The following is a 43,538-nucleotide window of genomic DNA, read 5'->3' on the forward strand; positions in this document are numbered from 1 at the left end:
ACGCATCCTTAAAACTTTAACCTTTAGCGATCGCCTAATTTATGAAAAATACAGCTCATACAGTTACTTTTATGTTACATTATCAATATTTATGTAATATGTAAAGATGCCAGCGCTCATTGCTATAGTTATGACGATTGAAGATTTTTTTTATGTCCAATTAAACGGATTTGATATAAATAGATCATTCCCACTCCAGGGTGCGATCGCCACCCCTGCTCCTTGTGCAGCAGTCTTTTCCTTGCGACTATGAACCAAAATCCAATTGAAATAACTAACCACTAACCTTACCGTTATCTCAGTTTGTTCCCAGACTTTCCCAAATTTATTCTGGGGTGCGATGCCATCGACCTGTTTGCTGGCGGAAAATTCCATTGGTTCTCTCTAACTGCTGCGTTTGCTCCTTGCCTATAATATTATTTACCTCTGGAGGGAGAACTCGCTCAGATCCTCCCCAGTCATCCCTATGCCATTGTTTACAGTCTGTTTTACCTTCCGTGTTAACGATAACTTCTTCTATGAACTTGTCTGTATGTTTACCAACTCTTGCTGTGAGAATTAGCCCACTTGATCAGGCTTGGGTCATACCAATCCCACAGTCACCTTCTATCAATTCATTTGTCTGACAGTTTTTTTGTGTCTTGAGTGCGTCTTACATTCTGGGGAGACCCCACCAATTAGCACTCGCTTTTTTTGAACAAATCACCAAAACTCATCACTACTAATCTGTGAGGTTTGGATATTTTCTACATTGGCATTATGAATCATCTGTCCTTTTTGAGAGGCTGCTCTCACCACACTGACTACTGTATTATAGGCCAGATTCACGCTCTCGACTAATTCCTCTTAAACTACTACCCTCGACATAAGCTTGCAAAACCATCCGCATTTGTTCAGGCTGAACCTGTCTACGATAGTATAGAGTGTAGAAGGTGTAACTGTTTGCGCAACATTCCGAAGGAAAAGTTTGCAAGCATTCAGGACAATAATATCGTTGACTTCCTTTGCTCGTCTTTCCATGATACCCGAGTTTTGTGATGGCCACATAGAGGATATTCCATAAGAATTAAAAGTATTAAGGGACAATAGTTATATGACCATTCCCACACTTTCGCACAGGCACAACCATTAAATCTTTGTCATAACCAAAACCCTGTAGGGGCGTTAGCGGAATGAAAACCGCTGTAAGTCCCACTAAATATACTACCAGACATGATATGATTACTGATTGTAAGCTGGAAACTTACAAAGTACAATTCTAGTTCATTCCTCTATAGAGGTGATTTGGCGTTGGCGTAGCAAGTGTGGCAGCTATATCGCCACCTTCATCCAAGCCGCACAATAGAGTAACTTGAGCCTAACTAACCAGTGCTTGTAAAGCCTCCCTGAGTTCATTAACCGTCGTAGTTGCAGTGCCAAATATACGCACCACCAGACTAGCAGCCAAATTTCCTAAAACAGAAGCCTCCCAACTAGAAGCACCCATACTCAAAGCCAAAGTCAAAGCAGCAACAACCGTATCACCAGCACCAGTAACATCAAAAACATCTGTCCGGTTAAAAGCTGGAATATGCCAACAATAAATCGGAGTATCACCAGTACCAGAAAGAATAAAAGAAGGTGAGGGATAATTAGAAGTATTTACGCGATCAAACAAACTCATCCCCTCCTCGCCACGAGTAATCAAAACTTGCTCTGCATCTGTTAACCTTAATAAGTCAGATCCTGCCTGATATAGAGTATCAGAATTAGTAATAGCATATCCTACTGCTTTCTCCGCTTCAGGAAGATTAGGAGTAAATATAGTAGCACCCTTGTAACGTTGTAAATCTTTCTGAGTATCTACTATAGTTCTTTGTGGATGAGATATAGCCGCCTCTATAACTGGTGTCGTCAAAACACCATCTCCATAGTCTGAGCAAATTACTGCATCTACCGTAGCAACTTGTCGTTGAATATACTCTGCCAATTGCAATTGCAAATCAACTTCTGGCAGATCGTCAGATTTTCGATCTACCCTAACAATTTGTTGAGTTACAGACTGACGAGCATGACCAGAAATTCTAGTTTTAGTTACCGTCGGGCGGTTTGGATCGACTAAAATTCCACTAGTATCAACTCTAGCTGTTTCAAAAATATGACGCAGTGCTTTACCTTGCTCATCTTTTCCTAACAAACCTACAACCTTAACTTTAGCGCCCAACTTAGCAAAATTATAAACCGCATTAGCTCCCCCACCAGGTACTTGCTCCGTAGTTTCGTGACGCAGAATTAATACTGGTGCTTCACGAGAAACCCGCTCTACCTGACCAGTCATAAATTCATCCAGGGTTAAATCTCCCACCACTAAAACCTCAACTTGAGAAAAACCTGCGAGTAAATCAAGTAGTCTAGGTGTAGCAGCTTTTAGTTGAGTAAGAAATTCTGAATCTAATACCATAATTTGTTTTTCTTTGAGTCAAACAGTTATACCATTTTGATAAATGTTTGCTACAAATACTTAAGGTGTTTTTAGTAGTCAGTTAGGGGAACCGTCGGATTGGCGACGTACAGTAGCCAGTAGTCAGGAGGAATCAAATCTTTTCTTTTAGTCAAAATATATATTAAAATAATTTAGGAGTATAGCGCGTGTTGTATTTATAACATTCTTTTTTCAAACTGGTATTTGGGGAGAAAAAATTAGTCAAATTATTGAAGTACAGACCAATAAATATCTCTAGAAAAGAGAGAGTAGGGAGTAGGGGGAAATAATTGATAATTTCTGTGCATTGAAGAAGGAGACAGGAGACAGGAGACAGGAGACAGGAGACAGGAGGAAAATTACATGGGGATAGTCAACGACCTGCCGCTCCGCGTCTACGCTCCCCCAAGTAATGCGTGAACACCCTGTAGACGGTGGGGTATTAAACCCACAAAGAAAATGATAATTGACTTTATTTTTGATTATCGGATATGTCTAATAGACTTGTCGCTTTATAACTTAAAAAATCCCCAAAAACCTTGTTCTGTAAGGATTCTAGAACTTAGAAATTAAAAATGCTGAGAATTATTGCTCTGTCTAGGTTGGAGCGATTTTTTCCCTCTATTTAGCGATAACTCTAATGTTAATAAATTATATCAAGTCCGTTTAATTGCACATAGATCCAATTTATACCCATAGAGAATAGGGAATAGTAAAATTTCTAGCAATACTAAACGTTTCAGGGTTTAGCATCCTTGTACTGGCCTTAGCGGAAGCTCTGCCCCAGTAAACGGCCGTTTGCCTCTGCTGACTACTGACTACTAAATTGAAGTGAGGTTGTTTAACCGGATTTTATATTATCCCCAGAATATATCAATATTCCAGGGGAAAAAAATATCAGAATAATCAATAACCAATTTTTAATGACTGATTTTACTACTTCAACTTTTGTTTGATAATAGTCACAAGTTGAGCCATTTGTTTTTTCAACGCTGCAATTTCAGCTTGCATTTTCTTAACTTGAGCTTGCAACGCTTGAATATCGCCAGAACTTCCCCCCAAAGCAGCAACTTCCATTTGCTCACTCGGGCGTTTTTTGGCCAAATCAAAGGCAGACTTAATAGCTGCAGTTAGCTCTTTTTTCTCAAAAGGTTTTTCTAAAAAAGCAAAAAAATGTTTCTCAAAAGGTTCAGGAATTTTATCTGTCACCTCTTCTTTACGGCCTGACATTAATACCAATGGAATCTTCTTTAGCTGAGATTGGGATTGAATTTTTTGGAACACTTCCCAACCAGTAACTTTTGGTAGTAGAAAGTCCAACATAATTAAATTCGGACGTTCCTTAATAATAAATTTCAGTCCCTCTTGGCCATCCTTTGCCTCTATAACATTAAAGTTTCCTTGGGGAAGCATTTCTTTGACTCTTACCCTAATAACTTTACTATCATCAATAACTAAAATTTTGTGTCCTGCCACGACTAGCTCCTCCAGTTATCAGTTAGTGTTTCAAATTAATCTTATCTATATTCCTGTAATCAGCCATCAAGATTGCTAAATCATGGCTTCTACATTGATCTGTTAAGTTTTAGACGGCATTTTCCTCGACATTTATGGACAACTGTGGACAAAATGTATAGGTATAACCATCTTTATTTATGTATAACTTTTAATTTACTTACATGAACACTTTTTGCTTTCTGTCCTGGCACTGTGAAGTTCAAACTATTTAATTTTGAGCGAGGATTAACTCTACCTACTTCCCCTGTTTCAATATTCAATGCGCTAGTCTCCACTATTCCAACCTTTGATTGGTTTTTAGTGGGTTATACCTTATGGGGTATCCATATTTATTTACCGCTGCTTTCTGTCTACCTCCTTGGCCTTTGCAGATAGCAGCTAAATCTTGGGTAGTATGGAATTTTAACTGATTAACTTCACCTACACAAGCTGCATCTATGCAGTGTGCTTTTGGCAACTTCTGTTTTCTGCGGTTAAATTTTGTCTGTCCTCCACTACCTGTAGTTACTTCACTACCTGTAGTCTTTAAGGCATTGAACAACTCCCACCTAGTAGAATTAACTGCTGCTGCATCTTTGTAAAGGTGATCTAGCTTGGGGTTTGTATTCGCTTTAATAATTCTGGTTTTCCAGATCAGAATTCTTTGACATCTTGATTACTTTTAACCTGATTGCATTTAGTACAGGCAAAAGTTAAGTTAGATACTCGGTCTGAACCTCCTTTATACTTGGGGTAGATATGTTCAACCTCTAGGGATGTATTAGTTTTGCCACAATCAGCACATTGACGACCCCATTTTTCTCACAAATCAAATATTCTCTCAATTCATATCCTGCTAATTCACCCTTTAGTATTAGACATTCTGGTATTTATTCCTTTTCAGTAAAGTGTTCCTCGATCATGTTGGCCAGGCTTGTTCATGCTTTAAACACGCTTCGGTACAAAACCTACTCCCGATTGGCGCTATTAAACTCTGTCCTTAATTTAGAGCGACCAACATATATGCTGGAATTCACATATTGTGGTCGTGACCTGCCAACGTAGTCAGTACTGACTTAATCTGCAACCTTTGATAGACAACCTTAGAAATGTCTAGGATTGGCTAGGTTTTTCAAAGGTGTTCTAATATAAAAGCGCACAAAAATTTTTAATTTTTTATGGCTACAAAAAATGGTCGGTCAATATCAACTCAGGTCAACACTGCTGGGATGAAAGGCCAAATTCAGAGTATGCCAAAGTGGCTGCGTCCTTCTTTGGGAAAAGCTAGTGATATTTCTACTGTACAGAAAATTATAAAGCAGCGTCAGCTCCATACCATCTGTGAAGAAGGTCGCTGTCCTAACCGAGGCGAATGTTATGCCCAGAAAACAGCTACTTTTTTATTGATGGGTCCTACTTGTACGCGGTCTTGTGCTTTTTGTCAAGTGGATAAGGGTCATGCTCCGATGCCCTTAGACCCGGAGGAACCACAAAAAGTAGCTGAGGCTGTAGGATTGTTAGGTTTGGAGTATGTGGTATTGACTTCTGTTGCTAGGGATGATTTGCCAGATGGTGGTGCTAGTTGGTTTGTCGCAACAATGACAGCTATTAGACAACGGAACCCAGGGGCGAAAATAGAGGTTTTGACGGCTGATTTTTGGGGTGGTCAAGGTGGACTTGGGGTTGAGAAGTTATCTGTTTCTTTAGCTGAAAAGCAAAAGCAACGGATCAAGATAGTTATAGATGCTGAACCTGCTTGCTATAACCATAATATTGAAACAGTACGACGCTTACAAGGCCCTGTGCGCCGTGGGGCAAAATATGAGCGATCGCTTGATGTATTACGGATTGTTAAGGAGTTAAACTCTAATATTCCTACTAAGTCAGGTCTAATGTTGGGACATGGAGAAACGAAAACTGAAATAGTTGAGGCCATGGCAGATTTGAGAAGAGTAGGATGCGATCGCATTACTTTAGGCCAATATATGCGTCCTTCTCTAGCCCATTTGCCCGTACAAAAATATTGGACACCAGAAGAGTTTGAGGAGCTTGGAGCGATCGCCCAACAAATGGGCTTTTCTCATGTGCGTTCTGGCCCTCTAGTGCGTAGTTCTTATCATGCTGGAGAAAGTGTTTAAGTCAAGAAGGGAAAAGAAAACAAATAAATTCCTAATCTTTAAATGTTTGTATGATATTGAATCAATTGTATGATAGGATTTTCTTGATCCCAAAAAAATGCGGTGGGTCTCATCGTCTCTGTCTGCAGAGGGTTAAGTGGTTGCACTCCCTGTGTTCGCGCAGCGTTGCGCCAGCAAAACAGAAAGCCCTATCCATGAGGTTGGGAAGCCCACATCATCATCTTTGATTTGATGTAGGAGAACGTCACTATAAAAATGGAGAATAAATTTAGATGAAATATTCTTTTCGTGCAGGTTGGGCTTTATTATTATTGGCTATCAACTTTGTTGTTGCGGGCTACTATTTCGGCGCTATCCAGTAGTCTTCAGACCTTTCCTTAGCAAATCTGTGCCACTCTTAGGATACTATATTCTTTAAGAGTGGCACTTTAATGAAGTCAGAAGTCAGAAGTTAGAAGTTAGAAGTTAGAAGTTATTTTTGTAACGGGGATTTTGAGTAACTCTCTAAAAATATTTCGCCAGTCAAGGCGGGGTTACGCGACCCAATTATTTTGATAACGATATATTTACCTAATCTATTTCAAGAAGCACATCCTCAAAATCAAAAAATCATAACTCTATCCACAAGATTTATCTCGCCACTCAATCTCTAATAAACTTAATAACCTTTCGTCTCCTTTGATCTTAGCTATTGAACGTTGCCATTGTAATATATCGCATATATTTGTTCTATTTACCTGAGCTATCTTTTTTGGCTCAACCTGTTTCTCTTTTACTATTTGAGCAACATTAATAGTTTGTTTTTCCTGAGCTAACTCATCATCTCTAGCGCAGAACAGCTTTTTAGAAGGATGCTGAGGTATGGGAATATGTTTAACGTAAGGATAAGTCCATCCTTGGTCTCTATGTTGTCCCCTGTATTCCTCCACTGCTTCCCCCATCATCATATTAATAGTAGGAAGTTCTTGTCGATTACGCTGATAGTCATTATTTAGTTTCATCTAATCATACAATTTTATATTTTTTTCTGTATCTATTTTTACATTTTACTCAAAAACTAGAATGTTTTTGACAAAAATTTACCTAAATGTTGCTAGAAAGCCTGGGCTAAAAGAAGTGAATATAGAGTGATGATGAATCAAATACTGGGAAAAATATTTCCCACTGTTGCCTCACAGGACTGCGCGTTTCCTCTCTTGGTGGACATTCCCATGGTGCTCCCTTCAGGACCGTAGTGAACCGACACACTTTAAATGGTGCATTAGACGGGGAGTGTGGGGAGTGTGGGGAGGGTGGGGAGAAAAAGACATCTATAGAATAGAATACAAAAATTTATTGCACAGTTTTAGCTGTGTCAGTCCAGTAGGGACAGGAAACCTTTCCCTATGGGAGACTACAGGTTTTGCCCCACAATATGTTGACCGAATAATTAAGGTTTAAAGCCTCTCTCTCCTTTAAAGGAGAAACAAGCGGTAGAGGAATGGCGAGGAGACCTCGCCAATCGACCAAGAGAGAAAAAATTTTTATTATTACTCAATCCTCTTCTTTTCAAGGAGAGGTAATTGTTAATTATTAATTATTATTGTTGAAGAACTAGACAGTGCAAAGTTCTGGGAATAACTATTGCTAGCTAAGGCTTTCAGGGATTTCAAGGTTAGAAAATCTCAATTCACTAATATAGGTTCTGTAAGCCTTTTCCAATAATACTTTTAGTCTTGAAAGTAAATTGTTTTTCAGAAGAACTTTGTACTCTCCAGATTCCGTATCAAAAAAGTGAAGCTTTGCCTTAGCAAAACTTTGGGTTCCGACAGCTTGCGTCTGTGGTGTCCTTCAGGGTCGCACCGCTGTTCCCTATTTTCTGGAGATGTCTATTCTTAAAAATAGTGACAGAGATAACTGACAAATAACAACAAGTAGTGTTAAAAAACAATTTTTCTGACAAAATTCCTCTTGAATTCTGACTACTGTACCTTGGGAATTTGACGGTTGCCAGACATACTTCATTAGACTCTATATATTGAGCTTTTCTATTCTCTAATATTGAAAAGATTATTGTCCATAATTTATGCCAATAATGGGCAATTATCATTGATTTGTTTGTGTAAAAAATTAGCTTACTATTATATGTTGACAAAATAGCCAAGTATTATTTAAGATAGAATTACAGACACATAAATAAACAAATACGGCCAAAAAAAATATATATAAATTTAAGGTAGATTTTATGAAAAGAATCATCAGAAATCAATCTACTGCTGCTCATCCATTGGGTAGATTTGTAACTAGAGACGCATTAGCATTTCATTTGGGAATTAAATCAGATAATATCTACAAAATAAACTGTTGGAAATATGTAATTCATGTTGTAGGAAAAGGTAAAAGTAGGTTTGTAAGTTATGCCGATATGCCACCAATTTTGGGGGTAGAACCACCAAATAAATCAGATTTTACTAAATGGAGAAAGCGAATCAAGGCTAGAAAACAAAAGTATGTTCCTAAATTTTGGGCACAATTTTATGTTGATAAAATTCAGAAATCTAATTCAATTCAAAGATTACATAGTTGGGAAAATTTAGTTAAACAATGTAAGTCATTAATATCATTAGAAGGAGTAAAAAAAATAGACAGTGCTTTGATTAAAGAAAAGTCTAAATTAGAAAAAGTAATTTATCATAGTTTTTCAAAATAACTATGTAAAAATATTGATTAATATCTCACTATTGTTAGAATTTAGTAAGAGATAAATTGTATTTATTTTAGTAGTATGACTTAAAAGTAAGATGGTGATCGCACAAATATTAAATTCTATCAAAATTAAATTCTATCAAAAATTGTTTTTGTAACGGGGATTTGAGCAAGCCTCCAAAAACATTTCGTTTTAAAAGCCTAACGGCAGTTATATCCTACTAGATATGGTAGTTCTACGTAAGTTCTGTGAGTGCTAATAGACATTTGTTCAATAATTGATAATTGATAATTACCTCTCCCTAAAAGCTATCCCTTATAAGGAACTCCTGAAAACCTTGTGGGAAGCAGGGGAGAAAGGAGAAAGAATCATAGTAAATAGGAAAAACTACTTAAGTTATCGAAAAAAATGTACTTTTTAATACACTTTTTCTCTGACAAAAACCTTTGAAAAACTTATACATAACTTGTCTATTTTGTCAATTTTTATGTTAAGAAAGGTGTTTATAAAGCATAGCCCTAAAAGGAAAAGGAAGAGGATTTAATAAAAAGAAAATATTTTCTCTCTTGGTCGATTGGATATGGCGAGGAGACTTCGCCATCCCTCGACCGCTTGTTTCTCCTTCAAAGGAGAGGCTTTAAAGCTTAATTATTCGGTAAAAATCAAAAATCAAATCAATTATTTCTCCCTGTTGCCTGTTGCCTCTTTTCTGGAGATGTCTAATAGTTGCCATTAAGGCAACATTGACTCCCAAGATTGACCAAATTGCTTCACAATAAAAAGTACATATAGTCAAGGAATAAGGAGTAGACCATGCGACTACTACACACCATGCTGCGAGTCAAGAACCTAGAAGAATCCCTGAAATTCTACTGCGATGTCCTCGGCATGAAACTATTGCGCCAAAAAGACTATCCAGGTGGTGAATTTACTCTAGCCTTTGTTGGTTATGGCGATGAGTCAGACCACACGGTACTCGAATTAACATATAACTGGGGCAAAGACCAATACGACTTGGGCGATGCTTATGGCCATATTGCTTTGGGTGTTGATGATATTTATCGCACTTGCGAACAAATAAAAGCACAGGGAGGAAAAGTGACCAGAGAACCAGGGCCAATGAAACATGGTTCCACAGTTATTGCCTTCATTGAAGACCCAAATGGCTATAAAGTAGAACTAATTCAATTAAGCTCTCGTAGTAGCAATTCAGAAAAAGAAGTTGCAGCTAGCGCTAATTGAAGAAGGCAGAAGGCAGAAGGGAAAATTGTATGGGGATAGTTAACTATCGGCCACTCGGTGTCTTATGACCCTAAACAATTTTCAGCACTGCAAGTGACAAAAAAATAAGGTCAATAGCCTCCCCTTGGCTGCACCGCGAGCTACCGCTTTACAAGGGGATGAAAAAAAAATCAAGTTCAATATTTCAAGCCTCTGACTTTAACTAGAGGTACTGATAACTTATAACTGAAATGACGGTGGGGTATTAAACCCGCTACAGAAAAGATAAATAATTTCAGGAAGAAGGGGGATAGAAAAAGATAATCAGCTAATTAGTAAATACCTGAAAGTTAAAGGTGTATTTCCAATAGAGTTTAAACCAGAAAACCTCAGAGTCAATCTATGATAGCTTTAGACCCTGGTGTTCGCAGTTTTTTAACGGGAACAGAATCCAGGGTGTTTCAACCCCTGGAGATATCAACTACCCTATAAATAGTTTTATAGGAAAAAATTTAAAATAGTCCAAATGCAGCCAACCGACCCAAGCAAATTTACAGAACAAGCCTGGGATGCTATAGTAAAATCCCAGGACGTTGCCCGACGTTACCAAAACCAACAACTAGAAGTAGAACATCTAATCATTGCTCTTTTAGAACAACAGGGGACAGCCAACAAAATTTTAAACCGCGTTGGTATAGAACCAGAAAATCTCCTCCAACAAATAGATTCTTTCGCCAAACGCCAACCCAAAGTTGGTAGTATCGAACATCTCTATCTAGGGCGCAGTCTGGAAATTTTTCTAGACCTCGCTGATGAAGCTAGAGAAAAATGGGAAGACAAATTTATTGCCGTCGAACATCTCCTACTCGCTTTTTACCAAGACAAACGCCTCGGCAATAAACTCCTCGGTGGAGGTACTCCCCAACTACCAACTCGCCCTGGTTTTGAGCGCCCCCAAACCTCACCCAAAGTTGAATTTGAACAACTAGAAGCAGCAATTAAAGCAGTTCGTGGTAGTACCAAAGTCGAAGACCAAAACCCAGAAGCTAGTTATGATGCTTTGGCAAAATATGGGCGCGACTTGACAGAGTTAGCTAAAGCAGGCAAACTTGACCCTGTTATTGGTAGAGATGAAGAAATTAGGCGCGTGGTTAGTTGTTTATCCCGTCGGACAAAAAATAATCCTGTACTTATTGGAGAACCAGGAGTTGGAAAAACAGCGATCGCTGAAGGTTTAGCCCAACGTATTGTTAATGGGGATGTGCCAGAGTCTCTGAAAGAAAGGCAACTTATTAGTCTTGATATGGGTAGTCTTATTGCGGGGGCAAAGTTTAGAGGAGAATTTGAGGAACGTCTCAGATCGGTTTTGCGAGAAGTAACTAACTCTGACGGTCAAATTGTTCTATTTATCGACGAACTACATACTGTTGTTGGAGCAGGTTCTAGTGGTGGAACAGGTTCGGGTGTAGATGCAGGTAACCTCCTCAAACCAATGCTTGCTCGTGGAGAATTACGTTGTATTGGTGCAACAACTATTGATGAATATCGCAAACATATAGAAAAAGATGCTGCCCTCGAACGTCGGTTTCAAAAAGTAGAGGTTGGTCAACCAAGTGTAGAGGATACTATTTCTATTTTACGGGGGTTGAAAGACCGCTACGAAACTCACCATGGTGTAAAAATTACTGATGCTGCTTTGGTAGCTGCTGCAACTCTTTCTAACCGTTATATTTCTGACCGCTTTTTGCCAGATAAGGCGATCGACTTGGTAGATGAAGCTGCTGCTCAACTCAAAATGGAAATTACTTCTAAACCTGAAGAACTAGAAGCTATTGACAGACGCATTATGCAGTTGGAAATGGAGAAACTTTCTATCGAGGGAGAGTTGCAAAGCAGCAAAAAAGATCAAAATTCTGAACCTACCCCACCTGCGAAAGTCTCTCCAGCATTGCAACGCATTACAAATGAAATTAATGTTTTGAAGCAAAAGCAGGAAAAATTTTCCTCTAAATGGTCTGGGGAAAAAGAATTATTAAATACAATTAATTCCCTGAAAGCAGAAGAGGATAAATTAAAAGTACAAATAGAACAAGCAGAACGAGCTTATGACCTGAATACCGCAGCTCAATTAAAATATGGCCAACTCGAAACTGTACATCGCGATCGCGAAGCTAAGGAAGCAGAATTATTAAAAGTTCAAGCTCAAGGTTCGTCTCTTCTCCGGGAACAAGTTACGGATGCTGATATTGCCACTATCGTTGCTAAGTGGACTGGTATTCCAGTAAATCGTTTGTTGGAGTCGGAACGCCAGAAGTTACTACAATTGGAAAAACATTTACATCAACGGGTAATTGGTCAGTCGGAAGCGGTGGAAGCTGTGGCGGCAGCTATTAGACGTGCTAGAGCAGGGATGAAAGACCCAGGGCGGCCTATTGGTTCCTTTATGTTTCTCGGTCCTACTGGAGTTGGTAAAACAGAATTGGCACGAGCTTTGGCACAGTTTTTATTTGACCGGGATGATGCTTTGGTGCGGATTGATATGTCGGAGTATATGGAAAAACACGCGGTTTCTAGGTTAGTAGGGGCACCGCCTGGATATGTTGGTTATGACCAAGGGGGTCAGTTATCGGAGGCAGTGAGGCGACATCCTTATTCTGTGCTGCTGTTTGATGAAGTGGAGAAGGCTCACCCGGATGTATTTAATATATTGTTGCAGGTATTGGATGATGGCAGGATTACTGATTCTCAGGGGCGGGTAGTTGATTTTAGTAATACTGTAATTGTAATGACGAGTAATATTGGTGGTGAGTATATTTTGGATGTGGCGGGGGATGACTCTAAGTATGAGGAGATGTATAAACGGGTGATGGGGGGGTTGCGAAAACATTTCCGACCGGAGTTTTTAAACAGGGTGGATGAGATTATATTGTTCCATACTTTAAGGAAGAGTGAATTACGGCAAATTGTGGAGATTCAAGTGAAGAGAATTGAAAGGTTATTAGGGGAACAAAAGATTAGTTTGAAATTAACTCCTGCGACTTTAGACCACATTGCTGAAGTGGGATATGACCCAGTTTATGGAGCGCGACCTTTGAAACGAGCAATTCAAAAAGAATTAGAAAATCCTCTGGCAAATTTGATTTTAGAGAATAAGTTTGTTGGTGGAGATGTTGTGGTAATTGATTGTGTAGATGGTGGTTTAGTGTTTGGGAAAAAAGAGGAGTTGGAATTGGTGAAAAGTTAAATAATTAGGGTTTGCTGAAAAAGTCTTTTAGTAGGAGTAGGAGACAGGAGACAGGAGACAGGAGACAGGAGACAGGAGGAACGGGGAATTTAGAGGAGGTAGAAGAAAGAATTTTCATTAATGGATAATGGATAATGGATAATTGATAATTACCTCTGGTTAAAACCGAGAGGATTGAAGATAAGGAGATATTATTTCTTTTCTCTTGGTCGATTGGATATGGCGAGGAGACCCGCTCCGAAGATCGCCATCCCTCGACCGCTTTTTCCCCTTAAAAGGGGAGGCTTTAAACCAGAATTATTTAATTATTAATAATTAATCATTAATAATTCGGTAAGAATGATTTTTCTGCCCAACTATGCGCCTAAAATACGCTCCTTTTTGAGCATTTTAGACTGAAACAGGCACACTTTTTTCGATCCCAAAAAGCCTAAAGTCTTTATATGTTAATGCTTTTAGATTTAATCAGCAAGCCCTAATTAATAACTAAGGTTGGCGTTCGCGGAGCGTGGCGTCAGCCGTATCGCCTACTTTAATTGGATTTGGGTTCATAGTCGCAAGAACAATACTGTGACCCAAAGAACTGGGTTAGCGTTCGTGGAGCGTTGCGTTAGCAGAACATTGCGTTATTATTGGCAACAGAATAAATAAATTTTACATGATAATTATACCTTAATTTTTATTTTGGAGATGTCTATTGATATGTTGTACAGATCAATTCGCTTGCCGATCTATTATATCATGTCCGGATAATCAGTGATGAAAACACCTTTTCCCTTCTAACCTTTTCTTTCCTCTCTTGGTGCGCATTCCCTTGCGTCTGAAGCCGACGCGGGGTCGCACCGCTTCTGCCTCCTGCCTCCTGCCTTCTGCCTTACCTCCTCCAAAGTGTAAGTATTCAACCGGACATGATATTATTTGAAACATCGGCAAATTCCTCAATTATCGTAATCATTCGTCACTGTGCAACACCGTTTATTAAATTTGTTTGAAAATTTTGCTTGAAAATAATTAAAGATTGAGAAATTCAAAGATGAGATTGTTAAATCATTGAAAGATCAAATTATTAAAAAATATGATGATGATATTTCTATAGATAATACGATGTGCAACTTTCTAGGGAATAATCAGCATTTATAGGTCTTTAGTGACCGGAGAATATGCTTCTCAAAACTCCCTAACTCAACCTCGTTGATTGGAAAAAGTGGCACACTGCGTTATACTATTTTAATAAATGTTTGCTACAAATAGCTAGGGAAATTTTTAGGAGTTAGAATCAGGAGTCAGGAGTCGTATGGGAATGGCTTCAATACCATTTTTATAGGTATTAGGGCGTTGCTGAATTAAGGGATGAATATTAAGTCGGATGGGTATCCTGCCCGTCCAAAAATATTAAGGAACAGGCAAGATTCCCATTCCACAAAACTATTAAAATCCCAAGCGCATTTATGCAACGCCGTAGTTTCAGGTAGACCAACGGAGATGTCTATAGTGAAAAATGTTTTAATGGTTCCCGTTCACTTAGATGCTTTACATCTAGAAATGGATCGCCTTGTAGTAGAAGCGATGGCAGATTTTAGTCGTCTTCCTTATTTTGATGGTCAACGGGATGTAAATCCTAATATTGCCAATATTAGTGAAGAGATCGTTTCTCAACCTTTTCAAAATCATAATTTGTATCTGAAAGCAGGAATTCACTTACATTGGGCTTTACCAGATGCTTTAACCAAGGGAATTCAAGTTACCGATGACAATAAGCAGACTCAAACGGTTTTTCCTGTAGTGCCTAATCGTTGGTTAGTGACGCGCAGTAATAAGGATAACCAGATTGAAAAGCAATGGGTGGTAGAGAGTGATTATCTCTATCCTGAAGGGAAAGGGAGTCAGGTGGGTAGTATTGCCTATCCCATTGAGGTGCAGGAGGGTAAACATCAACCGTTTCGCTACTTAGGGCGTAAAGTGCTTTTAGCTGCTTGGCAAGAAAATGACCCCAATGCTGAATACTTACCGTCACTGACTGCGGTAGGTTATGGTGAACCGACTTTTGCTGCTTTTTATCCCAATTGTCATAGTGTTTTTGGGTTTTATGATGATTATGCTGCTGAGATTCCTGATGGACTAAAGTATGATGTGATTGGCTGGTACAGTAACGCAGAACAAGATTATTACAATCAATTTATCAAAAAAACCCAACAACCCACTAATTACCAATTGCTCAAAGAAATACAAGAAGAATTCAAATGGGCAATTCTAGTTGAAATCAAGAAACAAGTTTTCTTGGATAACTTGGATAAATTTAATAATGATGAATCTGTCTGGAATGAGTTAATAGCCAAAGACATCTTAAGAGAAATTGACGAAACCACAGCAGTTATATTAAGGATTGATTTTTCTAAAGAAGAACTGTCCAAAAATTTCCAAGATCAAAAAAAGCAGATAGATGAACTTTTAAATACGGCTATCTCAGAAGCACAATTCCCTAAGCAAATGCTCTGCTACGCCCGCTTAACGTTTGCTCCGCAGAATAACGTCTCAGATAAGCAAGCTTCTGTAGAAGTAACTGTGGGTAATACCGGTACAGAGGCTTTGTCTGCCTACTTGGGTCAAAAGATTGGTAGCAATTACAAATCTATCATCGAAGACCAGTTAGAAGCCCTACACCTATCTTCTAGTCTCGAACATCGGAAGTTGGACATGACTCCCAAGTTCAAGGAAGCCCGACATGAGAAGGGTTTTAATGCCATTGCTGCGGGGACGATGTGGACTATTCGTTTAGAAAGCGTAGGCTCTAAAACAGCTAAGGCTGAAGATGCCCATAATCAAGCACAGATTACTTTACCTGATGATTTAGCTCATCTACTCAATAAGCTTAATCTTTTTCAGCAAGAATATGACCGCGCTTGGCATGAGATAGAGTCAATGCGTCGGCAACTCTTTGCGGATTGGTATAAGTATATGCTGAGTTCCTATCCCCCGGAAGGTAGCAGAGATCAGTATCCCGATATTGATGAGGTTAAGCATTACATCGAGGTTACGGGAATTACACCTTTAAAGGAAAAATTGACGGCGACGGGCAATCTGATGCTGTCAGGGGATGATTCTGGTAAGATTACCGCTGCTTCTGCTGGGGAATCTTCCTCTACCTCGATCGCTTCTCAATTAGCTGTAACTATTAATCAGTTACTAGAGAAAATAACGGCTCTTAATAATCAAGAAACCGTCAAGAATACTCAAGCAACTTATACCCTCAAGCAAATTTCTAGTCCCCGTTATTGGCAACCCAAAGAGCCTGTGTTACTAATGACGGGGGAAGCGGTAAAACCCACGAACCGTCATGGACAAGATGGACGGTTAAGGGATGATGGATTATTAGGGTGCGAGATTCTCAAGGATGTACAATTTCCCATTGAGAAAGAGAGCTTTGTCGCTATTCGTAACAGGATTGATCAATTAGAACAAAATAAAACGGGAGAACATATTGCTTTTAGCAGTTGGACACAACAACCCTGGCATCCTTTTTTACTGGAGTGGGAGGTAGAAGTTTTTCCCATCCGAGAGGGATGTAATCATCGAAGTTATAACCAAAACTATGAAACGGGGTTTGTTACTAAAAATTATCGTCTGAAGGAAAATGAGGCCGATCTTTCTTTACAGAAAGGAAAGGGGGCTATTCTCAAAGCGGCTAATATTTATAGTGGACGCAGTATTTTAACGCCCCATGCCGGGATTAAGCTGAAAAAGCAGTTAGAAGTTTATTTAAAGAAACAAATTCTGCAAACTTATTACGAAGCTCAGAAAATTCCCAAGGCTCAACAGAGCGATGACTATCTCAGCCACAGGGAACATATTGAAGAAATTCGAGATTGGTATCAACTGAAAGAAGCTAAAGACCCCATTTATACAGCAATTCGAGCTTATCAGGAATTGCTAAACCCTGACTTCCACAGTCTTTCTCAATCTTTGGGGGGTTTTAACGAAGCTTTATTGATGCACAAACAAACTATGCAGTTACCCATTGCTGAACCTCTTGGTTTTGCTGAGTATAAGTCGTTTACAGATGAAGTACGAGAAATGGTACAACAGAGTATCCGCAGTGCGCCGGAACCTTTAAATGATTTTAACCCGATTCGTTCGGGGGCAATGAAGATTCTAAGGTTGCGGTTAGTAGATACTTTTGGACAGGTGAGGGAGTTGGATGTTAGTAATATCATTACTACTGAGCAGATGACTACTCCCAAAAGTCCCTATCTGGTGACTTTACCACCCCGTTTGGTACAACCTGCCCGTCTCAATTTCCGGTGGCTGTCGGCGAGTCAGGGTGAACAGGAAATGAATAGTCATCCAGCGACAACTCCTATTTGTGGTTGGGTATTGCCTAATAATTTGGATAATAGCCTCGCTATCTATGATAATCTTGGTAAAGCTTTGGGTTCAATTAATCAGCAGGCTAAATGGAAGTCTGCACCGGGGATCAGTCGCCGAATTCATAATGATGATATTCCCAATCCCTATTTGAAAAGGGTAGTTAACTATATTATCAATCAGGGGCAAAGTTTTCTAAGTGATTTTATTTCTGCTCTAGATAGTGGCTTAGAGAATATCGATCCAGAAAATTTTGCCCAACATCAAGGTTTGGCCCTGTTGATGGGACGACCGATAGCTGTAGTGCGGGCTTCTCTTAATCTAGAATTACAAGGACTTCCTGCCATTAACGAAGATTGGAATGTATTTTGGCAAGATTTAAAGCGTAATTCTAGGGATACTGATGGGTTTGATCGGGTTAAATTTCCGATTCGTCTGGGGGAATATCATCAATTTAATGATGGTTTGGTGTGCTATTGGCAGGAAGAAGAAGATGGTCTGAGTAAGGTATTTTATGCTCCTCAAAGCGATTTAGACCAAGATACCCCTAATATAAAAGTCCATTTAGAAGATGCACCCAAACTCTTCACCATGCTCATTGATCCACGGGGTAAGGTTCATGCTACCTGCGGAATTTTGCCCACGAAAGGGATTGATATTCCACCGGATCAATATCAGGAGGCATTAGAGAAGATTGAAATTACTTTCCTCTCGACTCCTATTCTGACTGATTTGAAGGATCTCAGCGATCCAACTTTGGATAAAAAAATTAATCTACCTTTACCAGGGGAGGCTGGTTATGAATGGTCGTGGTTAGAGCAGGAGAAAGGAGGAGACTGGTTAACAGTTCCCCATGACAATATTGGTCAGGTTAATTCTAATGCGGTTTTCTCTGGCCAGCAAGCAATTCGAGAGGGTTGGCTGAAGTTGAGTCCTGCTAACAAAAATCAAGATTCAAATAATCAATAAATTAGGAAGGAGTAACGATTATGAGTCATTCAAAGGAAAATTTAGTTCTGCACTTAAAATTAGATGAAATAGTCGAGGATGGCGGTCAAAAGAAAGTCATTGATGATTCTGATAAAGCCCATGATTGTCAGGTCAAAGGTAATGTTCAAGTTGTTCAAGATGAAGTGTTTGGTCGTTGTATTAGTTTTGATAGCAGGCGGAGTCATAGTTATATAGAAGTCCCTGACAGTCAGGACCTACAAATATCTGGTGATATAACTGTTGAAGCTTGGGTTTATATTACGAAAGAAGTAAATACTGATTGGGTGAGAATAGTTGGTAAGGGAACTTCAAGGAAGGAAAATTATGGCTTGTGGTATAAAACAGGACGAAACGGATCAGGACTATTTCAAATATATACTACAGCCAGGTCTAGAGGCAGGTCTAGTACAGGGGTTAGCCTAGGTGCTAAAACAGGAACAATTGAAATAAATAAGTGGTATCACTTTACAGGAGTCTTAGATCAAACAAATAATCAAGCTTTCTTCTACCTGGATGGGACACAAATCGGGTCTCATGGGACACAGGTTGAGACTAAACCTAGCACTGGAAATCCTATCACCACTACTGATTCTTTAACGATTGGGTATGTTGGTGATAATTTTGCTGGCCAACAAGGTTTTGGTAAACACACAGGCAAAATCGCCCATGTTCGTATCTACAATAAGGCTTTATCTCCAGAAGAAATCCAACAGGATAGGGAGGAGGATTTAAGAGCGATCGCCTCTTTTGATAGAACTGAAAGTTTAGTTTTAAATCTAAAATTAGATGAAATCATTGAGGAGGGAAATGAGAGGAAAGTTATTGATGCTTTAACTGGGAGGAAATACAATGTTCTAGGTAATCCTGAAATTGTCATTGATGATAAATTGGGTGGTTGTTTGAGTTTTGATGGAGAAGGTGACTATATAGAATTAATTGCAGCAGATCAGTTAAGCTTACAAAATTCTAGTTTTACGGTTGAAGCTTGGATTAATATTGAGGAATTTATACATGATCGAAGCATATTAGGGAATGATGAAGCATCTCCAAACAACTCACTACATCTAATTATTCGACAAAAAAAACCATACCTTGGATTTTACGGTAATGATACTCCAGGGAAGACTGAACTTGCGGAAAATAATTGGTATCATATTACTTGGCGATATGATAAAAGCTCTCAAGAGCAAGCCATCTTTGTCGATGGAGTTTTAGATAATTCCGATAGGAATCGTACTGCTTTTCAAGGGAATGGAATAGTCAGTATAGGAAGGTGGATATCTGGACGATATTTTAAGGGTAAGATCGCCCATGTTCGTATTTACAACAGGGCTTTATTTCCGGAAGAAATAAAACAGGATATGGATGATGATTTAAGCGCGATCGCATCTTTCAACAAAACCTATCCCCTTGATTTTAAGTTGTATGAGGGTGAGGATAAAGAATCTGTTATCTTCATTGAAAATGGGACTAGGGGACAGGAGTTAACTCTAGAAATTTTCAATCATTCAGACCGACCGATTAGTTTTCCCAATAAGAGTGGTAAGGTGAGTGCAGATAATCACCATTTTGAGTTGAGGTTTAGACCAGATACCTTATCTCAAGATTCTCTGCAACAATTAGTTTTGGCAGAAAAAAAAGGTTGGAGTATGAGTCGTCCTGTGACTCAGGTGGATCGTACTGTGGATTCTCCTGTGACTCAGGCGGATGGTATTGCAGTTTCTCTGTATTTTATAGCAACGAATAATCAAACTTTAGCAGCGAATTCAACTGCTACTTTGACCCTTCAGCATATCAATGGTGCGGCAGCAGGAGGGGCGCGAACAACGAGGGTTGAGTTGAGATGTCCCCAGTTTACCTATCATGGCGAACTCTTCCATCACTATTATCGGGAAAAGCGTCTCAGTATTATCAGTCATCGTGGGAAGAAGCATATTCCTCTTCATGTGGGGTTTTTGCGATCTAACCGGATTTTGAATGATTGGAATCCTGAGAAAAAGGAAGGTTCAACAAATGAGTTAATTTTGCGAATTACCAATGTTTTAAAGGATGAATTTATTTCTTTTAAGCCAGCAAGTAAGGGTGATGAGGCTTCTAAATTTATTATTTCCTTTGATATTGATAGTGATTGGGCTTTGGGCACAAAAAGTGAGGTAGAGAATATTAATGATATTAAAGTGACAGATTGGCGACCGAATGAAAAACCTGAAGAAGATTGGAATACCGTTAAAAACACTGAAGGAGAAACACCTACATGGACAATAACCCATAAAAATATCCATCACAATCAAGATAAAGCTCAAAAAGAACCTGGGTTAGCTCCGGGACAGGTTGTGCAATTAACGATTAGCAATATCAAATCTTCTCTTCCGTCTGGTCATGCGAATCTATATGTACGCTATGAAAATATTCCGGGTTATTGGGATGGAACTTTTGTTTGCACCATAGAAAAATCACCCATTTTGTATAAAGAGGGAAATGTTGGGATTGGGACGACAACTCCGCAAGCAAAGCTATCTATCAATGGAGGGTTACACGTTGGTGGGGATTCAGATCCAGGCGATAATAATCTACTGGTAGATGGGAAGACAACCACAAATCAATTAGTTGTAAATCCGACACCAACCACAGAACCAGGGGATAATAACCTACTGGTAAATGGGAAGACAACCACAAATCAATTATCTGTAAATGAGACGACTACCACAAATCAATTATCTGTAAATGAGACGACTACCACAAATCAATTATCTGTAAATGAGACGACTACAAATCAATTATCTGTCACAGGAAGTCTCAACTTTGGGTCATCTACAAGACAGATGATAAATTTGTGGGATAATACGTTCGGCATCGGGATACAGAGTAACACCCAATATTTCCGCACTGCTGGTAACTTTGCTTGGTATGTTGGCGGGAATCATGATGACGGTCTACTAGAAGCAGGTGGCGGCAGCGTACCGATGGTCATAAACAGTCTTGGCAACGTGGGGATTGGTGTGACAAACCCTGGTCAGAAATTAGTGGTGAGCAGTACCAGCAATACGGGCAAACAGGCCGAGAGTGGGATGCAGTTTGGAGGAAGCTTAGCTATTGTTAGTAATGCTCCTCAAATTGACTTTATTAACACCCAGCACAAAGATTGGTCAATCCTGGTCAATAGCGACAAAATGTACTTCATTCGAGAACCATGGAACTATCAAGATTTAGTATTGGATGGCAAGGGTAATGTTGGCATTGGCACGGACAGTCCAGAGGCGAAGTTGGAAGTGAGGGGGGATTTAAGAATTAGTAATGGTACTAATTGGGTCAAGATGTATATAGATGACGTTGGGGACTATGGGCAAAATTTGATATTCCAGATTAAGGATCACAAACGTGGGACAGGAATGATGAGATGGGACGGGGATTCTAACTGGGATTCTGTCTCTGACCTCAGCTTAAAAACAGATATCGAAAATGAAGGCAATATCTTGAGTCGTTTGATGCAATTGGATGTAAAAAACTATCGTTGGAAACATAATCTTACGGCTACCACTAAGAAAATTGGTTTTGTTGCCCAAGATGTTCAGCCTTTATTTCCCTCTCTAGTTGGCGAATTCAAAGACAAAGATGCTGATGAATCAACGTTAACATTAAAATATGCAGAATTTGGTGTATTAGCAGTAGGCGGATTAAAAGAACTAAAGCTCGAAAAAGATGCTGAAATCGCCAAGCTCAAAAGCGAAATGAATACCCAAATTGCCAAAATAAAAACCGAAATGGAGGCTGAAATTAACGCTCTCAAAAAGCAAATCCAGCAATTATTAAGAGGTAAAGAGTAATGAAAACTGACAAGCGATCGCCCCTTATACCACCCCTAATTCTCAGAGGTAAAAAGTTATGAACATTCACAAGCGATCGCCCCTAATTACACACCCAATTCTCAGAGGTAATGAGTCATGACATTTAGTAGACATGATGCACAACAAGAGTGGAATAAAATTCCTGATAAGATTGAAAAAGGTTTGAAGACAGCGCCTCGTGATTTGTGCGCTTTAGAGTGTTTGGCGAACGACCCACTGTATGCAAAGCCAGACTCAGAAAAAATCTTCCTTTTATGGGAGGCAAAAAATGAATCAAAAATTGATATGGGGCAGGATCAACAAATTGAAGGAATCAGGATTGAGTGCATTGAAGGAATAAATCAAAAGCATCCTTGGGTCGTGAAGCTTTTCTTTGGCGACAACTTTGTTCGCTTTCCATTCAACACTTGGGATGCTCTTTTGGGGGATGGCGATGAGACTTCTCTTAACTGGCTATCGATTCATGAATATTTGTTGCCAAATAAAATCAAAGATCCTAAACAATTTAAAGTATATCCGTTTTACTCACTCCCTCGATGGAGCACGGCTTCCCGTAGCTGTTTTGCTTTGATCCCAGATGATAAAAAGAATCTTGATAAATATTATGGTCACGATATTGATCGTAGTGCTTTAAAATTATTCGCATCGCGAGTTAGCCTTCCGAATGATAATCTTGTGTGGGTCAATATTCCGGAATGGAAAGAATGGGAATCTAAGAGATTTAAGAATGTGGTTAGCTCTCTTGGGGAAGCGAGTAGCTCCGATGGGATGACTGATACTATTAAAGATAAATTCCGATTGTACTCGATTAAAACCGGCGTAAAATACGTTGGTAGTAAAGATGAAAGCGTATTTGGTAAGAATCGCTTAGAAGCTAACAGCTCGATGGCAATGCTCCGTTCAGAAGCCATCGTAGCCATGCCAAACAAAGACCTCACATTTGGAGTACAGACAGAAGTGCTTACTATTACGGCACCTCTGCAGAAATTAAAAGTAGACGAAGACGGCAATATGAACAGAATTAATGACGGTCGAGATGGTTTCCAGGTGCGCGATCTGTCGTGTCTGGAACCTGGCTTGGACTATATGCCCGGCCAAGCAATCCCTTACGGGCGCAAAAAATTCGACCTCATGAAAAATCCTGAAGACCAGTGTGATTTTTGGCGCAAGGCCTTTGCTATTCCACTCGGACGAGCAAAGGCACGGTTATTCCTTAACTATGGACTGGTACATATGTCTGCAAATGCACAAAATTTCTTACTTGGTTTCAGTGGCTATAGTCTCAAACAATTCGTTGTCCGAGATATTGGGGATACATCTTGGCATGATGATTATCTTATTCAATACTTCAGAGGACATGGAGGGGTGTATAAGCAATTTGATTTAGAAACACAATCGAATATTCACAGTCTTTTGCGGAGAACGAGTAATAACGACTATCCGGCTCCTCACATGATACGTTTGGCAGCCAACTCAGTGCTCACTCATGGCTTTTCCGGTAAACTTAAAGAGCTTAATAACTGGAACAATGAACATTTATATTTGTTCGCCACTGGGATTTTGGACGGCTTTAAGAACTTCGTTCAAGAAACTTTCAAATTAGAACTACCAACACTAGAACAATCGATCGAATTAGAAAAAGATATCATTGAAACATACGGAACCGTTGGTAAGTTCCCCACACCGATAAAGATAAACCATTTGGAAGGTTACAAAAAATTAGTTGAGGATTTGTTGAAGGAGGATGCCAAAGACCTGTTTAACAAAGCAGATGCTGTGCGGCAGAAAGGTATAGATAAAGCAAAGGCATCAGAGGATACTTTTGACGAAAAGTATATTTCCGTTTTGCTAAATGCAGAAGAGATTCTTCTATGTGCTGGGATTGAGGTCATTCTAATAACTAGGGAACCGGGGCTAGTGCCACGCCTAGAGATCCTTCGGTATTTAAACAACCTTCTTTCAGGAAGGGAGAATTGGCCATCAATTGTAAACTGACGAGGTACCCCATATGAGCGAATTGAAAATCGATATCTCAACTCTGCCCCCAGAATGTGTTGAAAAAATGCAATCGTATCTCAACACTCAGCAGATTGTCACGCAAGATGTTAATGGTGGGCACGAAGGAAATGTTCTGGGTGTCTGGTGCAGAGTAAACTGCGAGGGCGTTAGCCCAGACTCATCGCTAGTTATCATTGCAGCGCAGCCAATTGAGAGTAATCCGTGGAACTTTGGCAACTGCTTTCCAAACTTACCCGGTACGGGGGAAGAGTGGAGTCCTCAGCGCCTATTTCGGATGCGGTTTGTGACCTTGAGAAAGTCGCTTTGGCTGTTCGTCTGGGGGCAAAATGTACAACCGGGTGCAGTGCGGGAACGCCTAGCGACAACGACATGGTTCAAAGCGTGGGCTGAAGAACGTAGGGTTACCGACACCAGCACAGAAGGTCTGAAGACCTTTTTCAACACCTTAGGTTTTGAGGAGAGTGAACTACAAGCCGAGCCACGGGCAAGCTGGAGAACTCTCGCTGAAATTAGTCAAGGTGCCACCGCTGGTCAAGCCTCTACAAGTGCAGTCAGTGGTCTGTTCTTTTGGGGAGATGTCTGGCAAACAAGCGCAACTCAGCCCACCAGTCAACCTCCCGTCCGAGACATTGAGGAATTATCCTGGATAGAAGACCTAGAGACTTTTTTGGGGGGCAATGGTTTCCGGTTTACAAAAGCCAAACTCGAACCGGAAGGGGGATTTCCCCATTTACTCCTTCAGTTTCCACCGGGCGGTCGAGATTTTGGCGACGATGGGCTTGCTTTCAAGAAAGCTGTAGTCAATTTATGGTCAGTCCCCTATTTCACCCCCCAAGACACCAGCGTTGGAGTGCAGGGTGACTTCATTTACCCTGGTAATAAACGCATCCATATCAATCTTGTGTATCCCATTGTGGGTGACTTGATTTGGGCAAAGGGGACGTACAGCGATGAACCTGAACATTTGTTGGAAGACTCAGCTTCCTTTGGGTTGCCAGCACCGCAACCAACATTTCAGACGGGCAATGCGATTTCGATGGAGCTAGAGTTTTCTAAATCGTCTAGAACACTCTCAAAGTTAGAATTTTCCGTCGAACTCCACGAGCAATGGAACTTGCTCTCCAGTCCTGTACCTCTAGGGATTTCGAGGGTGTCATCCCACATCACGATCTTTCAGCCGCTCAATTCTTCCAGAAGGGTGTTTGCCCAATTCACTGCCGAAGCCACTTTTGGTGAACCAGGCGATGGACAGTTCCGTTTGGTATGCGGTGGTTCCTATCCAGATGGTCAACTGTTTCTACAATCCAGGGAAAGTCTGCCAATAGGCACCCTCATCGAAAAGTTAGTAGGGCCATCTGAGGGGCTTCAAGATATAAGGTTTGATGCGTTGCAGATTGAATATAACTACAAAACCAAAAGCGTCGGAGCTAAGGTTTTCGGTCTCTACATGGACGTGAATGGCCCGTGGGAAATCATAACGGGTTTCAATATTGAAAATATTCTCTTCAGAGTCGAAGGCACTTATGCCGAAGGCACTAATTCATACAGGGGAAGCTTCAGAGCAATCTTGGCGATCAAAGGGGTTAACCTTGCTTTGAGTGCCGATTATCATGAAGGTTGGGACGTTTCTGGAATCGCAGAAAACCTCCCAATGGGACAGCTAATTGAGTGGTTGGTAGAACAAGTTGATAAGGAAATCTCTGTTCCAGAGCCACTCAAAGATCTCCACATTGAAAAATTGGTACTCCAGTTAAATAGCAAGACTAAAGATTTTACCTTTACCTGCGAGTCTAAATTCCCCATTGAAGGTAAAGAGGTTGATATTACCGTCACCATTAATATTACTCGTCAAGAAGATGATTCCTTCAAAAAAGATTTTGGTGGTCACATCACTATCGGCGACTTACAATTTGCTCTCATCTTCGATACAGATGCAAAATCCAAAACCTTTCTCGCTGCTTACCGCGACACCAACGACACTGAGATCAGTGTTAAAAACCTGATCGGCTCTATTTCCTCTACCCTAAAAAACGACATCCCAGAAGGTTTAACAATCAGCCTCAAAGATGCCCTATTTGCCTACTCTAAAAAAACACAGACCAATTTCCTCTTAGGGTTAGACATCGGTAGCGGTATAAACCTCTCAAAACTCCCTCTAGTGGGTAAAGAATTTCCCCCCGATCAAACCATCAAATTAGCCTATCAAGTCTTAGTCACAAAAGCATACTTTAGCCAAACAGACATTGTTCACCTCAACACTTTGTACACTGAGGGAGGTATTAGCTTACCCGAAAAAGATCTCACCAACAGATTAGACCTTGCTACCTCAATGCGATTGGGCAACGAAACTCGGCAATTAAGCTTACCCATTGCAATCAATCAGAATAGTGGTCAACTGGAAGAAAATAGTCAACCTGAAAGTACCGCTCCATCTTCTGCCGATACCACCAGTCCTGATGGCACTAAATGGTATCAACTGCAAAAATCCTTTGGTCCAGCACATTTTGAAAGAATTGGTTTAAAGTATCAAGACCAAAAAATCTGGTTCTTATTAGATGTTGCTTTATCGGCAGCAGGTTTAACTGTTTCTCTAGATGGACTTTCTGTCAACTCACCCCTCACTGAATTTAAGCCTGAATTTAACCTCAAAGGGATAGGCATCGACTACCAAAGCGGAAGTGCCTTAGAAATAGGTGGAGCATTCCTCAGAAAACAAGTCACCAAAGACGGAAAAACCGTCGATGAATACGATGGTGCAGCAGTCATTAAATCCGAAACTTTTACCCTCTCTGCCATCGGTTCCTATACCCAAGATGCTCAAGGACATCCCTCCTTATTTATCTATGCTGTTTTAGATTATCCCCTTGGTGGCCCCTCCTTCTTCTTCGTCACCGGACTAGCAGCAGGTTTCGGCTACAACCGCGCCCTGAAAATACCCACCATCGACCAAGTTGTAACCTTCCCTCTAGTGGAAGAAGCGATTAACTCAAACCAGATCAATCAATCTAGCAACACCCAAGACGGCGCAACTAAACTTACCCAAGAACTCAACAAACTCCAAGAATATATCCCTCCGGAAACCGGACAAACCTTCCTCGCTGTCGGTGTTAAATTTACCTCCTTCAAAATCATCGACTCCTTTGCCCTATTAACCGTTGCTTTTGGTAACCGCTTTGAAGTCAACCTCCTGGGTTTGTCCACCCTCGTTGCTCCTCCCGAAGTGGATAAAACCCCCGTCGCCGAAATCCAACTCGCCCTTAAAGCCAGTTTTCTCCCCGAGAAAGGCTTCTTAGGAGTCCTCGGCCAACTCACCCCCAACTCCTACATCCTCTCCAAAAAATGCCACCTCACTGGAGGATTTGCCTTTTATAGCTGGTTTGCCCCTAGCGAACATGATGGAGATTTTGTGTTTACTCTAGGGGGCTACCATCCTAATTTCAATGTTCCTGCCCATTATCCCAAAGTCCCACGCCTGGCCTTTAACTGGCAAGTTAACAGCCAACTGAACATCAAAGCCGATGGTTATTTTGCCATCACTGCTTCGGCACTGATGGCAGGGGGACACCTCAAAGCAATTTGGGAGAGTGGCAGACTTAAGGCTTCGTTTAATATTGGGGCAGACTTTCTTATTGCCTGGAAACCCTATCACTATGATGCTCGTATTTATGTGGATATGGGAGTCTCCTATTCTTTTCACATCTTATTCGGGACTGTTCATATTAGTGTAGATATAGGGGCAGACTTACATATTTGGGGACCCGAATTTACCGGCGAAGCCCATATTCACCTTTGGTGTGTTTCCTTTTCTGTCAGCTTTGGTGCCAGTGCTTCTCAAACTCCTCAAGCCATTGAATGGGATAAATTCAAAAGCTCTTTCCTGCCTGCCGATAGTGATATCTGTAGTGTGGCTGTCAAAGATGGCTTAGTCAGAAAAATCAATCAAGACGACAAATCAGACTTGGGGGTAATAAATCCCAAACACTTATGTTTAGTGACTAATTCAGTGATTCCTGCAACTCAAGTAGAAATTGCTGGACAAACAACGCCTATACTCAGCAAAACTAATAACATAATTTATTACGAAGACGAGAATTATACCAAAATAAAACCTTTCAGATCTCCCTATGTTGATAAAAATAATACCCGAGAAGAGATCAAAGCTTTTATGACTAAGTATTCTATTGCCTATGATCCTAGCAATAGCGATAGTAAGGATGATTTACTGAATAAGATTGAAGAAGCAAAAAATTCCATACCTATAGAATCAGAAAAGTCTAATTATCCAAAGGCGATCGCTTCTCCTGGTATTGGCTCAATGGATTTGAAATCTGGTGAATTAACCTCAACTACTACCATTACCATTACCAGAGATGGAAAAAATTTTGAAGACGATTTTGCCTATATTCCCATCCTGAAAAAAGCCCCCACCGGACTCTGGGGCGAATCTCTAACTCCTGATTTGAATGGGGAGCAATTTATTGAAAATACTCTATTTGGCTTTGAAATTAAACCCAAAAAACAGCACGATCCTGGAGAAACCCATCCTATCGATCGCCAAAATTTAAAATTTACTACTGAGTTTGTGAAGGATGCTTATAAATGGGAAACGATTAAAGTATTTAATGAAGAGGGAGGAAAAAATATTCGTGATACTATTACAGAAAGCTCAGTGAAAACAGCCAGAGATAATTTATTAAAGGCGATGAACTTAGATATTAGCAAAATAGATTTAAGTGAAAATATTGCCGCTGATTTCTTAGTGTCACCAAAAATTGGAGTATTGACTTAAAAGAAGTAGCTGTTTAATCAGATGTAGGTTGGGTTAAGCGACAGCGCAACCCAACGAGGTAAAATGTTTTCTGGGTTGAGGAACAAAACCCAGCCTACTGGACTGTTTCAGCTCAAACTGTGCATTATATCATGTCCGGTTGAATACTGACACTTTGGAGGAAGTAAGGCAGAAGGCAGAAGGCAGAGGGCAGAAGGAAAGACAAGGTTAGAAGGGAGAAAGTTTTTTGATCACTGATTATCCGGACATGATATTATACCAATTTGAAAAAAGAATGTTACGAATAATAAGTGGGATAAAAAGATTTTGTAGTAAATGTCCCTTTGACAAAAAAGAGGATTTACGACCTAAAAACTGGTATTGAAGCCATTCATTCTGACTCCTGACTCCTAACTCCTGACTCCTAAGAAATATCCTAGCTATTTGTAGCAAACATTTATCAAATTGGTATTAGGGAGTAGGAGAGTAGGGGAGTAGGGAACCCACCCGCGCGCCCAACCCACCCCCAACCCCTCCGAGGAGGGGAGTAGGAGAGGAGCAGGAGGGGAAGATTGTTGTTGGGTTTCGTCCCTCAACCCAACCTACCAAAAAAAATAATTATTACAGATAAAAATGTCAGAAACTACTACAACTAAACCTACAAAAATCGAATTTATTCAGTACCATCAACCAGCCTTAACAGATGGTGACTATGAGATTAAGATTGAACAGAAAGTTACAGCAGGAGAAAAAATTCCATCATCAAATAAACCCTTCCATGTTACTAAAAAATTTACTGTTGCAGGAGAACGCTTTGATTTAAAACCCAAAGATATTCATGCTGTATTCCCCCCGGCTGGTAGCTTAGGGGAACATTCCAATGTTCTACCCCATATTATATTAAACCGCAGTACCTTGCCTTGGGAACGAATGGCAATTGCTAATAACAATAATATACCTTGGTTAGCTTTACTCTTGTTTGATGAAGAAGAGAAACCAGAACCAAAAATTATCACCTTGCGAAAATTAAAACAAATTCCTGATCATATCCATTTAGATAATCAAGACAAGCTAAATGCTTTTTTGAAATCTGATAAAACATCTAAGAAAATTTGGTTACTGAATGACGATTTAACAGAGACTGAGATATCAACTAAATCAGCAACAGGGCGAAACATATACTTTCCCAACTTTGATAAAGAAACAGGACAACACTGGGATGATAAAGTAACGGTTATTGATGTACCAGGCTGGAAACCTCCGGAAGACTTAAAAGACTTAGATGAAAAAAACTTATTAGATAAAATCTTACCTACCAAAGCAGATTTAGCATATCTGGCTCATGTACGCCAAGGAACAGATAACAATGGCAAATTAGTCGGAGATGAACTAGCTGTCATTATCGGCAATAGATTACCCAAAAAAGGCCACATCAGCACCGTCCATCTCGTTTCTATAGAAGGGCGTTATGATGACAAAGGTTTTAACTTTCAACAGGCAGAAAATAATGATTATATTCGTTTAGTCAGCCTCAAAAGTTGGCGGTTTGCCTGTGTAGATGAGAAACAAAGCTTTAAAGGATTACTGACTAATATTAACCTAGAACCCAGTACCCTAAGATTACCCAAGGTTGATAATGCCGAAGCCGAAGGATACCTGTCAATGGGCTACCTTCCCCTACCCCACTTTTTACGACAAGGAGGTAAAACATTCTCCTGGTATCATAGCCCGTTAATAACTGGAAACAATCCTACCAATAACATCACCTTACCCATCCGTGCCGCCGATGAGCTAGTGCGCTACAATCCCAATAACGGTATGTTCGATATTTCCTATGCCGCCGCTTGGGAATTAGGGCGGTTGTTGGCTTTACAGAGTAAAAATTTCTCCATCAGTCTCTACCAGTGGAAGCGCAGCCACAGACATGGACAGATCATTCAAGATACCGAAAGTCATTTACCGTTTTACAATCAGTCCAATACTGAACTCCCCGATGCGATCGCATCCTGGTTTACCAACTTAAGTCTTCTCAAGGGCGTACCCTTTAATTACTTAGTCCCCGACGAACAGATGTTACCGGTAGAATCAATCCGCTTCTTCTGGATTGATCCATTATGGATAGAATGCTTGTTAGATGGGGCATTTAGTATTGGGCGAGTCACCACATCAGATCATGCCCATGATAGTAGCCATTCAGAAAGTCCAGCAGCAAAGCCTCACGAAACAGTAACTGGCTTTTTACTACGCTCTGATGTAGTAGCAGGTTGGCCTGGTTTACTGGTTGATGGTTATGACCAGGTAGTTGATAATGATAATGCTATTGATGATCAAGAGAAACTCCCCTTGCTACGAATGGATCGCCTTTCCGCCAATGTCTTGATTTGCTTATTTGATGGGGAAGTGAAAACAGTTGATATTCACCAAAAACCAGAAACCATTCATTTTGGATTGGACTCAGATGATGATGATGGGCGGGTAACCTTTTACAAAAAATTAAAAGACAGCGATGGAAAACCAGTAAAAAAAGCTGATCAAAGAAGGTTAGAGATTCCCGATCAGGAAGAACCGCCAAAATGGAAAGACAGGAGCAAAAATATACTCAACATTGCCAATCTGGCTGAAGCCATTAAAAACAAGGTAAACTTTAATTCATTTACCTCTGCACAATTTGCTTTAGAAATGATTGAAGGAGTAGAAAAAGTTAGATTTACGATTGGCACAAAAAATTAGTCTATTTTCTGGGAGAGTGAAAAAAATCGGGGGAGATGACAATATAATATCATGTCCGGTTGAATACTTATACTTTGGAGGAGGTAAGGCAGGAGGCAGGAAGCAGGAGGCAGAAGCGGTGCGACCCCGCGTCGGCGTCAGACGCAAGGGAATGCGCACCAAGAGAGGAAAGAAAAGGTTAGAAGGAAAAAGGTTTTTTTATCACTAATTATCCGGACATGATATAAGTACTTGGACAGAATTAATTGTGCATTTTTGATTGCTATGTCATATCATGTCCGGTAGCATCGTTTGTGTATAATAGAACATAGAAGAGGAGAAAAATAATTGCCCGGAGCGATCGCTATTATGCCAAGACGCTTAAGTATCCAAGAACACCTAAGTGTAGATGAACTAGAAAGAAACTACCGAGCTACCTATGATATCATGTCCGGTAGCATCGTTTGTGTATAGAATTAAGTTTCAATTGACAGAAACCCTTCTGCCTTCTGCCTTCTGCCTTCCTTCCACCAAAGTATAAGTATTCAAGCGGACATGATATAAATGGTACTAAACTAGAAGATGCCTGTTCTACAAGTTTTGCTTCTACAGAAATATTCGTATGTTCTGAGACAAAGATACGAGTAGACACTCCCGCAGTTTTTTTAGAAAGTATGGCAATTTCGTTAGGAAAGTGAGTAGCAGAAAGTAAGACTTTTGGTTTTTTCTGTTGCAGATAATTGACTACCTTCGGTAAACTTCTCAAAGATTGAAATCCTGTTGGTAATTTCAAGTGACCGTACAAATTACTTTCATATACATTCTGATCGAAGCTTATTACTTTTATCTCTTTTGGTACTTGCTCTAGAAATTTTCCTTCTGCATTAATTAATATAATCTCCTTTTTTTTCAAAGCCAGAAGCTAAATTGAGCATGACACGCTCTACTCCTCCTTCTGTTAAATTGCGCAGAAAAATAGCTATATCTGGTTCTGATTTGTAAATAAATTGTTACTCAACATAAATCATAATTTTTTTGTCCAATCATTTATAGCTCATTGTATATTTTTTATTCCCAAGCATCCCAGAAAATTCTTCAAGATAGACAAATAGCAAATAATTTTTAGCATTAAACATTTATTCCTTAATTAACTTACTTTTTTTTTATATGAAATTAATTGATTTAGATACCTAGAAAAATATTTACCTTTAAAACCACTATGCATTGTATCAAAAATTCCTAGGTAGTGAAATCCGAATCAGATGTTTGGTGCAATCCCTGTTTAAAAAAAAGACTCAATAAATCACAATCATTAAATAGTATTGAGCAATAAGTTTAGGGGTAAATGGCCAGAATATTTCTCTGATTTTATATCTATCAAGAGAAAACACACCTGAATAACTACCTTAATGCTCAAGTAAAATTAATTTACCTAGATAGAAAATATAAACACGATGAGTACAACATTAGAAAAAGGTAAGATCAGTATCCATACTGAAAATATCTTTCCAATTATCAAAAAATCTCTCTATACTGACCATGAAATTTTCTTAAGAGAATTAGTTTCTAATGGTGTAGATGCTATTGCTAAACTTAAAATGGTGGCTCGCACTGGAGAGTATAGTGGTGATGTTACTAATCCAGAAATAGAAATTAAAATAGACAAAGAAAATCAAACTCTCTCCATTACTGATAATGGAATTGGGATGACCGCTGATGAAATAAAAAAATACATTAATCAAGTGGCTTTCTCCAGTGCTGAAGAGTTCATTGAGAAATATAAAGGTGGTGATGAAGACGCAATTATTGGTCACTTTGGTTTGGGTTTTTACTCCTCCTTCATGGTTGCTAAAAAAGTAGAAATTGATACTCTTTCCTATCAAGAAGGTGCAGAAGCGATTCATTGGAGTTGTGATGGTTCTCCAGAATTTGAATTATCAGATTCTCCCCGTACAGAACGAGGTACAACTATTACTTTAACTCTCCAAGATGAAGAACAAGAATATCTTGAAACTACTCGCATTAAACAGTTGATTAAAACCTACTGTGATTTTATGCCCGTGGCAATAAAATTTGAAGATGAAGTAGTTAATAAACACAAGGCAATCTGGCGAGAGTCTACTCAAAATGTTACTCAAGAAGACTACCTAGAACTATATCGTCATCTTTATCCTTTCCAAGAAGAGCCTTTATTATGGGTGCATCTAAATACTGACTATCCTTTTATTGTTAATGGAATTCTTTATTTTCCTAAATTAAAGCCAGATGTAGATGTCACCCAAGGTAATATTAAACTATTCTGTAATCAAGTATTTGTTACCGACCATTGTGAAGAAATTATTCCTAAATTTTTAATGCCTTTACGAGGAGTAATTGATAGTACAGATATTCCTCTTAATGTCTCTCGTAGTTCTCTGTTAAGTAATAAAACTGTCAGAAGAATAGCCGATTATATAGCCAAAAAAGTAGGCGATCGCCTGAAAGAAATTTATCGCGATGAAAAAGATAAATATATCAGTTGTTGGCAAGATGTAGGTACATTTGTTAAGTTTGGTGCCTTGAATGACGATAAGTTTAAAAAGCAAGTAGAAGATATCATAATTTTCCGCACTACAGCTAAACTTAACCAAACTGAAACAACTGAAACTGAAGCCAAACCAGCAGTAGAAGTACAAGCAGAAGGAGAAGATGTTTGGCAAGAAGTAACTCCAGAAAATTCTGATGCTAAAAACACTGATGAACAAGGTTTTTATTACACCACTCTCAAAGAATACTTAGAACGTAATAAAGAACGCCATGAAAACCGTGTATATTACTGTACTGAACCTGCTTCCCAAGCAACTTATGTAGAGCTGCACAAAAATCAAGGTTTAGAAGTTTTATTTCTCGACTCTTTCATCGATACCCACTTTATTAGTTTTCTAGAAAGAGAATATCAAGATGTTAAATTCTCTAGAGTAGATTCCGATCTAGATGAGACATTAATTGACAAAGAAAATCAATCAGAAATAGTAGATCCAGCTACCAATAAAACTCGCAGCGAACAAATTAAAGAATTATTTGAAAAAGCGCTGAATAAACCCAAGATAAATGTTAAAGCTCAAGCATTAAAATCAGAAGATGCTAAAACTACGCCCCCAGCAATGGTATTGTTGCCAGAGGCCATGCGAAGATTGAGAGATATGACCGCCATGTTGCAGCAGGAAAAATCAGAATTTCCAGAAGACCATGTTTTAGTGGTAAATACAGCTCACCCACTGATTCAGAATCTGGCCAATCTTAGTCAAGGTAGTATTATTCAGGGTAGTGGAGAATCTCCTTCAGCAGAATTGGCTAAACAAATCTGTCATCATGTTTATGATTTAGCTTTAATGGCACAAAAAGGTTTTGATGCTGAGGGTATGAAAGAATTTGTCGAAAGGTCTAATCAGGTCTTGACTCAGTTAACTGAAAAAGTAATTTGATCGAATTACCGAAAAATTGGGTGTTGCACAGTGACGAATGATTTGATATTTTTGATTGAATTGGATTGTGGATTAATCAATTGCTAGAATGATTAATATTAGGTTTTTCTTAGTCAAAATCTAAAGCAATTTTTGGCAATATCATTCCATAATGTGCAACCCCGCCAAGGAAGCAGCACCTTGTGTTAGCGGAGCTATGCGCCAGCAAAGCGTCAACCCGCCGAGGAGCTACGGCTTAGTAGGAATCCCCGCGCCTTTAGGCCGGGGAGGATGTCAAATTCCCAACGGATTACTAGGATGGATGGGATATAACCCCTAATCTTATTTTATTTTCATGGTTCATCACTGGCAGTTGTTAACTCAAACCAGCTTGAGTCTATCATAACATAAAATTTGTAAATTAATGGGACATCGAGTCCCATTAATTTACCGTTGATTCATCTCACACCAAATTTTCAATTATGGTGTGAGATGAATCGACGCTCTAGCTAAAATGGAGCTTTGAGGACTCCCGGTATAATCTCCAATTTACCGGGAGATGAATCGCGACCAAAATAAAAACAGATACTGACCAAGACTAGCAAGAGTATAACTTAAAATCATACTCAGATAGAATTATCTGATAATAATGTGGATATCCTCACAATGAGGTGTCACTATGGCCTTTGCAGATCGTAGAATAAATTGACGCTCGTTGGGGTACTGTGGGGGGCTGTTTTCAAGCTAGATAAGTGCTACTCAAGCAGTAAAGCTGAATCGTGAGGTTTGCGAATCTCCCGTTATAATCGCTCTTATTTAACGGGAGAGGATGTCAAAAGTTGAAGCAAGAAGGTTGATTAACTTTTTTATTTTTGAGATAATAGATAGGCCGTGGAAAAAATTTAGGTAGACAAATCATGGGTCGTAAATGTCAATTGACTGGAAAGAAAGCTAATAATGGCTATGCAGTTTCCCACTCCCATATCCGCACCCACAAGTTACAGCAAGCAAATCTCCAATGGAAGAGAGTTTGGTGGCCTCAAGGTAATCGTTGGGTCAAACTACGATTATCGACTAAAGCAATTAAAACTTTAGAAAACAAAGGTATACAAGCTATGGCTAAGGCCGCTGGCATTAACTTGAATAAGTGCTGATATATTTTTCTTTATACTCATCTCATCTAATTTAACCCTGTCCTATAGTTGATGAGGACAGGGCTATTTTTTTCTAAAAATGATAGGGATTAATACCAATTCCCAAAAATAATGCCATACTTCATTAAGACTTCAGTTATTCAGTAATAATAATGGTTTAGTAATTTTTGTAACGATTATCGGTATTAAGCCAAGATATATTATAGTTTTTAACCTTACTCCCTACTCCCTACTCTCAAGAAGATGTAGCAAAAATGCGCGAGATTTAGTATAAGAGATTTTTTGTTTGTTAACTAAATATTAAAGAGCGATCGTCACCCAGGACTTCCAATTTTTGCCATGATATAATGTTTGGTTGAATACTTATAAAGAACTACGGAGGAGGACTGAGTTAGGAGGGAAAAAGAAGGAAGAGGAGAAGAAAGTTTTTTCTCACGTTTTTAAACGGACATGATATGAGACAAAAATCCTCTCAAGAGGACTAAGTGTATATTAGTCCATCAAAATTGACTTCAGCAATGTAGCCCTAAAATCATTTATGGAGAGTTTTCGGAAGTTTTTCTTTACTTTATCGTTAATATTTGTTTGTTCCTCACATACCACCGAATCTGCTGTAAATACTGAATATTGACTATTGAGGGGTGTTGGTAATTGGTAAGATGATTTTCTCCGATGGGTGACACCCACCACTTACTATGGTAGAATATTTAGAGGTATCAGAAACAGATGGCTTTTAAGAGAGTGTTTGTAAACTAAAGATTAAGATGGCCAGAGTGCTTAATACTCGATATTCGGTGGGTTACGGCGGAAAGTTAAACTTTTGTTCCGATTCTTTGTTATTGTCGCCTAACCCACCCTACTAGACTGACACAGCTAAAATAGTGTATTAGAAAAATGCTCTAATCTTTACGGTTAATGTATTTGAATAAAAATCTATTGCACCATTTTAGGCGTGTCACGCCACTACGCCTGGATTTAATATTCCTTTTACAAACAGTCTCTAAGGTTTCATCTGTTGATTTACCAACGCTCTATTGAACTACTAAATACCAACTACTGACTACATACTAACTACTGACTACTGACTAATTATCCGGATACTATATAAATCCTGATTTTTCGTATCACATTTTATACTGCATTAGTACATTATGAAAAAAAATGTAGCCCAATTGCGAAAATATTAGGTACATATTGATATAGCAAAAGTTATAAAAAAAAGTTAATTATTATGACTAACTTTACTATCGCAATTCCTACTTATAATGGAGCTGAACGATTACCATTAGTTCTAGACAAATTACTTGCTCAAATCGGAGTAGAAGGACTATCTTGGGAAATTATAGTTGTAGATAATAACAGCACAGATAATACAAAAAAAATCATTAGTAGATATCAAGAAAACTGGTCGGATAAAATTCCATTAAAATACTGTTATGAAGCACAACAAGGTGCAGGATTTGCTAGAAAAAAAGCAGTAGAAATAGCAAGTTCTCCGTTAATTGGTTTCTTAGATGATGATAATATCCCAGCAGAAAATTGGGTAGCAGCAGCTTATGAATTTGCTCAAAAATATCCAAAAGCAGGAGCTTATGCTAGTCAAATTCATGGAGATTTTTCTGGAGAACTACCACCTGATTTTGACCGAATTAAATCATTTTTTGCCATCACAGAAAGAGGAGAGCAACCATTATTATATCAGCCTGCAATTAAGGTAATACCTCCTTCCGCTGGATTAGTAGTTCGTCGGGAAGCATGGTTAGAAAGTGTTCCAGAACAATGTATATTAGGTGGTAGAGTACCGGGTTCAATGTTAACAGGTGAAGATACAGAAACTATTAGTTATATTCAAAAAGCAGGCTGGGAAATTTGGTATAATCCAGCAATGGAAGTAATTCACAAAATTCCTCAACATCGAACACAAAAAGATTATCTAATTAAATTTTTCCGTGGTATTGGTTTGAGTCGTTATGTTACTCGAATGTTAGGAGTTAAACCATGGTTAAAACCATTGGCTTTTTTCGCTTATACGGCAAATGATAGTCGGAAAATTATCCGTCATTTACTCAAATATGGTTTGAAGTTACGAACAGATGTAGTGGCAGCTTGTGAGTTTGAACTATATATTAATAGTTTGAAAAGTCCTTTTTACTTGTGGAAGAATGGCTATTTGAATACAGTTGAACCAAACTATACTTCAGTAGTAAAATCTCAAGCAGGTTTGAGTGGCATTGATTGTCGGGAATTTTAATGAAAATTATTGCTTGGCCAGCATTTAAAACTAGGTATAAAAACCCCTATAACTGGCTATTATATTCTCAGGTAGTGCAACAAGGGCTAACAGTTACGGAATTTTCTTTTGGCAAACTGCTACGCCAATACTATGATATTTTTCACCTTCACTGGCCGACAGAAACTATTGTCCGTCATCCAAACCTAATTATAGCAGGTTTGCGGGCTGTAACTATGCTTCTTGCTATAGACTGGGTTAGGGTTAGAGGAACAAAAGTGATTTGGACAATTCACGACCAATATCCCCACAACCTCTTACATCCTAAGTTGGCACACTGGTTTCAGTCAGAGCTGATCAAGCGAGTAGATGGATGTATTAGTCATTGCCAAGTAAGTAAAGAGTTAGCAGATGCAACTTTTCCTAGATTGAGCGATCGCCCCCACGCAGTTATTCCTCATGGCCATTATCGAGAGGTCTACCCCAATAATATAAATTGTGAGGTAGCTAAAACAAATTTAGATGTTCCTTTTGACTCCCATGTACTTTTATTTCTCGGTTATATCGACTACTACAAAAATGTACCTCATCTAGTCCAAGTTTTTCGAGAATTAGCTCCTGCTAATTGGATATTATTAGTGGCAGGTAAACTAGAAGTTCCAGAAATTGGTACTCAGATATCTCAAGTTGCAGAAAATGATTCTAGGGTCAAATTAAAGTTTGAGTTTGTACCGGATGAGAAGTTACAAGAATATTTTCAGACTGCAGATTTAGTAATATTACCGTTTCAAGAGATTTTAAATTCAGGGAGTGCATTGTTAGCTCTTTCTTTTGATTGTCCTATATTAGTGCCTAATAAGGGAGCAATGGCAGAGTTGCAGGAACAGGTGGGGCAAGATTGGGTAAAGCTGTATCCAGGAGACCTAACAAAAGAGATTTTAGAATCTGGGTTAGAGTGGGCAGTCAAAGAAGGGCGATCGCCACAAGCTAATTTAGAACAGTTAGGATGGCAAAATTTAAGTCAGCAAACTATTGAATACTTTGAATATATTTGTACTCACAAAAATCACAGTAAGAGTAATATATGAAAATTGCTTACGTTACTACTTATGATGCTCTAAATCCTGCAAGTTGGTCTAAGTACAATGGCGGTAACTACGGTGCTAGTAATTTTATTTCCAAAACTTTAATTAATCAAGGTATTATCATCAACTATTTGGGACCTTTACAAAAAACATATTCTTGGCTGACTAAAAGTAAATGGTTGTTTTATAGGCACTTATTTAAAACTGATTATTATAATTGGGCTGAACCTATTGTATGCAAAAATTATGCTAATCAGGTAGCAGAAAAACTGGCAAATTTAGATACCGAAATTATTCTCTCTCCTGAAGGAGCAACTCCTACTGCTTATCTAGAATGTAAACAGCCATTAGTTATTTGGATAGATACAACCTTAGCGGAATTAATTAACTTTTTTCCCTACCTTAGTAATCTATGTCAGGAAACTAAAAATAATATCTATACACTAGAAAAAGCAGCTTTAGAAAGGTGTAAGCTTCTCATCGTAACTTCAGAATGGGCAGTGGAGACAGTAGTTAAAACCTATGGAATTGAACGGTCAAAAATCCAAGTAATTCCTAGAGGTGCAAATATAGAATTGAGACCTAATAGAACTGTTGAAGATATTCAAAACTTAGTTAAATCAAGAGGAAATAAACCATGTAAGCTCATTTTTTCTGGAGTTTTTTGGCAGCGAAAAGGGGGAGATATAGCTTTAGAGGTAGCGAAAAAATTAAATAAATTAGGTCTAGAAACAGAATTAACTGTTATCGGCTGTCAGCCTATTTCTGACGAGCCGTTACCTAGTTTTGTCAAACCATTAGGATATATTGATAAGTCTAAAGGTAATGGTTTATTGCGGATTTCTCAGTTAATAAGTGAATCCCATTTTTTGATGTTACCAACTAGAGCAGACACTAACCCTCATGTTTTGGTAGAAGCAAATGCTTTTGGAGTACCTTGTTTGACAACAAATGTGGCTGGAATACCCACAGTAATTAAGGATGAAATAAATGGCAAAATATTTTCGGTAGATACCTCAGTAGATAATTATTGTGAATATATAATTAATTACTTGACGAATTATCCAAAATATGAACAATTAGCTATGTCATCGTTTAATGAATATTTGTATCGTCTCAATTGGTCAGTGGCTGGTCAAAAAGCAAAGAAACTATTTATGGAAGTTTTGAATAATTGTTAATCTTAAGGATGTAGAAATATTTAATTTGTACTTGATATAAATATATATAAGTAAATCAGAAATATATCTATGAAAATAGCTTATTCTACAACCTATGATGTTCATAATCCTGCTAGCTGGCCTTCTAATAAAAAAGGGAATTATGGCTCAAATAGTTACATTGCAAAAACTTTAGAAAGTCAGGATATTACTGTTAACTATCTTGGTCCTCTAGAAAAACACTATTCATGGGTGACAAGAAGTAAATGGTTACTCTATAGTAAGGTATTTAAACAAGATTATTACAGATGGGCAGACCCAATAATATGTCGAGATTATGCTTATCAGGTAGCTCGAAAACTATCTATATTAAAGTCGGATATTGTACTGGCGACAGAGGGTGTTCAAACAGTTGCATATTTGAAATGTCAACAACCAATTGTTTTGTGGCTAGATACATTAACAATAGCATTGGTCGATTACTACCCAGCATTAAGTAATATTTGTCAAGAGACTAGAAAAAGTATATATAATATTGAAAAAGCAGCAATAGATAAATGTAAACTTTTGATATTTACTTCAGATTGGGCTGCCGAAAATGCTGTTAAACATTACCAAGTTAATGAGTCTAAAATTTATGTAATTCCCAGGGGCGCTAATATTGAACTTAAGCCTGGAAGAACTTTTGAAGAGGTAGAAAATATTGTTAAATCAAGAAAAGAAAAACCTTGTAAATTAATCTTTTCTGGCATAGATTGGGATAGAAAAGGTGGAGATATTGCTGTTGGAGTTGTTAAACAGTTAAATGAAATGGGTTTTAATGCTGAATTGACAATTATTGGCTGTCAACCTCAGATTAAGCCTTTGCCAGATTTTATTAAGATAGTGGGATATATTGATAAATCAAAACCAGAAGGAGAGTCAAAAATGAGGCAATTAGTAGCTGATTCTCATTTGATGATTTTGCCAACTAGAGAAGATTGTGCTCCTAATGTTTTGATAGAAGCTAATGCTTTTGGAGTACCTTGTTTGACTACAGATCTTGCAGGTATTCCAACTGTAATTAAAGAAGATATTAATGGTAAAACTTTTGCTTTTGATGCAGAAATTAAAGAATATTGTGATTATATAATTTCCCGAATGAGTGATTATCCTAGATATCAAAAATTAGCAATGTCATCATTTAATGAATATCAACAACGATTAAATTGGGATGTGGTAGGAAAAACTGCTAAACAGTTATTTATGGATTTACTTTGAAATAGCAGTCAGCGGTCAGCGGTCAGCTATCAGCTTCTAGTTGCGTGAATAGGCATCTCCAATATTGAAGAAGGAGACAGGAGACAGGAGACAGGAGGAAAATTACATGGGGATAGTCAACGAAGGGCCGCTCCGCGTCTACGCTCCCCCAAGTAATGCGTGAACACCCCCGTTGACGGTGGGGTATTAAACCCACAAAGAAAATGATAATAAAAAATAAAGTCAATTATTGCACATAAATTATCAATTCTTTCCCCCTACTTCCTACTCTCTAACAAAAACGAATTTTGTACCTCACGCTTTTTGAGAATTGCTATAATATTGAAATGCACAATAAATTAAAATTACCTTTATTTCTTTTTGGTTGTCCCCGTTCTGGTACTACTTATCTACAAAGTTTATTGACAGCACATCCAGAGATTATCTCTTTACCAGAAACAAAATTTTTTCATTATTTACTACCAGATAATGAACCTAAAAGACGAATACTTGGTATGGCTTCGCGACGATTACGACCTAAGTTAGAAACTTTGTTTAAAAATGAAATGAACCGCCCAGATTTACTGAAATATTTACCTAAAAATACTTTATTTATTAGGCAATATACTCGCAGATTTCTGAAAATTATGAATCTGCTAGCTGAGGAAGAAGGTAAAAGTATTTGGTTAGAAAAAACTCCCGAACATATACGATATATTGACTACATAGAAAAGAATGTTCCTATAGCTAAATTTATTCATATTCAAAGAAATGGAATAGATGTAGTTGCTTCACTTTATGAAGTGTCGAATAAATATCCTAAATTTTGGTATGGTGGGTTTGATATAGACCATTGTATCGATCGATGGATTGAGGCTGTAAATATTACTTCTCAGCATTTACATAAAAATAATCATATTCTGGTGAAGTATGAAAAATTGGTAGATGATACACCTACTATTTTAAAGGAATTATGCAAATTTATAGGTATAGAATTTGATAATAAAATGCTCGAAGATTATCAAGAGACTGCTAAATCTTTGATAAGAAAACAGTCAGGGAGAATCGTTAGTCAGGGTGCAGTAAATACTAGATTACAAAAGTTTTATCAGGTATTTGATCAGTCTCAGCAGGAATATATACTAAGTAGATTGACAGAATTGACACTCCACGGGATAAATCCGCGTGGATTCTGACGGTAGTTAAAACAGGGGATAAATCCACCTGTTTTTACTTCTCATCAGTTGAGGGACTGTCATTGACCCCTACCTTTGAATCATCCATACC

The 43,538-nt window shown here is 38.7% G+C and carries 24 protein-coding genes and 1 pseudogene; 17 read left to right on the top strand and 8 right to left on the bottom strand.

All coding sequences use genetic code 11. The features are described from left to right. Nucleotides 1–150 precede the first annotated feature (150 nt). The 5 genes and pseudogenes from F6K27_RS17105 to F6K27_RS17125 all read right to left on the bottom strand — a co-directional run bounded on the left by F6K27_RS17105 (nucleotide 151) and on the right by F6K27_RS17125 (nucleotide 4,717). A pseudogene (locus F6K27_RS17105) lies at nucleotides 151–1,076 on the bottom strand (IS1 family transposase). Between the two features lie 281 nt (nucleotides 1,077–1,357). Next, nucleotides 1,358–2,440 carry a bifunctional heptose 7-phosphate kinase/heptose 1-phosphate adenyltransferase gene (locus tag F6K27_RS17110; RefSeq protein WP_287277633.1) on the bottom strand — a complete coding sequence of 361 codons (1,083 nt, stop codon included), beginning with the start codon at nucleotides 2,438–2,440 and terminating at the stop codon, nucleotides 1,358–1,360. 957 nt (nucleotides 2,441–3,397) lie between these two features. Next, nucleotides 3,398–3,937: a PleD family two-component system response regulator gene (locus F6K27_RS17115; RefSeq protein ID WP_124144635.1), complete on the bottom strand. Its 540-nt coding sequence runs from the start codon at nucleotides 3,935–3,937 to the stop codon at nucleotides 3,398–3,400. A gap of 316 nt (nucleotides 3,938–4,253) precedes the next feature. Further along, on the bottom strand, nucleotides 4,254–4,520 hold the full coding sequence (locus F6K27_RS17120) for a hypothetical protein (RefSeq protein ID WP_287277635.1): 267 nt from the start codon (nucleotides 4,518–4,520) through the stop codon (nucleotides 4,254–4,256). 92 nt (nucleotides 4,521–4,612) lie between these two features. Then, nucleotides 4,613–4,717 carry an HNH endonuclease gene (locus F6K27_RS17125; protein WP_287277666.1) on the bottom strand — a complete coding sequence of 35 codons (105 nt, stop codon included), beginning with the start codon at nucleotides 4,715–4,717 and terminating at the stop codon, nucleotides 4,613–4,615. A gap of 419 nt (nucleotides 4,718–5,136) precedes the next feature. Between F6K27_RS17125 and lipA the strand changes: the two genes are divergently transcribed. Continuing rightward, nucleotides 5,137–6,096 carry a lipoyl synthase gene (lipA, locus tag F6K27_RS17130; RefSeq protein ID WP_124144634.1) on the top strand — a complete coding sequence of 320 codons (960 nt, stop codon included), beginning with the start codon at nucleotides 5,137–5,139 and terminating at the stop codon, nucleotides 6,094–6,096. A gap of 272 nt (nucleotides 6,097–6,368) precedes the next feature. Then, nucleotides 6,369–6,458 carry a photosystem I protein PsaX gene (gene psaX / locus F6K27_RS17135; protein ID WP_124144633.1) on the top strand — a complete coding sequence of 30 codons (90 nt, stop codon included), beginning with the start codon at nucleotides 6,369–6,371 and terminating at the stop codon, nucleotides 6,456–6,458. A gap of 255 nt (nucleotides 6,459–6,713) precedes the next feature. On the opposite strand, the gene F6K27_RS17140 is transcribed toward psaX, so the two are convergent. Continuing rightward, nucleotides 6,714–7,097 (bottom strand): hypothetical protein, encoded by a 384-nt coding sequence (locus tag F6K27_RS17140; protein ID WP_287277636.1) that lies wholly within the window; start codon nucleotides 7,095–7,097, stop codon nucleotides 6,714–6,716. Nucleotides 7,098–8,320: 1,223 nt separating this feature from the next. Between F6K27_RS17140 and F6K27_RS17145 the strand changes: the two genes are divergently transcribed. The 3 genes from F6K27_RS17145 to clpB all read left to right on the top strand — a co-directional run bounded on the left by F6K27_RS17145 (nucleotide 8,321) and on the right by clpB (nucleotide 13,247). Beyond that, nucleotides 8,321–8,785 (top strand): hypothetical protein, encoded by a 465-nt coding sequence (locus tag F6K27_RS17145; RefSeq protein WP_287277638.1) that lies wholly within the window; start codon nucleotides 8,321–8,323, stop codon nucleotides 8,783–8,785. A gap of 810 nt (nucleotides 8,786–9,595) precedes the next feature. After that, a complete protein-coding gene (gloA, locus tag F6K27_RS17150; protein ID WP_287277643.1) occupies nucleotides 9,596–10,024 on the top strand; it encodes a lactoylglutathione lyase in 429 nt (142 codons plus the stop codon). 505 nt (nucleotides 10,025–10,529) lie between these two features. After that, on the top strand, nucleotides 10,530–13,247 hold the full coding sequence (gene clpB / locus F6K27_RS17155) for an ATP-dependent chaperone ClpB (protein ID WP_287277645.1): 2,718 nt from the start codon (nucleotides 10,530–10,532) through the stop codon (nucleotides 13,245–13,247). A gap of 753 nt (nucleotides 13,248–14,000) precedes the next feature. Here the strand turns inward: clpB and F6K27_RS17160 are convergent. Then, complete coding sequence (locus F6K27_RS17160) at nucleotides 14,001–14,174, bottom strand: hypothetical protein (protein WP_287300897.1); 174 nt, start codon at nucleotides 14,172–14,174, stop codon at nucleotides 14,001–14,003. Between the two features lie 555 nt (nucleotides 14,175–14,729). Between F6K27_RS17160 and F6K27_RS17165 the strand changes: the two genes are divergently transcribed. From F6K27_RS17165 to F6K27_RS17185, 5 genes are all read left to right on the top strand, one after another. Then, on the top strand, nucleotides 14,730–18,578 hold the full coding sequence (locus tag F6K27_RS17165; RefSeq protein WP_287277646.1) for a hypothetical protein: 3,849 nt from the start codon (nucleotides 14,730–14,732) through the stop codon (nucleotides 18,576–18,578). Between the two features lie 20 nt (nucleotides 18,579–18,598). After that, nucleotides 18,599–22,423, top strand: coding sequence for a LamG-like jellyroll fold domain-containing protein (locus tag F6K27_RS17170; protein WP_287277647.1), 3,825 nt, complete (start codon nucleotides 18,599–18,601; stop codon nucleotides 22,421–22,423). A 117-nt stretch (nucleotides 22,424–22,540) separates the two neighbouring features. Beyond that, complete coding sequence (locus F6K27_RS17175; protein WP_287277648.1) at nucleotides 22,541–24,439, top strand: hypothetical protein; 1,899 nt, start codon at nucleotides 22,541–22,543, stop codon at nucleotides 24,437–24,439. Between the two features lie 13 nt (nucleotides 24,440–24,452). Next, entirely contained in the window at nucleotides 24,453–29,252 is a 4,800-nt protein-coding gene (locus tag F6K27_RS17180) for a DUF6603 domain-containing protein (RefSeq protein ID WP_287277651.1), read from the top strand. A 612-nt stretch (nucleotides 29,253–29,864) separates the two neighbouring features. Next, nucleotides 29,865–31,961 carry a hypothetical protein gene (locus tag F6K27_RS17185; protein ID WP_287277653.1) on the top strand — a complete coding sequence of 699 codons (2,097 nt, stop codon included), beginning with the start codon at nucleotides 29,865–29,867 and terminating at the stop codon, nucleotides 31,959–31,961. A gap of 424 nt (nucleotides 31,962–32,385) precedes the next feature. On the opposite strand, the gene F6K27_RS17190 is transcribed toward F6K27_RS17185, so the two are convergent. Beyond that, nucleotides 32,386–32,853 carry a hypothetical protein gene (locus F6K27_RS17190; protein WP_287277655.1) on the bottom strand — a complete coding sequence of 156 codons (468 nt, stop codon included), beginning with the start codon at nucleotides 32,851–32,853 and terminating at the stop codon, nucleotides 32,386–32,388. Nucleotides 32,854–33,394: 541 nt separating this feature from the next. On the opposite strand from F6K27_RS17190, the gene htpG reads away from it, so the two are divergent. From htpG to F6K27_RS17225, 7 genes are all read left to right on the top strand, one after another. Then, a complete protein-coding gene (gene htpG / locus F6K27_RS17195) occupies nucleotides 33,395–35,404 on the top strand; it encodes a molecular chaperone HtpG (RefSeq protein ID WP_287277656.1) in 2,010 nt (669 codons plus the stop codon). A gap of 896 nt (nucleotides 35,405–36,300) precedes the next feature. Then, nucleotides 36,301–36,537 (top strand): 50S ribosomal protein L28, encoded by a 237-nt coding sequence (gene rpmB / locus F6K27_RS17200; protein ID WP_124144621.1) that lies wholly within the window; start codon nucleotides 36,301–36,303, stop codon nucleotides 36,535–36,537. Between the two features lie 1,231 nt (nucleotides 36,538–37,768). Beyond that, a complete protein-coding gene (hpsE, locus tag F6K27_RS17205; RefSeq protein WP_287277657.1) occupies nucleotides 37,769–38,788 on the top strand; it encodes a hormogonium polysaccharide biosynthesis glycosyltransferase HpsE in 1,020 nt (339 codons plus the stop codon). Beyond that, nucleotides 38,788–39,855 carry a glycosyltransferase gene (locus F6K27_RS17210; RefSeq protein ID WP_287277659.1) on the top strand — a complete coding sequence of 356 codons (1,068 nt, stop codon included), beginning with the start codon at nucleotides 38,788–38,790 and terminating at the stop codon, nucleotides 39,853–39,855. The genes hpsE and F6K27_RS17210 overlap by 1 nt, the downstream gene beginning before the upstream one ends. Beyond that, nucleotides 39,852–41,033 (top strand): glycosyltransferase family 4 protein, encoded by a 1,182-nt coding sequence (locus F6K27_RS17215; RefSeq protein ID WP_287277661.1) that lies wholly within the window; start codon nucleotides 39,852–39,854, stop codon nucleotides 41,031–41,033. The genes F6K27_RS17210 and F6K27_RS17215 overlap by 4 nt, the downstream gene beginning before the upstream one ends. A gap of 69 nt (nucleotides 41,034–41,102) precedes the next feature. Continuing rightward, nucleotides 41,103–42,272 carry a glycosyltransferase family 4 protein gene (locus F6K27_RS17220; protein WP_287277663.1) on the top strand — a complete coding sequence of 390 codons (1,170 nt, stop codon included), beginning with the start codon at nucleotides 41,103–41,105 and terminating at the stop codon, nucleotides 42,270–42,272. Between the two features lie 326 nt (nucleotides 42,273–42,598). Further along, nucleotides 42,599–43,447 carry a sulfotransferase gene (locus F6K27_RS17225; RefSeq protein WP_287277665.1) on the top strand — a complete coding sequence of 283 codons (849 nt, stop codon included), beginning with the start codon at nucleotides 42,599–42,601 and terminating at the stop codon, nucleotides 43,445–43,447. Nucleotides 43,448–43,538: the final 91 nt, after the last annotated feature.

It is taken from the genome of Okeania sp. SIO2F5 (assembly GCF_010692685.1).
In the GTDB taxonomy this organism is placed as follows: Bacteria; Cyanobacteriota; Cyanobacteriia; order Cyanobacteriales; family Microcoleaceae; genus Okeania; species Okeania hirsuta.

Coding starts and splice junctions, on each gene's coding strand:
- F6K27_RS17110 (WP_287277633.1), bottom strand. CDS start 2,440: ATGGTATTAGATTCAGAATTTCTTACTCAACTAAAAGCTGCTACACCT.
- lipA (WP_124144634.1), top strand. CDS start 5,137: ATGGCTACAAAAAATGGTCGGTCAATATCAACTCAGGTCAACACTGCT.
- psaX (WP_124144633.1), top strand. CDS start 6,369: ATGAAATATTCTTTTCGTGCAGGTTGGGCTTTATTATTATTGGCTATC.
- F6K27_RS17140 (WP_287277636.1), bottom strand. CDS start 7,097: ATGAAACTAAATAATGACTATCAGCGTAATCGACAAGAACTTCCTACT.
- F6K27_RS17145 (WP_287277638.1), top strand. CDS start 8,321: ATGAAAAGAATCATCAGAAATCAATCTACTGCTGCTCATCCATTGGGT.
- gloA (WP_287277643.1), top strand. CDS start 9,596: ATGCGACTACTACACACCATGCTGCGAGTCAAGAACCTAGAAGAATCC.
- clpB (WP_287277645.1), top strand. CDS start 10,530: ATGCAGCCAACCGACCCAAGCAAATTTACAGAACAAGCCTGGGATGCT.
- F6K27_RS17160 (WP_287300897.1), bottom strand. CDS start 14,174: ATGTTTCAAATAATATCATGTCCGGTTGAATACTTACACTTTGGAGGA.
- F6K27_RS17165 (WP_287277646.1), top strand. CDS start 14,730: ATGTCTATAGTGAAAAATGTTTTAATGGTTCCCGTTCACTTAGATGCT.
- F6K27_RS17170 (WP_287277647.1), top strand. CDS start 18,599: ATGAGTCATTCAAAGGAAAATTTAGTTCTGCACTTAAAATTAGATGAA.
- F6K27_RS17175 (WP_287277648.1), top strand. CDS start 22,541: ATGACATTTAGTAGACATGATGCACAACAAGAGTGGAATAAAATTCCT.
- F6K27_RS17180 (WP_287277651.1), top strand. CDS start 24,453: ATGAGCGAATTGAAAATCGATATCTCAACTCTGCCCCCAGAATGTGTT.
- F6K27_RS17185 (WP_287277653.1), top strand. CDS start 29,865: ATGTCAGAAACTACTACAACTAAACCTACAAAAATCGAATTTATTCAG.
- htpG (WP_287277656.1), top strand. CDS start 33,395: ATGAGTACAACATTAGAAAAAGGTAAGATCAGTATCCATACTGAAAAT.
- rpmB (WP_124144621.1), top strand. CDS start 36,301: ATGGGTCGTAAATGTCAATTGACTGGAAAGAAAGCTAATAATGGCTAT.
- hpsE (WP_287277657.1), top strand. CDS start 37,769: ATGACTAACTTTACTATCGCAATTCCTACTTATAATGGAGCTGAACGA.
- F6K27_RS17210 (WP_287277659.1), top strand. CDS start 38,788: ATGAAAATTATTGCTTGGCCAGCATTTAAAACTAGGTATAAAAACCCC.
- F6K27_RS17215 (WP_287277661.1), top strand. CDS start 39,852: ATGAAAATTGCTTACGTTACTACTTATGATGCTCTAAATCCTGCAAGT.
- F6K27_RS17220 (WP_287277663.1), top strand. CDS start 41,103: ATGAAAATAGCTTATTCTACAACCTATGATGTTCATAATCCTGCTAGC.
- F6K27_RS17225 (WP_287277665.1), top strand. CDS start 42,599: ATGCACAATAAATTAAAATTACCTTTATTTCTTTTTGGTTGTCCCCGT.